Consider the following 55,287-nt stretch of genomic DNA (forward strand, 5'->3'; position numbering starts at 1 on the left):
GTCATGCGCCGTCCGCTGCTGCACCGACCCGCCAGCTCTGGCTGGTGCCCGGCTCCGACGGTGGTCCGGGAGAGTGGACGACCCATTTCGTGGACCTGCAGCGTGACCAGAGCGTCGCGGACGTCCTGCGCGCCACGGGAGCCGGCATGCGCTCCGTGGAGCACATCAAGCGCTACACCTCCATCTCCACCGCCAATGATCAGGGCAAGACCTCGGGCGTCAACGCCATCGGCGTCATCGCCGCGGCCCTGAAGGACGCTCAGGGCGGTGTGCCGGAGAACCTCGGATCGATCGGCACCACCACCTTCCGCGCCCCGTACGCCCCCGTGGCCTTCGCGGCCATGGCCGGGCGGAAGCGCGGCGATCTGTTCGACCCGGAACGGATCACCTCGATCCACCCGTGGCACGTGGCCCACGGCGCCGAGTTCGAATTCGTCGGCCAGTGGCTGCGTCCGTGGTACTTCCCGCAGCCGGGTGAGTCGATGGACGAGGCGGTGCTCCGCGAGTGCCGCGCCGTGCGCGAATCCGTCGGCTTCATGGACGCCACCACGCTGGGCAAGATCGAGATCTGGGGAGCCGACGCCGGCGAGTTCCTCAACCGCATCTACACCAACGCGTTCAAGAAGCTCGCCCCGGGGATGGGCCGCTACGGTGTCATGTGCGGTCCGGACGGCATGATGTTCGACGACGGCGTGACCCTGCGCCTCGATGAGGACCGCTTCTTCATGACGACCACCACCGGCGGGGCCGCGAAGGTCCTGGACTGGCTGGAGGAGTGGCATCAGACGGAATGGCCCGGCTTGGACGTCAATTTCACCTCCGTGACCGAGCAGGTGACCACGGTGGCCGTGGTCGGCCCCCGGTCCCGCGACGTCATCGCGAAGGTGGCACCCGGCCTGGACGTGGACAACGACGCGTTCCCGTTCATGGCCTGGCGCGAGACCACGCTGGCCTCCGGGATCCCGGCGCGCGTCTGCCGGATCTCCTTCTCCGGTGAGCTCGCGTTCGAGATCAATGTGGCCACCTGGTACGGCCTGCAGGTCTGGGAGGATGTCGCCGAAGCCGGCGCCGAGTTCGGGATCACCCCGTACGGCACCGAAACCATGCACGTGCTCCGAGCCGAGAAGGGCTACCCGATCGTCGGCCAGGACACGGACGGCACGGTGACCCCGCAGGACGCCGGCATGGAGTGGATCATCTCCAAGGCGAAGGACTTCGTGGGCAAGCGCTCCTACGCCCGGATCGACACCGCGCGCACGGACCGCAAACACATGGTCTCCCTCCTTCCGGTGGACCACTCCTTCCGGCTGCCGGAAGGCACCCAGGTGGTGGAGCAGGGCATCTCGCTCAACCCGGCGTACGGCCCGGTGCCGATGCTGGGACACGTGACTTCGAGCTACCACTCGGCGGCGCTGGGCCGGTCCTTCGCACTGGCCCTGATCAAGAACGGCCGGAACCGGATCGGCGAGAAGCTCACCGCCGTGGCCGGGGACCGGATCGTGGAAGTCCTGGTCGGTGACACCGTCCTTTATGACCCTGAAGGGAAGCGCCGTGATGGCTGAGATGATTTCCGAAGACACCCTGTCCGCCGCCGCGAGCCTGCGGCGCAGCCCCGCGGCCCGTCTGGCGGAGGCCTTCGCGGCCGCCGGTGCGACGGGCGAGCGCGGCGTGACCCTCCGGGAGATCCCGTTCCTGACCCAGCTCGGCATCCGCGCCGTGGCCGGATCACCCGCCGCGGCAGCCGTGGAAGCGGCGCTCGGCGCTTCACTCCCGAGCGGGCATGGGAGCACGACGACGGGCGGCGGCTACAGCGTCCTGTGGATCGGGCCGGATGAGTTCCTGGCCGTCGGCGACGAGAGCACGGCGGGCCTGGACCTGGGCCCGGCGGAGGCCGGCCGACTGGCAGCGACCCTCGGCGAGCCGGGCGCCCGGACGCCGGGCGCCGTCGTCGATCTCTCGGCGAACCGCACCACCTTCGAACTGAGCGGGCCGGGCGCCCGCCTGGTCCTCGAGAAGGGGGTCTCCTTCGATCTGCACCCCCGGTCCTTCAGACCCGGTCAGGCGATCGTGACGGTCCTGGACCATGTCCCGGTCCTGGTGTGGAAGACGGGCGAAGAGACGTTCCGGGTGCTGCCCCGCGCGTCGTTCGCCGATCATGTGGGCCGATGGCTCGTGGATGCGATGCGCGAGTTCTCCGCGCCGGAGGTGAGCTGACATGGCGGGAACCGAGTACGTCCTGACCCTGGACTGCGGCTGGTACACGGGGATCGTCTCCGCCGTCTCCGGCCTGCTGGCCGAGCGGGGCTGCGACATCGAGGACATCAAACAGTTCGGTGACCGCGTGGGCCGGCATTTCTACATGCGACTGCATTTCGAGGCGCCGGAGGGCCTGGAGCTGGTCGAACTGGAGAACGCCTTCGGGCCGCTCACGGAGCGCTTCGACATGAACTGGAAGATCCGGCCCGCGGCGGAGAAGACCAAGGTGCTGGTCATGGTCTCCAAGTTCGGGCACTGCCTGAACGACCTGCTGTTCCGGGCCAGGATCGGCGAGCTGCCCGTGGAGATCGTGGCCGTGGTGTCCAATCACGAGGACCACCGCGGGCTCACCGAGTGGCACGGCATCCCGTTCCACCACATCCCGGTGACCAAGGACAACAAACCCGAGGCCGAGGCCGAGCTGCTCGCCCTCGTGGACCGCTACGAGGCGGACCTCGTGGTCCTGGCCCGCTACATGCAGGTCCTGTCGGACGCCCTGGCGACCCGGATGGCCGGCCGCGTCATCAACATCCATCACTCCTTCCTCCCGTCGTTCAAGGGCGCCAAGCCCTACCATCAGGCGTGGGACCGCGGCGTGAAGACCGTGGGCGCCACGGCGCACTACGTCAACGCGGAATTGGACGAAGGGCCGATCATCGCGCAGCAGGTCATCGAGGTGGACCACACGCATGCGCCGGAGGACCTCGTGGCCGTGGGCCGCGACGCCGAGTGCAAGGCGCTGTCCAACGCCGTGCGCTGGCACTGCGAGGGCCGTGTGGTGCTCAACGGGAACCGGACCGTGGTCCTGAGGTGACCGTTCCCATGACGGCGAGCAGGACACCGGCCGGACGCGTGGTCCGGCCGGCACGGCCCCGCCTCGTGGCCAGCGATGTGGACGGCACCATCATGGGCCCCGACGGGTCCATCTCCGCCCGCACCCGTGCCGCCTTCCGGAGTGCACGGGATGCCGGGCTGGAGGTGGTCTTCGTGACCGGCCGTCCGATCCGCTGGCTCGGGCCACTCGAGGAGCAGCTGGATCATGCCGGAACGGTCATCTGCTCGAACGGCGCCGTGGCCTGGGACATGAGCCGGCGGGAGGTCATCACTGCGGAGGCCTTCGGGCTCTCGGAGGCGCTGCATCTCCAGGCGGTGATCCGCGCTCTGCACCCGGAGGCGGGGTTCTCCAGCGAGCTCGTGACGGGTCCGCACCGCGAGGCCGAGTTCGTCCGGCTCCATCCGGGCCTTCCGGTGGAGGCTCAGGTGATCGGGCCGCTGTCCTCGACGCTGGGCCCGGATGCCGCCGTCGTCAAGCTGCTCGCCATCTCACCGATGCTCTGCGCCGAGGAGTTCCACGCTCTCATCGCACCCGCCGTGACAGGCCTGGCGCACGTCACCTACTCGGACGTCAACCGCCTGGCGCTGCTGGAGCTCGCCGTCCCGGGGGTCACCAAGGCGCGGACGCTGGAGCGTCATGCGGCGTCCCTGGGCATCGACGCGTCCGAGGTCATCGCGTTCGGCGACATGCCCAACGACGTCGAGATGCTCTCCTGGGCGGGGGAGGGATACGCCATGGAAGACGGTCATCCCGAGGCCCTCGCGGCCGCCGCGTTCAGCGCGCCTGCGTGCGCGGACGACGGCGTGGCCCGGGTTCTGGAGACGGTGCTGGCACGCTGAAATCCGCGGAGCCTCGGGTTCACCGGAGCCGGGTCGCCCGGACCACCAGATCGTGGAGGGACAGCTCGCGCTCCGGCATGTTCAGGCTGCGGCGCCGTTGCTCCGCCGCGTCGATCGTCCAGCGGTCCGGGTCCAGTACGGCCACCGTGTCAGCCAGGGTGACGGTGGCCTCCTCCGGGGCGTGGCCGCCGTCGTGGCCATGCGGGTTCCCGTGTGTGTGGTCCGGAGCGGAATGCCGGACGTCGGAGACGTGTCCGTGCAGGTGTCCCACGATCAGCAGGGTTCCGCCCACCGTCACCCAGTCCGCGATCCGCCGGTAGAACTCCAGCTGCGGTATGGCGGGGTGCGCGTAATTGGTCACCACCAGGTCGAAACGCCCCTCCGGCTCCCAGCCCGTCAGATCCGCCTCCACCCACCGGACCCGGTCCAGGACACCGGCCTCCGAGGCGAGTGCCGCGGCCTCCCGCAGAGCGTGCGGCGACAGGTCCGCGCCGGTCACGGTCCAACCATGAGCGGCGAGCCAGACGGCTTCCGCTCCGGTCCCGCATCCCGCGTCGAGCGCCGTGCCGGGCGTCAGGCCGGCGAGCTGCTCCTCCAGATACGGGTTCGGGGGCGTGGGACGGCCGACGGACTCCCGCCAATGGTCGTCCCAGTACTGCTTGTCGAAGCTGTGCGTCACGTGGCGGCCTTTCATCCCGGGTCTCCCTCAGCATCCCGGCCGCGGCGCGCGCTGGCAAGCCCGTTTGCTGAAGGAGCAACACCGGACCGGGCAGTCAGTTCTCCGCCAGTACCTCGGAGATGATCTTCGCGGCCTCCGGGAACCGTTCGGGATTGGCGCCGGAGTAATTGAGGCGGACATAGGGGCCCGACGGTTCCGCGGGGAACCACTCGGTCCCGGGCGCGATGATGACACCCCGGCTCTCACAGTTGCGCGCCACCTGTTCCGGGCTCGTGCCCTCGGGCAGGCGCGCCCACAGGTTCAGGCCGCCCGGGGGAGCGAAATCCACCTGCGCCAGAGGCGCATGCTCCCGGAGTGAACCCAGCAGCAAGTCCCGGCGGTCCCTGAGCTGACGCCGGAAGCCTTTGAGGTGGCTACGCCATGACGGCTGAGTGACGACGTCGAGCGCCGCCGCCTGGAGCAGACCGCTCACGTACATCGACTCGGCCGCTCGGTCGGCCAGAATGCGTTCCCTCGCCGGGCCCCTGGCGATCAGCGCGGCGACCCGCAGGGACGGGGAGACGCTCTTGGTGAGTGAGCGCAGGTAGATCACATGCCCGTGGTCGTCCTGAGCGGCGATCGGGTGTGGTTCGCTGTCGATCCCCAGATCGTGGGCCCAGTCGTCCTCGATGAGGAACGCTCCATGCCGGTGCACCACCTGAAGGATCTCCAGCCCGCGCTCGCGGCTCCACTGGGCGCCGCTCGGATTGGCGTAGCTCGGCTGCGCGTAGAAGGCCCGGGCGCCCGTCTCCTCGAAGGCGCGTTCGACGTCGGCCGGATCGGGCCCGTGCTGACCTGCGGGCACGGGCACCAGGGTGATCCCGGCCTGGGCCGCCGCCAGAATCGCGCCCCAGTAGCTGGGCGATTCGATCATCAGCGGCTGTCCGGGACCCACCAGTGCGCGGAAGATCGAGCTGAGCCCGCTCTGACTTCCGGAGAGCACCAGGACGTCCCGGGCGCTGGGTGGCGTGACGTCCACCGGAGCCGATGCCGCGAGCTCGGCCGCGAACCACGCTTGCAGCTCGGGGAGCCCCGCAGCGGGGGAGCGTCCCATGGCGGCGTCGGTCCGTCCCGCGCGGGCGATGGCCGCCCTGACGAGCCGTTCCGGGAGCAGCTCGCGGGCCGGATATCCGGAGTGCAGCCCGATGGCGTCCGGCACGACGGTGCGCTGGGTCGACGAGAGGGAGGAGCCCCGCGACGGCGGAGCACCGAGTGCCGCCGTCTGCCAGCCGTAGTCCACGGGCCGGGTCGCCCGCACGCCCCGCACGAAGGTCCCCACGCCCGGTCGGCTCTCGATGAGCCCCAGCGACGCGAGGGTCCGCATCGCCTTCTGCACGGTGACCGGGCTGGCGCCGTACTCGGCCATCAGCGCCCGGTTGGACGGAACCTTCGCGCCCGGAGCGGCCGTGGAGATCCAGGCCCGCAAGCCCTGGACGATGCGCCCGGTGCTATCATGATTCATGAAAGTACATAGTAGCGTTACTCTCATTCAACCGACAGTGCTATCCAGGCATCCCGGCCTCTGGTGGGGCCTGCTGGGCGTCGTGGCTTTCTCCTTCACCCTTCCCTTCACCCGCATCGCGGCCACGGGTCTTCCCGCCCTGTTCATCGGCTCGGCCCGCGCCGTGGTGGCCGCCGTGCTCGCCGGGTGCGCCCTGGCACTCACCCGGCAACGGCCGCCGAGCCGGGCGCAATGGTTCCGGCTGGCGATCGTGGCCGCGGGCGTCGTCGTCGGGTTCCCGGTGCTCACCTCGTACGCCCTGACGAGCGTTCCGGCCAGTCATGCCGCCGTGGTGATCGGCCTGCTGCCCGCCGCGACGGCGGTCCTGGCCGTCCTCCGCACCCACGAGCGGCCCGCGCCGTCCTTCTGGGTGTTCTCGGCACTCGGGGCGGTGTGTGCGGTGGCCTTCGCCTCCGCGCAGGGTGGGGGACTCGGGGGTCTGCAGTGGGCGGACGCCCTGCTCTTCGCCGCAGTGCTCGCGGCCGCAGCCGGTTACGCCGAGGGCGGCCTCCTCTCCCGCGAACTCGGTTCCTGGCAGACCGTGTCCTGGGCCCTGGTGCTCGCGGCACCCCTCATGACGGTCCTCACGCTGGTGTCCGCCGACAGCCGCCTGCTGCTCGCAGGCCCGGCTCAGTGGTGGGCTTTCGCGTACCTGGCCGTGGTGAGCATGTTCCTGGGATTCTTCGCGTGGTACCGGGGACTCGCCATCGGGCCCATGGCCCAGGTGAGCCAGATCCAGCTCACCCAGCCCGTCATGAGCATCCTCTGGGCCGCGCTGTTCCTGGGTGAGGAACCCGGCTGGCCCACTCTTCTGGGCGGCGTCGCCGTCATCGTGTGCGCCGCGCTCGCGGTGCGCACCCGCCTCGCGCGTACGAAAGGACTCTGATGCGCCATACGCCCCGTTACCTCATGACCGACCCCGCCGAGGTCAAACGGCTCATCCGCCACCATCCGTGGGCGACCTTCGTCTCGCCGTCCTCGCAGGGCCTCATCGCCTCCCACTATCCGGCCATCCTGGATGAGGACGAGGAAGGGATCGTGATCGTCAGCCACTTCGGCCGGCCCGACGAGTCCCTGCATGAACTGGGTGAGCACCAGATCCTGGTGATCATCCAAGGACCGCACGACTACGTCTCCCCGAGCTGGTACGCGCCCGGCGAGCTGGTGCCCACCTGGAACCACGTCACCGCGCATCTCTACGGAACCCCGGAGATCCTCAGCGAGGAGGAGAACTACGCCATGCTCGGCAAGCTCACCGACCACTTCGAGCAGCACCTGCCGCACGGGCGGAGCCTGAGCGAGGACGAGGAGGGGACCCGCCGCCTGGCGAAAGGCACCGTGGGGCTGCGGATGCGGGTCACCCGCTTCGACGCGCGGGCGAAACTGAGTCAGAACAAGGCACCGGACACGGTGCACACCATCGTCGACGAGCTCGGGAAACGGAACCCGGCCCTGGCCGAGGAGATGCGGCGGGTCCATCCGACGGAGCGGGGATGATGCTCTGGTCCGGCACACCCCCGAAAGTCGGGTCCGCCACCGCCGGGAATCTGAAGGTAATCTGAAAGAAGCCTCAACCGGGCTCTGAGAAGGCTTTCTACAGAAAGGTTCATCATGGGATTTCTTGGTTGGATCGTCCTTGGACTCATCGCCGGCGCTATTGCAAAGGCCCTCATGCCGGGCCAGCAGGGCGGCGGCTGGCTGGCGACGCTGCTCCTCGGAGTGGTGGGCGCCCTGGTCGGCGGCTGGATCGGATCCGCCGTCTTCCACGTCGGTCTGAATGAATTCTGGTCCCTGTCCACCTGGCTGCTGGCGATCGTCGGCTCGCTGGTGGTCCTCTTCATCTGGGGCCTGGTCACGAAGAAGCGCGCCTGACGGCGACACGACGACGGCGGGGCCGGTCCTTCGGGACCGGCCCCGCCGTCGTCGTACCGGGATCCTGGTGCGGGGGAGGCTCGCGCTAACCCTGCGTGCTGAGCGGCTTGAGGGGCACGAACACGCGAGGCTGGCCCGCCCACTGGGGGGAGAGGTCCTCGATGGTCTCGTTGATCAATTTGGCCGAGGCGCGTCGGGCGGCGGTTGCCTTGCCGTCCAGGATCGCGCGGGCCACGTCGAGGTGCCACTGCAGGGCCTCCTCTTTCGGCTGGCTCGGCATGAGTCCGTGGGCCGTGCGTCCGGCCAGGGTCTCCGTGACCTGCCCGATCAGCGTGGCGAACATTTCATTGCCGGAACCACTGAGCACGAGTGCGTGGAAACGGGCATCGAGTTCCAGGAAGCGCTCGAGCTTGCCCTGGCGGCCCACCCTCGCCATCTCTTCGGCCACCTGCAGCAGCTCGCGCCGCATGGCGAAGGGTGCGTTCTGCGCCGCCAGTTCACTGGCCACGGGCTCCACGGCGGAGCGCAGTTCCGCGAGGGACCGCAATTGCGCGCCCCGCGCGTCGCTGTCCATCTTCCAGCGGATCACGTTCGCGTCGAAGGGATTCCAGGCGTGCGCCGGGCGCACCCGGATGCCCACGCGTTTGATGCTCTCCACCATGCCGATGGACTGCAGGACGCGGACGGCCTCCCGCACCACGGACCTCGACACCTTCAATTCCCCCTCGAGGCTCTCCGCCAGCATGACGTGACCCGCGGGAAGTTCCCCGGTCACGATCTTGCGACCCAGGATCTCAAGTGCCTGATGGTGAAGGCTGGGCTGACGGCTCGTCATCGATGTCGAAATCCTCAGGGTGAAGTGGTCAAATGTGATGTAACAACCAGCGTAGGCACTTCCGGTGGATTCCGCCGCGACTACGTGAAATGTGCTTCACCTTACAGCTGGCTCTTCCGTCGCCGGTGTCCAGGACGTAGGGTTGAAAACGCCTTGTTAAAATCAGATTACTAGCATTGACTTGGAGTGTAGATGCCTGCACAAATCGGTGTCACCGGTCTCGCCGTCATGGGGGCCAATCTGGCCCGGAACCTCGCCCGGAACGGCTTCACGGTCGCTCTGCACAACCGCTCCGTGGAGAAGACGGACGCCCTGCTCGCCGCCCACGGTGACGAGGGCGATTTCGTCCGCACGGAGAGCCTCCAGGAACTCGTCGACTCTCTCGAGAAGCCGCGCCGCGTGCTCATCATGGTGAAGGCGGGTGCTCCCGTCGATGCTGTCGTGGATCAGCTCGTCCCGCTGCTGGATGAGGGCGACATCGTGATCGACGCCGGCAACTCGCACTACACGGACACCCGTCGCCGCGAAGCCGCGCTGGCGGAGAAGGGCCTGCACTTCGTGGGCGTCGGTGTCTCCGGCGGTGAAGAGGGCGCCCTGAACGGGCCGTCCATCATGCCCGGCGGTTCCAAGGAGTCCTACGAGGCTCTCGGCCCGCTGCTGGAGAAGATCTCCGCTCACGTGGACGGCGAGCCGTGCTGCGCCTGGATCGGCACCGACGGCGCCGGTCACTTCGTCAAGATGGTCCACAACGGCATCGAATACGCCGACATGCAGGTCATCGGCGAGGCCTACGATCTGCTGCGCAGCGCCGCCGGCATCGAGCCCGCGGAGCAGGCCAAGATCTTCGAAGAGTGGAACAAGGGCGAGCTGTCCTCCTTCCTGATCGAGATCTCCGCCGAGGTGCTCGCCCACGTGGACGCCAAGACCGGCAAGCCGTTCGTGGACGTCGTGGTCGACTCCGCAGGCCAGAAGGGCACGGGCCGCTGGACCGTCCAGTCCGCACTGGACCTGGGCTCCCCGGTGTCCGCCATCGCCGAGTCCGTGTTCGCCCGCGGCATCTCCTCGCAGCGCGCCCAGCGGGCCATCGCGCAGGAGACCCTGGAAGGCCACGAGATCGAGGTGGCGATTCCGGAGAACTTCGTGGAGGACGTCCGCCAGGCCCTCTACGCCTCCAAGCTCGTCAGCTACGCGCAGGGCCTGGACATGCTCACGAGCGCCGCGAAGGAGTACGGCTGGGACCTCAAGCTGGACGAGATCGCCTCGCTGTGGCGTGCCGGCTGCATCATCCGCGCCGAGCTGCTCAAGGACATCATGGCCGCCTACAAGGGTGATGAGAAGCCGGAGAACCTCCTGTTCGCCCCCGCCTTCGCGAAGTCGATCGGCGAGGCCGTCCCGGCCTGGCGCCGCGTCGTGGCGACCGCCGTGCAGCTGGGCATCCCGGTTCCGGTGTTCTCCTCCTCGCTGGCCTACTACGACGGCCTGCGCCGCAAGCGCCTCCCGGCCGCTCTGATCCAGGGCCAGCGTGACCTCTTCGGAGCTCACACCTACGGCCGCGTGGATGAAGAGGGCACGTTCCACACCCAGTGGAGCGGCGATCACACCGAGGTCAGCGCAGTCGACACCCACTGACGCACCCGCACGACGACGGCGGCCCCACCGGAAGGTGGGGGCCGCCGTCGTCGTTTCTCGTGTGTTGCGTGCTCAGTTGTTGCGGGTGTCCGAGCGAATCATCCGCAACAACTGAGCACACAACGGAGGTGGTCAGTCCTTGCCGAGGTGCCTGGCGATCGTCTTCATCTCCGGGGCGAAGGCGTAGACGGTCCCGTTCTCCCCGGACACCCACCACTTTCCGCAGTAGTGACTCGTTTTACGTTCCTGGCCCGCCGGCCACCAGCCGGCGGTGAGGGTGGCCTCCAAGATGAAGTCGTCGGCTTTCTGCGTGTTCTCGGCATCCGCTTGGGGACTCGGTGCGGCGCCGGAGGGAAGCGCCTTGCACTGAGCGGGGAGACCCGACACCTCGCCGGAGTACTTCAGGATCCGCTCGGCGCCGGTGGTCCGGATGACCTCACGGACGTCCGTGGCTCCGGCCGGGATCCAGGCGGGGGCCACACCGTCCTTCGTGGCTTCGGCCCCGCTGGGCCAGTCGTGGCTCTCCCGTTTGTCGTAATTGTCGGCCAGGGGGGTGAAGCCGCAGGCACTCAGCGGCAAGAGGACGGCACCGGCCAGTCCGAGGACCTTCAACTGCTGTGCCCGGCCGCGTGTCTCGCTGTTCTTCGTGGTTCTCATACCATCCACGCTATGAGCGGCCCGCTCATAGCGCCTCGGACCGGGGACGGACTTGAGCCGGGCCGCTCTCGCCCCGGGGTCGGAGAGACCGGCTCAGATGTAGTAGTACTCCGCGGGGTCCACGGCAGGCTTCGTTTCGACCTCGGCCACGCGGGGCCGCCAGGTGGCGGGGATGCCGGTGACGATCGAATTGGCCGGGGCGTCCTTCACGACGACGGCGTTGGCGCCGATCGCGGAGTCATCACCGATGACGATGGGGCCCAGGACTTTGGCGCCGGCGCCGATGGTGACCCGGTTGCCGATGGTCGGGTGCCGCTTGACCTTGGCCAGGGACCGCCCGCCGAGGGTGACCCCGTGGTAGATCATGACGTCGTCGCCGATCTCGGCGGTCTCGCCGATGACCACGCCCATGCCGTGATCAATGAAGAAGCGCCGCCCCACGGTGGCGCCGGGGTGGATCTCGATGCCCGTCATGCACCGGGTCAGCTGGGAGAGCACCCGGGCGGGGAAACGCAGGGCCGGGTTCTGCCACATCCGGTGCGTCACCCGGTGGACCCAGATGGCGTGCAGTCCCGAGTAGACGAAGAAGTTCTCCGCGGACCCGCGGGCGGCGGGGTCATGGGAGCGGGCGCTCTCGAGGTCCTCTTTCAGGCGGGTGAAGAAGCTCACGCTGTCCTTCGGGTCGCCGTACACGGGCGCGTACGTGGTGGATTCTGAACGGATAACCAGCTCGGCCGGGAAAGAATTCCCCGGGCAGCCGACTGCCCGACGTCGCCCTCGGTCCGTGGGTCCGGCATCCGATGATGCGTGGACTCCGGGAACGGGAGGGGCGACGCCGGGCAGGCGAAGCCGGGAGGATCAGCCGCGGATGTCGTCGTACAGGACGGTGGAGATGTACCGCTCGCCGAAGTCCGGAACGACCGCCACGATCAGCTTGCCCTTGTTCTCGGGACGCTTGGCCAGCTCCAGGGCGCCCCAGACGGCCGCACCCGAGGAGATGCCGCCGAGGATGCCTTCCTTGACGCCGAGCGCGCGAGCGGTGGCCACGGCGTCCTCGAGGCTCGCGTCCAGCACCTCGTCGTAGATGCTCGTGTCCAGGACCTCCGGGACGAAGTTGGCGCCGAGGCCCTGGATCTTGTGCGGGCCGGGTGCGCCGCCGTTGAGGATGGGGGAGTCCTTGGGCTCCACGGCCACCACCTGGACGGAGGGCTTGCGTTCCTTGAGGACCTGGCCGACGCCGGTGATGGTGCCGCCGGTGCCCACGCCGCCGACGAAGATGTCCACTTCACCGTCGGTGTCGGCCCAGATCTCCTCGGCCGTGGTGGTGCGGTGGATCTCCGGGTTGGCCGCATTCGCGAACTGCTGGGCCCAGATGGCGTTCTCCGTGTTGGCCACGATCTCCTGGGCCTTCTCGACGGCGCCGCGCATGCCCTCGGAACCCGGGGTCAGGACGATCTCGGCGCCGTAGGCGCGCAGCATGACACGGCGCTCGGTGGACATGGTCTCCGGCATGGTCAGGATGACCTTGTAACCGCGGGCCGCGCCGACCAGGGCCAGGGCGATGCCCGTGTTGCCCGAGGTGCCTTCGACGATGGTGCCACCCGGCTTCAGCGCGCCGGCCTTCTCGGCCGCGTCGATGATGGCCACGCCGATGCGGTCCTTGACGCTGTTGGCCGGGTTGTAGAACTCCAGCTTCACGGCGACCGTGGCGTCCAGGCCCTCGGTCAGACGGTTCAGCCGGACCAGGGGGGTCCGGCCGATGAGCTGAGTGACGTCATCGTAGATACGTGCCATGGTGTACTGCTGCCTATCTCCAGGTGGATGGTTTAGCAAAAGCCTAGTGAGCCGGTTCACCCGGCGTCATGACTTCAGCCATGCGGAGTAATATTTCCGGGCCTTGGCCAGCTTGGGATTGATGATCACCTGACAGTACCCCTGCCCGGAGTTGTTGGCGTAGTAATCCTGGTGGATCGCCTCGGCCTCGTGGAAGCGGCTGGCACGAGTCACCTCGGTCACGATCGGGGCGCTCCAGAGCGCCTGGTTGCGCTCGATGGCGGCGCGGAACAGCTCGGCCTCCTCCTCGTCCTGATAGAACATCGCGGACCGGTACTGCGTGCCGACGTCGTAGCCCTGACGGTTCAGGGTGGTGGGGTCGTGCAAGGCGAAGAACATGTCCAGGATGACGTCGGCCGGGATGATGTCCTCGTCGAAGGTGACCGCCACCGCCTCGGCATGCCCCGTGGTGCCGGAGCAGACCTCGTAATACCCCGGGTCGGGCACGTGCCCGCCGATGTAGCCGGAAACAACAGAAGTGACGCCGCGCGTCTGCTGGTACACCGCGTCAAGGCACCAGAAGCAGCCGCCGGCCAGGATGAAAGTTCTCACAGCATGCTCAATGGCCGGTGGGGCCGAAATGTTCCCCGGACCGACCCGGACGGGTTCAGCTCTGGGAGAAGCGCTCCTCCGGTGCGCGGAGGATCCGGACCCGTCCGGGGCCGGGTGCGGTAGAACTTGAGTATGCACAACGAGACGCACGGCAGCCACGGACCGGCCCTGGAAGGGCAGGTTCCGCCCACCGCCGCCGCAGAACCGTCCGAGCAGGACCACCCCGGACGGGGCCTTGAGGACGGCGGGGACGCGACGACGGCGGCCGGCGGGACCGTTCACGCTCTTCCGGGGGACGACGCCGCGGCTCCCGTTCCGGAGACCCAGGTCCCGACGCTCGCCGAGGTGCTGCTCGCCGTGGAGGAGCTCTGGCCCGAGTCACTCGCGGAGGACTGGGACCGGGTGGGACTGGTCACCGGCCGTCCCGAACAGCAGGTGCGCCGGATCCGGTTCGCAGTGGATCCCACCGAGGAAGTGGTCCAGGAAGCCGTGGACCTGGGGGTGGACCTGCTGATCACCCATCACCCGCTCCTGCTCCGCGGCGTGAGCTCCGTCGCGGCCACCACCGCGAAGGGCCGTGCCGTCCACCTGCTCATCGAGAACGGCGTGGCGCTCCTGACGGTGCACACGAACGGCGACTCCGCGGTGGGCGGTGTGTCCGACGTGATCGCCGACGCTCTGGACCTGCAGGAGCGTGAGCCGCTCACTGCGGCGCGGAACGGCCTGCCCGAAGAAGGCGTGGGCCGGGTCGGGACGCTCGGCGCGCCGATCACCCTGGCCGATCTGGCCGCGCGCTTGTGCGGCTTCCTCCCCTCCGTGGCCGGTGGTGTCCGGGTCGCGGGGGACCGGGATGCGCTGGTGCAGCGCGTGGCGGTCTGCGGCGGCGCGGGCGACTCCCTCTTCGACGATGTCAGGGCACGCCAGGCCGATGTCTACATCACGGCGGACCTCCGGCACCACCCGGCGTCGGAGGCTCGCGAGACGGCCCGCGGTGGCCGTCCGTACCTCATCGATGTGTCCCATTTCGCGAGCGAATGGCTGTGGCTGCCGGCCGCGGCGCAGGCGCTCGACAACGTTCTCGAGGATCAGGGTTTCCCGGTGGAGATCGGGGTCAGCGGGATCAACACGGACCCCTGGGACTTCATCCTCACGCCCCATGGCGACCAGGATGCCTAGGGACTAGGCTTCAAGGCAGTGCGGCGGCGCGGACCGTCCGTCGCCACCGACCAGGAGGCAGCACATGGCCAAATCGCCGGCATCGGAGCAGCTCAAGCTTCTGGAGCTCCAGTCCTTGGACGGGCACCTGAAGTCCCTCGAGGGGCGCCTGCGCCAGATCGACCAGGACCCCCGGGTCCCTGTGCTGCTGGCGGCATTGCAGGACGCGACCTCGTTGGAGGCGGAGGCGTCCTCGGCAGTGGACGAACTCCGGGGACGGCTCGCCACACTGGAAGCCGAAGTCTCCGAACTCGACACCAAGATCGAACGGGACACCACCCGGCTCAACGCGGGCGGTCTGTCCAAGGATCTCGTGGCTCTGCAGAAGGAGATCGAGACGCTCAGCCAGCTCAAGTCGGGCCGTGAGGACACCGAACTGGAACTCATGGAGGAGCTGGAAGCGGCGGATGCGACTCTGGCGGAACGCGCCAGAGGCACCGCGGAGGCGGCGGCCGCGCTGCAGAGTGTGCAGGACGAACTGGCTGCCCGGCGAGCGGAGACCGAGGCGGAGCAGTCAGGCGTGCTGGCGGAGCGACAGGCCTTCGCCGACACCGTGGAGCCGGGTCTGCTGGCGCTCTACGAGAAGACCTTGATCCGTCGCGGTGTGGGAGCGGCACGGCTGTTCCACGGCCACAGCGAGGGATCCGGCATGGACCTGAGCCCCGGCGACCTCGCCGAGGTCCGGGCCGCCGCAGAGGACGACGTGGTCTACTGCCCGGACTCCGGTGTCATCCTGGTGCGCAGCCCCGAATGGAACTGAGAACGGCCGGTGCCCTGCCGGCCCGGTGCCCGGCCCCCGCTCCGTGAGGGCCCGGCCCCCGCTCCGTGAAAGCCCGGCCCCCGCTCCGTGAGGGCGCGGGCCGAGGGCTCAGTCCGAGGTTTCAGTCCGTGAGGATGATGTTCAGGGCGTGCGCCTTGCCCGCCGTGCCGGGCACGAGTTCCGCCCGGTAGAGCTCCGATGCGGCCTTGAGCAGCTGCTCGGGAGTCTGAGGCGCCTTGCCGCGGCGGGTCAGCAGGTGCCGGGCCAGCTCGCCACGGGTGTGCTTGGCGAAGTGGCTGACGACGCTGCGTTTCCCGTCGCGCTCGCGGAACACGTTCACGGCCACGGTCTGCTCCGCAGGCGGGACCCAGGCGGTCGCGTAGGTGCTGGACCGGCAGTCGACCAGGAGTTCGCCGGTGATCCGGGGAGCCAGCGCTTCGGACAGGCGAGGCTTCCAGTAGGAGGCGAGGCGGCCCAGCCCGGCCAGCGCGGTGCCCATGGACAGGCGGTAGGCGGGCACGGCGTCGTCGAACTTGAGGGCGCCCCAGAGCGCCGAGATGATCACGACGGCGTCGTCCGCCTTGCGCTTCTGCGCCGCTGTCAGCGAGGCGTAGCCGAGGGCGTCGTAGAGGACGCCGGAGTAGACGCTGTGCGCCGGGGCGGCGGACTCGTGCCGGAGCCGGGTGTTGCGGGCCACCTCGGCGTGCAGTGAGGCCCCCACCCCGAGAAGCTCCAGTGCGTCCTCATGGGCGCTGACCGTGCCCAGGGCCTCCAGCACCTCGGCCCGGGCGGTGTTCAGCTCCGGGAAGCTCAGGGCGGGGAAATCGACACCGGGCCCCTGGGCGGCCGCGGTCTTTCCTTCGGAAGGAGGGAGGAGGATCAGCACCGTTCGATGGTAGCGAATCGCCGGGTGCCTCTCCGTCCTTCCCCGCGCCGTGTGGCGGGCGGCCGTGCTGTCGCCGGATACAATGAACGCTGGACGGGTTGGCTGGGCGATCGCGTTGACGCTTCGGCGTCACCGAGGAAAGTCCGGGCTCCGCAGAGCAGGGTGGTGGGTAACGCCCACTCGGGGTGACCCGCAGGCCAGTGCCACAGAAAACAGACCGCCACGCGCCTCGGCGCGGGGTAAGGGTGAAACGGCGGTGTAAGAGACCACCAGCTCCCCGGGTGACCGGGGAGGCTAGGTAAACCCCACCTGGAGCAAGGCCAGACAGGATGTGCTTGAGGGCTGCTCGCCCGAGCATCCGGGTAGGCCGCTTGAGGCCACTGGCAACAGTGGTCCTAGATGGATGATCGCTACGCCGCACCTGGCAACGGGTGCGGCTGACAGAACCCGGCTCACAGGCCAACCCGTCCACTCATCTCCGTTTGTGACTGATGTCACCGGAGTCCCGTCCCGGAGGCCGCCTCCGGGACGATAAACTGGATACCGAACGCTGTTGTTCACCCCGCCGGGCCTGCGTTCGCCTAGGCGGTTTTTTCATGCCCTGAACTCCCGGTGGCGAACTGCGCCCGATGACGCGCGCAGTAGTAGAGCGCAGAAAAGAAAGGTTCCTTGAGTGAGTCAGAACTCCGAGTCCTTCGAGCAGTGGATGAGCCGTGAGGCCAAGGCCGAGGCGATGATCCCGATCGTCGGCCGCCTGTACCGCGACAACAATGTGGTGACGAGCATCCACGGGCGCAGCCTGATCAACAAGTCCACCATGCAGATCCTCAAGGCGCACCGCTTCGCCCGCCGGATCAGCCAGCGCGAGCTGACCCTGGAGGACACCCTGCCCCTGGTCGAGGCCATCGACCGCCTCGAGCTTGGCGCGGCGGCCGTTGACCTCGCCCTCCTGAACGAGAAGTACCACGACACCGCCGCAGGGCGTCCGCTGGAGGAGTTCCTCCGCGAGGAGCTCGCCGCCGTCGTCGGCCGTCAGGGCGCCGACGACCGCACCAGCCAGGACGTGGTCCTCTACGGTTTCGGCCGCATCGGCCGCCTGCTGGCCCGGATCCTCGTGGAGAAGCACGGCGGCGGCCAGGGCCTGCGCCTGCGCGCCATCGTGGTCCGCAAGGGCAGCGACAACGACCTCGCGAAGCGCGCGAGCCTGCTCCGCCGCGACTCCGTCCACGGCCCGTTCGAGGGCACCATCCAGGTGGACGAGGAATCCCAGACCATCACGGTCAACGGCATCCGCATCCAGGTCATCTACTCGGACAGCCCGTCCACCGTGGACTACACGGCCTACGGCATCGAGGACGCCCTCGTGGTGGACAACACCGGCCGCTGGCGTGACGCGGAGGGCCTCAGCCAGCACCTGCAGAGCAAGGGCGCGGCCCGCGTGCTGCTCACGGCTCCGGGCAAGGGCGATCTGAAGAACATCGTGCACGGCATCAACCACGGCGTGATCTCGGACGAGGACACGATCGTCTCCGCCGCGAGCTGCACCACCAACGCGATCACCCCGGTCCTGAAGGCCATCAATGACAAGTTCGGCGTGCTGCATGGCCACGTCGAGACGGTGCATTCCTTCACCAATGACCAGAACCTGATCGACAACTTCCACAAGGGTGATCGCCGCGGCCGGTCCGCCGCGCTGAACATGGTCATCACCGAGACCGGTGCGGCCAAGGCCGTCGCCAAGGCCCTGCCGGAGCTGGCGGGCAAGCTGACGGGCAACGCCATCCGCGTCCCCACACCGGATGTGTCCATGGCGATCCTGAACCTCAACCTGGAGAAGGGCACCACCAAGGACGAGGTCAACGAGTACCTCCGCGAGCTGTCCCTGCATTCGGGCCTGCGCAAGCAGATTGACTTCATCGACTCGCCCGAGGTGGTCTCCACGGACTTCGTCGGCTCGCGCCGCACGGGCATCGTGGACGGCCTCGCCACGATCGCCAACGACAAGAACCTGGTCCTCTACGTCTGGTACGACAACGAGTTCGGCTACAGCTGCCAGGTGGTCCGCGTCATGGAGGAGATGGCCGGAGTGAACCCGCCGGCCTTCCCCGCCGCCTGAGCATTTCCGCTTCAAGCTGAGAGGTCACGCCACCCTGGCGTGGCCTCTCGCTTTTAAGGCGCCGCGGGATCAAGATGGCTGCATGGAACACGACACCACCTTGGAACACGCACTCGATATCGCCACCGCCAACAGCAAGGAGGCGCATCGCCTGCTCGATCAGGCGAAGGCCATGCTCGCGAACGGCGACGTCACCCAGGAACGGGTGAACCAGCTCCAGGAACTCGCCGACGCGGCGGACGCAGACCTGGTCAGGGTCCGGAAAGACCAGTAGACCGCCGGCCTGTGTGTGAGGTTTTCCACATCCTCGCCTCAGGTCGCGAATCCTGTCAGTGACCCCTCATAGGCTGGACCGGTGCGGACATCGGTCCGGTCTGGAAGGGGTTGTCTGTGAGCGTGAACTGGGCCGGTTACCGGCGACGACGACGGCGCTCCCGGTCCGCCGCGGCCTTCCTCGCCGCTGTGACGGCGGCGGTCGTGGGCCTCCTGGGCTGGCTCTTCCTGCGCGGTCAGTTCGAGCTCGGGGACGGCGGCTCCGGCCCCACCACCGCCCGGCTCTACGACATGGCGTGGATGAAACCCCTGCCCGGGGTGCACGCCGTCCCGGACGCCTCCGCCCGTTCGGTGCTGGACGCCCTTCCGGTGGCGGCCAAGGAGTCGTCGCGTGGCTATGAACGCACCGTCTTCGGGCAGGCCTGGGCCGATGAGGACCGCAACGGCTGCGACACCCGCAACGACATCCTGCGCCGGGATCTGGACGCCGTGACCTTCACGGCGAGTTCCGCGCGGACGCAGTGCCGGGTGGCCACCGGCCAGCTGTGGGACCCGTACACCGGTCACCACATCCCGTTCGAGCGCGGGCAGGGGAGCAGTCAGGTCATCCAGATCGACCACGTGGTGGCGCTGGCCGAGGCCTGGAAGAGCGGCGCGGATCATCTCAGCCCGGTGGAGCGCCAGACGCTCGCCAACGATCCGCTCAATCTTCTCGCCGTGGACGGGCCGTCCAATCAGCAGAAGAGCGCCCAGGACGCGTCCACCTGGCTCCCCGCCAATCGCGGGTTCCGCTGTCACTATGTGGCCCGGCAGGTGTCCGTGAAGTACAGCTACGGCCTGAGCGTCAGCCCCCAGGAGCGGGACGCCATGCGCCGGGTGCTGGACGGGTGCCCGGACCAGAGCGCCATCGCGCGTCCGGCGGTTCCTGCCCGCTGATCCACGTGTGCGGACTCGGCTGACTGATCAGGACTACTTGAGTTCCAGGTACACGTCGGCGCGGTCCAGGGCCAGGGCGTAGTAGTCCTTGACCGGGACTTCATCGGGCCGGATCGCGACGAAGCCCGCCGCCCGGTACAGCCGCAGCGCGCTGGTCAGGGAGTGGTTGGTGCTCAGGAAGAGCCGACGGCCGCCGAGCGCCGAGGCGCGTTCGACGGCTGCCTGTACCAGGAGGCCACCGATCCCTCGGCCGCGGGCCGAGCGGCGCACGCCCATCTTGGCGAGTTCGAACACGTCGTCGGGGTACGCCACCAGCGCCACCGCTCCAAGCACCCCAGCCGTGGTCTGGTCCCGGGCGAGGAGTACGTCGCCGCCGGGTTCGATGATGCTGTGCTGTGGATCGCCGAGTGCGTGTAGGTCTTCCGGTTCCACCTGGAAATGCTCGGTGAGCCACTCCTCGCTGATCTGTCGGAAGGCGAGAGCGTCCTCCGACCCGCGGAGGGAGTCGATGGCGATGCCGAGCGTGGGCTGTTGCGTCATGGCGGTGTCCTTTCAAGCGTGGAAACAGTCTGTCCAGAGGCGATCGAGAAGTCCAATAAATCAGAATGCTCAGATTGATACGATTTCCTTATGGATGGATCTCTGGAGCTGAAACATCTCCGTGCGTTCGCCGTTCTGGCGGAGGAACTCCATTTCGGACAGGCCGCTTTCGAACTGGGTATCGCGCAGCCGGCGCTGTCCCAGAGGATCCGGCAGATGGAGGATCTGCTCGACCTCCGGCTGTTCGAACGGACCTCACGCCAGGTGTCCCTCAGCGAGGCGGGAGCCGCGTTCCTCCCCCGGGTCCATGAGCTGCTGGACCGCCTGGAACGTGACGTCGAGGAGGCGAAACGAGTGGCGCGTGGTGAGACGGGCCGTCTGGACCTGGCCTTCATCACCTCGGCCGGGGTGATCGTCAGCGGGCACCTGCAGGGCTTCGCCACGGTGCGGCCGGACGTCCAGGTGCGGCTGTCCAACGGCGACACCACCCAGGTCCTGGACCAGCTCCGGCGTGGCAGCTGTGACATCGGGATCGTCCGCGACGCGGAGCCTGAGGAGGGGATCCTGCTGAGCACTCTGAGCCGGGAGGATTTCGTGGCGGTGCTGTCCGCGGACCACCCGGCGGCAGGGGCCGGCGAGGTGAGCGCCGCTGAGCTGCTGGAATCACCCCTGATCCTGTTCCCGCGGAGGAGCGGACCGCGGGCCTACGATCTCAACGTGAAACCGTTCCGGGACCTCGGGGTGGAACGCCGCGCCGATCAGGAGTGCACGGAATGGCACACCATCATCCAGCTGGTCTCCCGTGGCCTGGGCATCACGATCGCGCCGGAGAGCGTCACCAGAGAGTTGCCGGTGGGCGCGGTCCGGATGGAACTGAGCGGCCCGGAGCGCTACACCACCGAGGTGCAGCTCGCGACGCGCGACGGCGACCACCGGGCCGTCGTGTCCGCGTTCCGGCAGACCGCAGGCGTCCTCTGAGCCGGGCGTCCTCTGAGCCGGGCGGAGCGGAGGCGCCGAACGGATCGGCGAGGAGGCCGGGCTCAGCCGCGCGGCAGCGTCAGGTGACCGTGCCCGAGGCCCCAGGCGCCGCCGTCGTCGATGTGCTCCAGCACCGCGCGCTGCAGTGAGCTGTCGCGGGGCAGCCGGTCCAGGCCGTCCAGTCCACGCTTGCGGAACGTGAAGTACACGGCGTCCGTGGGGGAGTCGCTCGTGCGGTCCAGGGTGAAGCGCTCGGCGAAGGCCGCCATGTTGCTGCCGGGGACCCGGCGCGCCAGTTCGGGATCCAGGAGCCAGGAGATGCATTCGGCACTGCGGACCGGCTGGTCCGGGAAGTACTGCGCGAAGAAGGCGACCGCCTGCTGGAAACTCGCGTCGACCACCGCGGGGGAGAGACCGCCGCCTTCCGGGATGTGGACGGAAAGAATCCACTCGCCGGGCTCGGCCCAGTCCTCGTCCTCGTGATGGGGGAGCAGATGGAATTGCAGTCTGCCCAGCTGGAAGAGATTGCCGGCGAAATGCAGGGAGAGCCAGCCGAAGGTCTCGAAACCGAACGTCCCGAACACCCGGCGGTTGATGTCCACATGGCGGCCCAGATCCGCGAGCGTGGCGGTCACGATGTCGTGAGGGATGCCGAGGCCGTCCCAATACGCCAGCAGCTCGGGCGTGAAGCGCGCGTACGCTTCCAGCCAGCCGAACTCGTCGACGTCACTCTTCGGGGCGTATCCGCCGGGGAACCTCCCGAGCCGCTCTCGCAGGATCGCCAGGGCGGTCTGCGCGCCCTCGCTGGGCTCGCGGTCCAGGAGCGCCAGGACGGCGGCCCGGTCGGCCTCCTGGATGCCGAGCAGGGTCAACAGTTCCGCGGAATCCATGTCAGACGGTGCCACGGCTCAGTCCTCCGTGTCGTGACCGAAGGGATCCGGATCCACGCCGGGCATCCACGTCAGGCCGGGGACGCCCCAGCCGTTGCGCTTCACCTGGCGCTTGGCGCGGCGGGCGTAGCGGTCGATGAGGCGGTCCACGTAGAGCAGCCCGTCCAGATGGTCGTACTCGTGCTGCATCACGCGGGCGAACCAGCCGGTAGCCTCGAAGGAGACGGGCTCACCGAAGCCGTCGAAGCCGTCGACGCGAACCCATTCGGCGCGCTGGAGCGGGTAGTGCTCACCGGGGAAGGAGAGGCAGCCCTCCACATGGTCCTCGGGATCCGGAGCGGCGCCGGACACCTTGGAGAGTGTGAGGCGCGGATTCACCAGGACTCCCTGGGGCGGCACCCCGTCCTCATTGGCGTACTTGTAGACGAAGATCCGCAGCCCGACGCCGATCTGCGGGGCCGCCAGGCCCACACCGTTCGCCGCGTCATTCGTCTCGAACATGTCGGCGATGAGCGTGCGCAGCTCGTCGTCGAAAACGGTGACCTCGTCGGCCCGGCGATGGAGCACCGGTTCGCCCCAGATAGTCACAGGACGGACTGCCATGGCCGCCACTTCCCCTCTTGCCGATGTGCGATGAACGAATAAGGCCGCATCGGTATCCGATACGGCCAAGCTGGGACGGAGCCCTGGAGCTGTGCCACGGGGCACGTCCGGAAACATTACCGGAAGGGGCAAGCCGGGACAAACCGCCAGGCACCATGGGCGCCGCCCGGCGGGATCGTCGGCTTGCCCGCCGATTCAGCCCCTGGATACGGTCGAAGCATGAGTACGGAGAGCCAGAGCCCGCCCGTCCCTTCCACCATCACGTCCCGGACCGGGATCGCCCGCTGGGTGTTCTGGCCCACCGCGGTCATCGTCCTCGCCTTCGTCACGGCGACCATCATCAGCCCCGAGGGCATGAGCGTCGGCATCGCGGCCGTCCAGGGTGCGATCATCGCCAATTTCAGCTGGTGGTACGTGCTGCTCGCCTTCGGGTTCGTGCTCTTCTGCGTCTATCTGGGGTTCTCCCGCAAGGGTGACGTCAAATTGGGCAGGCCCGACCACGATCCGGAGTTCTCCCTGCTCAGCTGGTTCGCCCTGCTCTTCGCGGCAGGCATGGGCATCGGCCTGGTGTTCTACGGGGTGACGGAGCCGCTGACCCACTTCGCCACTCCGAAGCCCTCCCTCGCGGAGCAGCACCTGCAGCCGAGCGCGCAAGCGCAGGAGGCCATCGCCACCACCTTCCTGCACTGGGGATTCCAGCCCTGGGCGATCTACGTCGTCGTCGGCCTTGCGCTGGCTCACGCCATTCACCGCCGGGGGAGGCCGCTCGCCGTGCGCTGGGCCCTCGAACCGCTGTTCGGTGAGAAGGCGATGCGCGGCGGCTGGGGCAACACGATCGACGTCGTGGCGCTGGTGGGCACCGTGTTCGGCGTGGCCACGTCGCTGGGGCTGGGCGTGACCCAGATCAGTGCAGGCCTCAAGTCGCTGGGCGTGATCGCCCCGGACAACCACTGGATCGAATACGTCATCATCGTGGTGGTCACGTGTTTCGTGCTGTGGTCGGTTCTCTCGGGCGTCTCCCGGGGCATGAAGTGGCTCTCCAACATCAACCTGATCCTCGCGGGCGCCCTGCTGCTCTTCATCCTGATCGTCGGACCCACGCAATTCCTGGCCAAGGAGATCGTGCAGTCGGTGGGCCACTATCTGCAGAACTGGCTCGGGATGTCCACGGACACGTCCGCATTCACGGGCGACGCCGGGGTGGCCTGGCAGGCCTCCTGGTCCACCTTCTACTGGGGCTGGTGGATGAGCTGGGCGCCGTTCGTGGGCGTGTTCATCGCGCGGATCTCCCGTGGCCGCACGGTGCGGGAGTTCATCCTGGGCGTGGTGCTGGTGCCGGCGCTCATCACCTTCGTGTGGTTCGGCGTCCTGGGTGGCACGGCGATCTTCCACGAGATGAACAAGTCGGAGGGCTACACCTCGGTGATCGCCGCCGACGGCAGCGTGGACGCCAACGCCGCCCTGTTCCAGGTGCTGGAGCAGCTCCCCGCCGGAGGCCTGCTCGTGGTGGGCGCGATCATCCTCTCCGCCATCTTCTTCATCACGTCCTCGGACTCCGGATCCCTGGTGATGGCCATGCTGGCCACCGGTGGCGACACCGAACCGCGGAACTGGATCCGGGTGTTCTTCACCCTCGCGACGGCGGCACTGGCCGCGGCGCTGCTGCTGGCGGGCGGTCTCGCCGCCATCCAGACGCTCGCGGTCTCCATCGCGCTCCCGTTCAGCGTCGTGATGATTCTCATGTGCGTGGCGACCTTCAAAGCCCTCCAGCGGAACGTCCGGCGGGCCGACCGCCTGCGCCGGGAAGCGCTCGTGGCGGACCTCTCGGAGAAGTTCGGCCTGGAGTCCGACGACGACGCCATCGAGTCCGGCCCGCGCAACGCGGACGTGTGGTGGGACGGTCTCAGCAGCCGCCGTCAGCAGGCGATCGTCATGGGCGTGACCAAGGCCGCCCAGACGCTGCCCGCGGAACACCGCGAGAAGCTGCTGGGGCGGCGTAAGCGCAAGGAGTAGCAGGGGAGGGGATCGTTCTACAGGAGAACGGTCCCTTCCACGGCGTCGCGCACCGCACCGCCGACCCAGAGCTGTCCCTCGGCGTCCCGGCTGAGGTGCAGCCGGCCTGCGCGCCCGATCCCGGTGCCCTGATGGGCGATGTACGGCGGTTCCAGCACGCCCTCGCGTGACAGCCAGCCCGCCAGTCCGGCGTTGAGGCTTCCCGTCGCGGGGTCCTCGGCGGTGCCCTGGGAAGTCAGGGTGATGCCGCGCACCTCCAGGACGGACGTCTCGCCGTCGAGCCGGGGGTGCAGAGCGCACATTCCGGCTTTGACGCCCAGCGCGCGCAGCACGGCCGACTGCGGACGGGCGGCGTGAAGGCTCTCGACGTCGCGCAGGAGGAGGCCCATCCACCGTGCGCCGTTGTCGATCCAGCACGCGTCGAGCAGCGCGTCGGCCGGCAGCTCCAGGGCCTGGAGCACCTCGGCACGCAACTCCTCCGCGACGGGGTCCAGGACCGGGTCCGGAGCCGCGAAACTCAGCAGTCCGCCGTCGCGCCGCACGCGGACCAGCCCCTGCGCGCACTCCTGCACCACGTGCTCAGCGTTCCGGGGTGTGCCGCCGGCCGCGAGCCAGGCGTGGCAGCTGCCCAGGGTGGGATGGCCCGCGAAGGCCAGCTCGGTGAGCGGGGTGAAGATCCGGACCCGGTAGTCGGCTTCGGGGGACTCCGGCGGGAGCAGGAAGGTGGTCTCGGAGAGGTTCGTCCAGCGGGCGAACTCCCGCATCTGCTCGGTGTCCAGGTCCGCGCCGTCGAGGACGACCGCGAGCGGGTTGCCCCGGTAGGAGGCTCCGGAGAACACATCGACCTGCCGGAAGGGGCGCTGGCGCATGGGGATCCTCGCTGTGGGCGGAGTGGCTTCAGGGATCATTCTGCCTGGTCGGCCTGTCACAAGCCTTCAACGCCGCGTTGGCTGACAGGTCCAGGGTCCGGGCAACCGGTAGAGGACATCCCGCGATCCTCGCGCAAGGAAACGACGGGAAAAAAGAAGTGGCGAGGTTCAGAACTGAACCTCGCCACACATGGGGTGAGCGACGGGGGTTGAACCCGCGACCTCCTGGACCACAACCAGGCGCTCTGCCAACTGAGCTACGCCCACCATGCGGCTTTCGACGGACCGGTTTTCCCGGTGTTCCCCCGAAAAGCAACGTCCACTAGCTTACCTGCTCCGGAACCCACTTCGTGCCACTTTTGCCACTTTTCGCGAAAAAAGTTTTGCCGTGTGGCGCAGATTACAGCTGCTCGTCGGCCCGTGCCGCGCTGGCGGAGCTCTCGGGGGCGTCGGAGATCCGAGCCGAGATCTCCCGGGCCTTCGCGGTGTCCGGTCCCGGGGCGGGGACGAAGACGGCCTGACGGTAGTAACGCAGCTCGTCGATCGAGTCGCGGATGTCGCCGAGGGCGCGGTGGCCGCCGTGCTTGGCGGGGGCCTGGAAATATGCGCGGGTGAACCAGCGGCGGGACAGCTCCTTGATGGTGCTCACGTCGATCACCCGGTAGTGCAGATGATTCACCAGCTCCGGCATGTCGCGCAGCAGGAACATCTTGTCGGTGCCGATCGAGTTGCCGCCCAGGGGAGCGACCCCCACTCCGGGGACCCATTCCTTGATGTACGCCAGGACCTTCTCCTGCGCCTCGGCCATGGTCATGCCGTGGGGGAGTTCGTCCAGCAGCTTCGAGTCCGTGTGCATCTGGCGGACGAAGTCGTTCATCTGGGCCAGGGCCTCGTTGGACGGCTTGATGACCACGTCCACCCCGTCGCCCAGGATGTTCAGCTCCGAGTCGGTCACCAGGGCCGCCACCTCGATCAGGGCGTCGTTTTCCAGGTCCAGCCCGGTCATCTCGCAGTCGATCCAGACAATTCGCTCTTGTGTTTTAGCCACGAGGAAAGACTACCGGTCGGTAGCGCGAGCACCCGGCATCCGGGCGGCTCGACGTCGGAGGCTTCCGCTCATCCGGTGATCGCGCTGATAAAATGGCGTCTGCAAAAGCAGGGGCCTGGCCGGCAGTGCCGAGAGTCGTCCCTGGCAGCACGCTGGGATGGAAGTGGTACGAACGGACGGGTGGCGGTGGTGACAGGGATGGCCGAGACACAGGACGGCACCACCGTGGAGAAGCAGCCGCGCAGGCGCCGCCTGTCCTGGCGTGAACCGTGGGCCGGCAATCCGTGGCCGGCCATCATCGAGGGCACCATCGGGTCCTTCCTGATGTTCGCGGGCTCGATCGGCATGGGCTGGATCGCTCCCGCCTCGCCGATGCTCCGGCATCCACTGGTGATCTTCCTCCGCACGGACGGGCAGGGCATCGCCGCGTCCACCTTGGCGCTCAGCCTCGGCGCGATGATCCTCATCCGCTCCTGGATCCGGCTGGGCCAGCGCCTGGGCGGCTGGGGGAGCGGCTCTCTCAAAGCAGTGGTCTGGGCGGTCGGCCTCTGGGCGCTGCCGCTGTTCTTCGCGGTCCCCATCTTCTCCCGCGACATCTACGCTTACACGGGGCAGGGCCGGCTCGTCGCCGAGGGCCTGGACCCGTACTCGCAGGGCATCTCCTCCCTGAGCAACTGGTTCTCACTCGGCGCGGACAAGGCCTGGGCGGAGAACCGCACCCCCTACGGCCCGTACTTCCTGTGGCTGGCCCGCGCGGTCGTCGGGATCACCGGAGCCCAGCCCGACTACTCCGTGCTGCTCTTCCGCGTGGTGGCGCTGATCGGCGTCGTGCTGTGCCTGGTGTACGTCCCCAAGCTGGCGGCGCAGCACGGGATCAATCCGGGCCGTGCCCTGTGGCTGGCCGTGGCGAACCCGCTCTTCCTCATCAGTTTCGTGGCCAGCGCGCACAACGACGTGCTCATGGTCGGCCTGGCCGTCGCGGCCTTCTACTTCGCCTCGGTCGGCAGACACAAGACTGCGCTCCTGCTCATCACGGCCTCGATCGGGGTGAAGATCATCACCGTGGTCTTCCTGCCGTTCCTGGCGCTCATGTGGGCCGGGAAGGGCGCGAGCTGGCTCCGCAAGGTGGTCTTCTGGGCCATCAGCGGACTGGGTTCACTGGCCATCCTCCTGGTCAGCGGGATTCCGTACCACCTCGGGATGGGCTGGATTTTCGCCCTGACCGATCCGACCCCCGGCTACACGGGCTACGCCCCGTCGGGCTTCCTGGGGCAGCAGCTGGAGATGATCTGCAATGCGCTGGGGCTGCCCGGCGGAGACATCGCCACCGGCTTCCGGAGCCTGCTGAAGGTGGGCTCGATGGTGATCGCGGCCTTGCTGATCCTGCGGGGCAAGCACGAGCATCTGGTGCGGCGCGCGGGTCTCGCCATGGCGTCGATCGTCCTGCTCTCGCCCATCATCCAGCCCTGGTACATCCTGTGGTTCGTGCCGCTCCTGGCGGCCACCGGCATCCGCAACGACTGGCAGGTCAAGTCCCTCTACGTGGTGGTGACGTTCTTCGTGGTCTTCGGGGCCCAGGACCAGCTCTCCGTGTACCCCTTCGTCCAGTTGGGCGTCCCGGTCACCTCGATCGCGTTCTTCGTGGCGCTGGGCATGACGGTGTACCTGGCCTTCCTGGACGTGCACACCCGGAAGGCCCTGTTCGGCGGCCGGACCTCGGATGGCAACTGGGGCGTCATCTGAGCCGGTCCGCGCTCCTCTGAGCGGGACGCGCCGGGCCAGGAGGGCTCCGGCGGCGGAAGACGGAAAAGGACGACGACGGCGCGCTGGGTGCGCGCCGTCGTCGTCCTGTGAGAGCCTGCCTCAGAGAGCGGGGGCCGGGGTGCCCCCGACCCGCCGCGAGGCGGTGCGTCCCAGATCCAGCGTCCGGCGGATGGACCACACCAGCAGAACCACCAGCAGCACGTTGCGCAGCGTCAGGACGGCGGCCATGACCGGGTGGGCGTGGATCAGTGGCGTGTAGAACAGCGGGTAGATCACGAACGTGGTCATCGCGATGACCATGAGGAGTGCGCCCGGCACCTTCCAGCGGTTCCAGTCATGCGTGAGGCCTGCGATCACCACGGGGGCCAGCCAGATCATGAACTGCGGCGAACCCACCTTGTTGAACACGATGAACGCGGTGGTCATCAGGAGCGCGCCTTCGAGGAAGAGCTCTTCGCGCTCGGCCCCACGGCGCAGTGCCCAGAGGAGCATCGCGGCTCCCGCCACGATCACCACCAGGAACAGCGGCTGCATGAGCCAGGCGGCCACGGAGGCGCCCGGCCCGTAGACCTCGGACGAGTTGATCGCGACGTTGTCCGCGATCCGCGAGCCGGCGATCCCGAAGACGCTGAGCCACACCCAGGGAGTCGAGAACGTCGCCTCCAGCTGCATCCCGCGCTCACCCTGCTGGAGCATGAAGTCCGCGATGTGCGAGAGATTTCCGGTGCTCCAGAGACCCACGGCGACGAGGGCCGTGACCACCACACCGGTGGCCAGGACCTTGAGCCGGTCCCTGCTCGCGATCACGATCGGCGCGATCACCGCGGCCGGCCAGACCTTGATCCAGGTCGCGATGCTCAGGAGGGCGCCGGCGAGCACCGGGCGGCGGACTGCGGCGAGCAGGCCCACCAGCACGAGCGGCGCCACGACGCCCTCCACCCGGGCGAAGCTCAGGTAGCCCATGAAGACCAGGAAGAACATCCACCACCAGGCCGGGGCGATCCCGGTCTTCCGGCGCGGACCGGACATGAGCACGGCGAGAGCCCAGGCGTTCAGGGTCGTGATGAGAAGGAACCAGCCGAGCAGGTACAGGGACGGCCCGAGGATGTTCGCCAGATGGATGGGGATCTGGGCCAGCGCCGGGTACACCCACGGGGTGATGGGCGCCATTCCCGGCCGGTCCGGGACAATGCCGGTGGCCCACTGCCGGTACTGCTCCGTGTCGCTGAAGGTGTCTCCCCGGAGGAAGAAAGACGCCATCCAGGCCAGGAAGTAGCCGTGCACCACGGCGAAGCCCCACCAGACGCTGGCGCGCGTGCCGAACCACGCCACGACAGCGGCGGGCAGGACTCGGTCCCGCAGGGAGGTCAGACGATCCAGCATGCTCAGCTCCTAGGCCGCGGCGACAGCCGGCGCGGCGGCCTTGGCATCGCGGCCCAGGACGTACAGGCGGTGGACGGAGATGACCAGAAGACCCACGAGCAGGAGGTTGCGAACGGTCAGCACCAGGGCCATGAGCGGGTTGTTGTGGCTCAGCGCGTCGTAGAAGAGCGGGTAGATGAGGAAGGTGGTGATGGCGATCAGGATCAGCATCACGGCGGGGGTGCGCCAGGCCTTGAAGTCGTGGATCAGGCCGAGTGCCACGGCCGGCGCCAGCCACACCATGAACTGCGGGGAGCCGACCTTGTTGAACACGATGAACGCGGTGGTGAGGGCGAGAGCCCCGGCCAGGAGCAGTTCGGTGCGGTCGATGCCGCCGCGCAGCTTGCCCTGGTGCAGAGCCCAGAACACCAGGCCGGCGACCACGACGGCGGCGAGCACCAGCAGCGGCTGCATGAGTGCCGACATGACGGTGGTGCCGGGGCCGTCCACCTGCATCGAGTTGATGTCCGTGTTCATGTACATGTGTGAATCCCCGACACCGAGCACGGAGAGCCAGAGCCAGGGGGTGGTGAAGGTGGCCTCGAGCTGCATGCCGCGGTCACCCTGCTGCGTCAGGAAGTTCAGGAGGCGGGGGAGCACGCCCAGCGCCGCCGCGACGGCTGCGACACCGGCGGTGACCACCACGCCGCCGAGGATGACGCGCACGCGGTTCTTCACGACGGCGAAGAGCGCCAGCATGACCGCGGCCGGCCACACCTTCATCCAGGTCCCGACGGCCAGGATCACGGACGCGACGAAGGGCCGGCGGACGCCGTGGATGAGGGCGATCAGGACGATGGGCGCCGTGAAACCGTCCACGCGGGCGAAACCGAGCCAGCCCATCAGGAAGACGAAGCTCAGCCACCACCAGGCCGCCGTCATGGACTTCCGGTTCCGTCCCCAGTCGGTGAGCATGCCCAGAGCCACGCCGTTGAGCACGGTGATCATGAGCACCCAGAGGAAGAAGAACAGCGCCGGGCCGAACGCGTAGGCGATGGCCATGGGCGGCAGGGCCAGGATCGGGTAGACCCACGGGCTCGGGCCGGAGATCAGCTGATCGTTGAAGCCGGCGGCCACCCAGTCGAGGTAGATGAAGGTGTCGCTGAAGGCCTCGTTGCGCGTCGCCAGCACCAGGGCGAAGATCAGGAAGACCGCGTGGAGGACTCCGAAACCGGTCCAGAGACCCTGCGGGGTCGTCAGCCAGTCCTGGGCTCGGCGAGGGATGAGCCTTGTCCTGAGATCCGTCAGTTTCGAGAAGAAGGCGTCGGAGAAAATGGGCTTGTCCTTGTCTGCCAGCGAATGGGTCCACGGCCAACACGCGCGGCCTCGGCCTGGGCGTGGTGGTACGGAGACAATGGCCCAGACGGTACATTTTATCCCAGCACCCTTCTTCCCAGCGGATCCTGAGATCACTCGGATAGCCTCGACGAGGGTGCCGCGGCCTGCGGGTCCCGCTTCCGCCCGGTTGCCGCGAGGCCGCCGGGCCTGGCGCGTGCCTTACATCACGTGCCGTGAATCAGAGTGTCGGAAGGAACCAGACTGCAGATGAGTGCGCCGAAGCCCGCCGGGGGCGGGGTTGAGGTGGCGTTGCGCCAGGGACTGATCGGCTCGGTCCTGATGACCCTGGGTTCCGTGGGGGTCGGCTGGCTGGCCGGTACCAGCAGCGTCCTGATCCGCACCTGGCCATTCATCGTCGCGCGCACCACGCTGCCCGCCGTCGTCGTCTGCACCGTCATGCTCTGCGCGGGAGCCGTGCTGCTCCTGCGCGCCTGGCTGCGTCTCGGCCAGAAGGTGGGCGAGTGGACCCCCGAGACCCGGCCGATCCTGAAAAAGGCGCTCTGGTACTGGGTGACGCCCATGGTGTTCGCGGTCCCGCTGTTCAGCCGCGACATGTACGCGTACATCGGTCAGGGCCGCCTCATGCTGCAGGGCCTCGATCCCTACACCAACGGGATCTCCTCGCTGAGCAATTACTTCAACCTGGGGCCTGACACCCTCTGGACGGAGGCCCCGACGCCCTACGGCCCCCTCTGGCTGTGGATCGAGTTCGGGGCCGTGCTGGTGTCCGGCGGCGTTCCGGAGCCGGCGCTTCTGATCTTCCGTCTGGCCGGTGTGCTGGGTGTGGTCCTGCTGTACATCTACCTGCCCCGGATCGCGGCACTGATCGGGCTCAACCCGGAGCGCACCCTCTGGCTCGTGGTGCTGAACCCGGTCCTCCTGATCAATTTCGTCGCGAGCGGCCACAACGACTCCCTCATGATGGGCCTGGTCGTGGCCGGCCTCTACTACGCGGCCACGCGCCGCGCGGTGCGGGGCGTCATCCTGATCACCGCCTCGATCGCCATCAAACCCATCACCATCCTGGCCCTGCCCTTCGCGGGTCTCCTCTGGGCCGGGCGTGAGGCGCGCTGGCCGCGCCGCCTGCTCTGCTGGGGCGCGACGGCGGGCATCTCCCTGGGTCTGCTGGCGGTGGTCGGGGTGACGAACGGACTCGGCTTCGGCTGGCTGGGCGCGCTCCAGACACCGGGCGCGGTCTGGATCTGGTTCGCCCCGGTGGGGCTGATCGGCCACGCGGTCGGCTTCGTGGTGCAGCTGCTCGGAGGCTCCGGGGATCCGGTCACGGACGTCATCCTGACCATCGGCAAGGTGCTGTCCGTGCTGGTGGTCCTCTGGCTCGTGTTCCGCTGGCCCCGGAAGGACCAGGACTTCACGCGGGAGATCCTGCGCAACAATGCGTGGGCGTTCGCGGCCGTGGTCGTGCTGGCCCCGGTGATCCAGCCCTGGTACATGGTCTGGCTGCTGGTGTTCTTCGGCATGACCGGGATCGCGGAGGGCTGGCAGCTGCGCCTGGTCTACTACTTGACGGTGTTCTTCGTGCTGATCGCCCTGACCGATCAGTTGAGCGTGTTCGGCTGGATCCCGTTCGGGATGCCGGTGGCCCGGGGAGTGGCGATCGTGGTCGGCGTGGTGCTGGTGCTGCACCTGATCTACGCGGACCGCAAGACGCACCATCTGTTCAACGCGCCCCGGCTCCGGAAGCGCAAGGCGGGCTGACGGCCTCCGCCGGACGGGCTCAGCGCCCGCGGGGCTCCGGATCGCCTCCGGGCGCGGTGCCCGCGGGATCCGCGGTCTGGAGCTTCCGGGAGTCCGGGATCAGTGACCAGGTGAGAGCGGCGGCGGCGAGCAGCGCCGCGGTGACGGAGAAGGCCCAGCCGAAGCCCGCGGCGTCGAGCAGTGCTCCCGCGACCAGCGGTCCGAGCACGCCGCCCAGATCGCTCGCCATCGAGTAGGCGGCCACCACATTGCCTCCGCGGCGCTGTGCCAGGACATCCGCCAGCACGGCCTGCTGCGCCGGGTTGACCAGAGCCGATCCCATGCCGGCGACCACCATGAAGACCAGGGTGGCCCACAGGACCGGCATGCTGGGAACCAGCAGATAGGTGGCCGTCATGAGCACGAGCCCGGTGACCAGCAACGGCTTGCGGCCCATCGTGTCGCCCCACCGTCCCGCGGGGAAGATGAGCGCCGCGTTGCCGGCCGCGTAGGCGGCCAGGACCCAGGCCGCCGTCGCCGGGTCGCCGTGCAGTCCGACGACCACGAAGATCGGGATCACGGACACCCGCACCCCGAAGGACGTCCAGCCGAACGCGAACACCGAGAGAAGCAGGGCGCGGTACTGCGGGACGTTCAGCGCCGCGCGGAACGCCACCGGCGCCTCAGCCCCGGGCCGCGGCAGGCTCCGGGAGGCGTGGCTCGACCCGCGCAGGGCGATCGCCACGACGGACGCCGCAGCGAGCAAGGTGAAGAAGTAGAACACGAACGGCGCACGCAGACCGAAGGCCGTGACGATCCCGCCGAACACCGGTCCGAGCAGACCGCCCAGCAGGAACCCGGCGGCGTTGAGGCTGGCCACGCGGGCCCGGGCGTCCGGAGGGCTCACCTTGATGAGCAGGGCGGTGGCTGCGATCGTGAACAGGGCCGAGCCGATGCCTCCGGCTCCCCGGAGCACGAGGAACTGGACGTAATCCACGGCGAGTGCCGAGGCGCCCGTGGACAGGGCGACGATCAGGATGCCGGTGATGTACGTCCGGCGCTCGCCGAACCGGTCGATGACGCGACCCGCCACGGGCGCGGAGACCACCCGCATGAGGGCGAAGGCGCTGACGATCGCGGACGCCGCGAAGTTGGAGACTCCGAACTCCAGCGCGAACTGGGGGATGACCGGTGCCACCACGCCGTAGCCGAGTGCCACAGTGAATCCACCGGCCACCAGGGCCCAGACTTCGAAGGGCAGCCGGGTATTCCGGGGTTCGGGGGTGTTCAGCACCTGTCGATCTTAGCGGGGCCCTCTGTCATCGCGAGGTTCCGGCCCCTCACTCGACCGTGACGGACTTGGCGAGGTTCCTCGGCTTGTCCACATCGTGACCCAGGAGGACGGCCACCTGGTAGGCCAGCAGCTGCGTCGGGATCGTGAGGAGGATCGGATCCAGCTCCGGTTCGTTCTTGGGGACGACGATCGACTGCGCCTTCAGGTGCCCGAGGTCGACCGATTCGTGCGTGATCGCCACGAGCGGACCCTTGCGGGCGAGGACCTGCTCGGCAGCGGCGACGTTCCGGTCGCTCAGCATGTCATCCGGGATCACCGCGATCGTCGGCATCTCCTCGTCGATCAGCGCCAGGGGACCGTGCTTGAGCTCGCTGGTCTGGTAGGCCTCCGCGTGGATGTAGCTGATCTCCTTGAGCTTCTGCGCGCCCTCACGCGCCACCGGGTAGCCGCGCACGCGGCCGATGTAGAACACGCTGCGTGCCTTCGCGATCTCCTGGGCGAGCGCGGCGACCTGGCCGGCGTCGTCGAGGATGGCCTGCAGCTGTCCGGGGATGCGCTGCAATCCGCGCAGGATGCGCTCGCCCTCGGCATGGGAGAGGTCGTGGAGGCGTCCCAGGTGCAGGGCGAGGAGCGCGAAAGCGAGCGCCATATTGGTGAGCGCCTTGGTGGAGGCCACGGAGATCTCCGGGCCGGCGTGCAGGTAGATGCCACCGTGCACGGTCCGGGCGATGGTGGAGCCGACCACGTTGACGACGCCGATCACACGCCCGCCCTTGCGCTTGATCTCCTCGACGGCGAAGGCCGTGTCCGCGGTCTCGCCGCTCTGGCTGACCACCACGTAGAGCGTGTCCGGTTCGATGATCGGCTGGCGGTACCGGAATTCGGATGCCGCTTCGGCATCCGCGGGGATGCGGGCGAGGTCCTCGATCAGCTGGGCGCCGAGCTGGCCCACGTAATAGGCGGAGCCGCAGCCCAGGATCTTCACGCGGCGGAAACCGCGCAGCTCCCGCGGGTCCAGTCCGAGCCCGTCCAGCCGGGCGGTGGCGAAGCGCTCATCGAGCCGCCCGCGGAGCACCATGGCCGCGGCCTCGGGCTGTTCGTGGATCTCTTTGAGCATGTAGTGCTCGTATCCACTGAGTTCCAGGTCCTCGGCCGCCACGCTGATCTCCACGGGCTCGCGGCTGGTGGGGCTGTTGCCACGGTCGAAGGTCCTGAACCCGGTGGCGGTGACCGTGGCGAGTTCGCCGTCCTCCAGATGCACCACCTGGTTGGTGTGGCGGACCAGGGCGGCGACGTCGCTGGCCACGAGCATCTCCTTGTCCCCGATGCCGATGATGAGCGGGGACCCGCTGCGCGCGAGCACGATGCGGTCCGGGTGCTGTTCGTCGAGCACTGCCAGGGCGTAGGTGCCGGTGATCTTGCCCAGGGCCTCCAGAACGGCCTCTTCGAGCGTGGCGGCGGCCGAGCGGGCCACGAGGTGCGCGATCACTTCGGTGTCCGTGTCGCTCGTGAAGGTCACGCCTGCCTCGGTGAGCTGCGCTCGCAGGCCGGCGGCGTTGTCGATGATGCCGTTGTGGACCACGCTGATCCGGCCGTCCTCGCTGCGGTGCGGGTGCGCGTTCTCCTCGACGGCTGGACCGTGGGTGGCCCAGCGGGTGTGGCCGATGCCCGCCTTCCCGGTGAGCCGCTTGGGGAGCGCCGACTCGAGCTGGCGTACGCGGCCGACCTGCCGGACCGTCGTCGTGCCCTTGGAGCCGACGACGGCGATGCCCGCCGAATCGTAGCCGCGGTATTCCAGGCGGGTGAGGCCTTCGATGAGGATGGGCGCGGCGGGCTGATGACCGATGTATCCGACGATTCCGCACATGGGGGAGTCTCCTGGTCGTTGAGGGTGAGTGGTGGGTGCTGCTGTGGGGGTGGGAGCGTGCCCGCTCAGCCGTAGATCATGCGGCGCAGCTGCCGGACCGACAGCTCGGGCGCCGCGAACGGCCGGTCCCGGAGTTCGGCGGCGATCAGTTCGAAGGCTTCGGTGTTCCGGGTGCCGTGGACCTGCAGTTCCGCGTGGCGTCGCCGGACGTAGCTGTCGACCGTCTCGGTGTGCACCGCCAGAACGTCCTCGATCACCCGGGCTGCGACGGATTCCGGCAGGCCCGTGGATCCGGCGATCCGGCGGATGAGGTCGTGGTCAGGCATACAGGGAGTATTGCCGATTTGAGGTCCAAACGCCAAAAATCTGCCCGAATTCGGGCAGGAAACGAGGAAGAGGCGCGATTTTTTGTGCTGTTGGCGGTCCGAAGCGGGGAAGGAGGGTGCATCCGGGGTGGAACGCGAAATGCCCGGGCTTCCGGTTAAAGGAGGCCTGGGCGTCCGGGCTGGTACCCCTGGAGGGAGTCGAACCCCAACCGTCGGATCATGCGGTCGGGAGTTCGGGGCCGTCGTCGACTTGGCTGTCCCGCCGACGGCGACGCGAGTGCCCCTGCGGAAGGCGGCGCAGGCGCTCTCGAGAGGAAGTGAACGGCGTTTACTTAAAGGTATGCATGTACTACATCGGCATGCGTCATATTTTTGACTAGCCAAGGTGGCGCGACGCGCCAAGACATCTCAAGAATAGGGGCTGAGATGGACGCGATTGAGAAGCTTCTCGCCAGCGGGATCTATCGCAGCGCCCGGGTCATGGTCGCCTTGTACTACTGCGAGGGCCTGCGCGCCAGCGAGATCGCCGCGGTGCGCGGCTGCGAGGATGTGGACTGAAGCCGTCGAGCGATCCGGACGGTATGCAAGGGAAACTAGCGGACAATGCTCCCGATCCCGGATGCCGCATGGTTCGCGGTGCGGGGCCTGCCGAGGGGCGGCTGCCGGTTCCCCAGCAGCGTCAAGAACCGGTATCGCCCGGCGGGCAAGGGGCGCACTACCGGGCGGTCGGTTTCCGAGGTTCTGGGAGACGCCATCCGCTGTGTCGGCTTGAAGCACAAGCCGCGTGACTTGCGCGCCGCGACGGCCAGGGAGATGAACCGGAAGAAGGTCTCCGTATGCATCATCCAGCGGGGCGCGAGGAACGAGCTGATGGAGACTATGAGCTCCTGCCTCCCGGCGGACGTAGTGCAGGTTTGGAGGGCCTGGAAGCACTGCCAACTGCCAGTGGTGGGGACGTCGGAGAGGTCGGGGCGGCGGCGTGCGGCTTGATTGTTAACGTGACATCAACAAATTGCTAGACTGTCACCCGCGCCCCTGTAGCTCAGAGGATAGAGCAGTGGCTTTCTAATCCAACGGTCGGGGGTTCGATTCCCTCCAGGGGCACGCGGCACACAAGTCCCGCACGGTACGCCGTGTGGGACTTGTCGTTTGACAAACATTCGTTGTTCCTTGGTTCTGCATTACTCCAATACTCGTTATGCAAACCATGAAGGAGCATCGTGAAGTTTTCGTTCAAGAACAAGGCCGTTCTGGTGGGGCTGGGCGCAAGCCTGCTTGCCGCGACGCTCTCTATCTCGCCGGCCACCGCTAGCCCGGCGGTAGTACCAGCCCCCGCGCCCGTGTCGGGTCCGGTCAAGGTCGTCACCTTGGACCCGTTGATCCCCGCGCCGAAGGCCCCGACGATGGAAGAGAAGACTCGAAAGCTCCCGGCGGCACAGAGGAAGCTTGCCCTCTCGGGGGTGCCAGCTGTCCTGACGGTGGACGTCAAGTCGGGAGAGGTGACTTCCGTGACTCCCACGAGCGACTTCGCTGGGGTGTCTACGCTGGGGATCTCCACCAACAACACCTGTCAGACGGGCGAGGAGGGATGCTACTACTCCGGCCAGACTCCGTGGGCTGACTTCGGGTTCAAGGGGACGGGGACAGCCACCGGGAATTGGCCGTACCGTAGCGCCTACGGCTCGAAGACGCGTTACAACCAGGCTTGTTCGACCTTCGGATGCTATGTGAAGGCTCGCCCGGGGCAGTTCGTCCAGCTCACCGGTACTGCTACCGGAACCTCGTACACCTTGTTCTGAGGCTTACCCGAGGTAATCGCTTGTAGAGACCCCACAATCCCAGCAGGGTCAAATTTCCCGGGATTGTGGGGTCTTCTGTGTTCGAGCGCGGATCCGCCGACTTGGAAGGCCGCTGCACTATCCACTGAGCTACAGGGGCCGTACCGGGTAACCCGGCGGCCCATCGAGTGGGTGCCGCAAGTTGTGGAGCGCCAGTTGCCAGCCTTGTCCACATAGGGCAGGAAGCCGCTCCGCGGGCCCGGGTGATCCGACACGCTGGAGTCACCGATTCAGCACGAGAAAGGAACGACCATGGCAGACATCATCACGGTGCGGGGATTCGTGGCCGGAGACGTCCGACCGGGAACCACCAACGGCGGGGTCAACACGGCGAACTTCCGCCTGGGGTCCACCGACCGGCATTACGACAGGGCGACGCAGCAGTGGGTCGACGGGGACACCAACTGGTTCACGGTGCAGGCCTACCGGCAACTGGCCGGGAACATCGCCGGAAGCGTCAAGAAAGGGCAGCGTGTGGTGGTGATGGGCCGTCTCAAGCTCCGGCAATGGGAGAGGGACGGGCGGATCTACAACGTGGCCCAGATCGAGGCGGAGAGCATCGGTCACGATCTCAGCTGGGGCACGGCCAACTATCAGCGGAGCTCCGTGCAGCAGCCCGTGAACCGCGAGCGTGAGGGCGCCGAGCAGGCGCCGGACACGGTAGCCGTCATCAACGGAAAGCGAGTCGACCCCGAGACGGGTGAAGTCCTCGACGGACCTTCGGAGTCAACCGATGAAAACGTCGCGGTGACGGAACGAACGGAGAGTGACGGGGAGCGCGGAGGTCAGGGTGGCGCCGTGGGTCAGCACTCCGGCCTGGAGCACGACGAGGACTCTGAGGAGGTAAGCGCTGAATTCGAGGCACAGGGACGCTATCCGGACGCCGCGTGAGGCCCCGCTCCCGAGGTGACTTCGGCTCACGGTGCTGTGGCAGGCTCGCGGCGCCTTGACGGCAGGGCATGGCACAATAACGCCTGATGAAGCCCTCCGATCCTGTCCCGCGCTCCTCCGTCGGCGAACCCGCTCTGCCCGGAGGCCGACGGCTGTCCTCCCGCCGCTTCCCCGGACGTTTCCACCGCCCGGCGCTCGCCGTGTCCGTGGGGCTCGGTCTGATGCTGACCGCATGCAGCTCACCGGCGCCGTCGTCAGGTGGGCCGGATGCGGAACCGTCCGCGACCGCAGGCGTCACAGCGAAGCCGAACCCTGCCGAACAAGCGCGGCAGAAGGTCCAGGCCTCCCTGGAGAGAAGCCTCCAAGGGGTGTCGAAGCCTGCCACCGATGCCGTCCGCAAGGCCATGCAGGCCGCGGTCGGCCCAGGGGTGGCCGTGGAGGTCAGTAACTCCGTGACTCCCACCGGCCTCGCGGCGGACGCGGTGGTGGCCGCCGCCGTCGTCGCTCCGAAGAACTGTGTGTTCGTCTACCTTCGGGACGGCGCGGTGAGCACCAAACTCCTGCCGACGCTGAGCAGCGGCAAATGCTTCGTCGGCGACCAGGGCGGGCCCCGGGCCGGCTCCTGAGTCCTGTCCGACCAGGGATTCCTGACCGGCACACGGGAGCAGGAGTCGTCGGGTCAGGGTCCGCCGCCGGTCCTCGACGGTGCGGAAGCGGGGCCGGCGAGGAGAACGAATAGGACTTCGGCATGCCCACGCACTAGATTTAAGGTCATGGCGGAATTCATTTACACGATGACCAAGGCTCGCAAGGCCGTTGGTGACAAGGTCATTCTCGATGACGTCAGCATGTCGTTCTTCCCCGGTGCCAAAATCGGTGTCGTGGGCCCGAACGGTGCTGGTAAGTCGACCATCCTCAAGATCATGGCCGGGCTGGACACCCCCTCGAACGGTGAGGCGCGGCTGAGCCCCGGGTACAGCGTGGGCATCCTGCTCCAGGAACCACCCCTGAACGAGGAGAAGACCGTCCTGGGCAACGTCCAGGAAGGTGTCGCTGAGATCTACTCCAAGGTCCAGCGTTTCAACGAGATCTCCGAAGAGATGGCCAACCCTGACGCGGACTATGACGCTCTGCTGGAGGAGATGGGCAAGCTCCAGGAAGCCATCGACGCCGCCAATGCCTGGGACCTCGACTCCCAGCTGGAGCAGGCGATGGACGCACTGCGCTGCCCCCCGGCTGACGCCGACGTGACTGTCCTCTCCGGTGGTGAGCGCCGCCGCGTGGCGCTCTGCAAGCTGCTCCTGCAGAAGCCCGATCTGCTGCTCCTCGACGAGCCCACCAACCACCTCGACGCCGAAAGCGTCCTGTGGCTGGAACAGCACCTCAGCAACTACGAAGGCGCCGTCCTGGCGGTCACCCACGACCGGTACTTCCTGGACCACGTCGCACAGTGGATCTGTGAGGTGGACCGCGGACGCCTCTACCCGTACGAGGGCAACTACTCCACCTACCTGGAGAAGAAGCGCGCTCGTCTGGAAGTCCAGGGCAAGAAGGACGCCAAGCAGGCCAAGCGCCTCGCCGAGGAACTGGACTGGGTCCGTTCCAACGCCAAGGGCCGCCAGACCAAGTCCAAGGCCCGTCTGGCCCGCTACGAGGAGATGGCTGCGGAGGCCGAGCGCACCCGCAAGCTCGACTTCGAAGAGATCCAGATCCCGCCGGGACCCCGGCTGGGCAACCTGGTCATCGAAGCCGAGAACCTGCGGAAGGGCTTCGACGACCGTGTGCTGATCGACGGGCTGACGTTCTCCCTGCCCCGCAACGGCATCGTGGGCGTCATCGGCCCCAACGGCGTCGGCAAGTCCACTCTCTTCAAGACCATCGTCGGCATGGAACCCCTGGACGGCGGTGAGCTCAAGATCGGTGACACGGTCAAGATCTCCTACGTCGACCAGAGCCGTGGCGGCATCGACCCCGAGAAGACGCTCTTCGAAGTGGTTTCGGACGGCCTGGACTTCATCCAGGTGGGCCAGGTCGAAATGCCGTCCCGCGCCTACGTGGCCGCGTTCGGCTTCAAGGGCCCGGACCAGCAGAAGAAGGCCGGCGTGCTGTCCGGCGGTGAGCGCAACCGCCTGAACCTGGCGCTGACCCTCAAGCAGGGCGGCAACGTCCTCCTGCTCGATGAGCCCACCAACGACCTCGACGTCGAGACCCTCAGCAGCCTTGAGAACGCGCTGCTGGAGTTCCCGGGCTGTGCCGTGGTCGTCAGCCACGACCGCTGGTTCCTGGACCGAGTGGCCACCCACATCCTCGCCTACGAAGGCACGGAGGAGGACCCGGCCAACTGGTATTGGTTCGAGGGCAACTTCGAGTCGTACGAGGCCAACAAGGTGGACCGCCTGGGTGCGGAAGCGGCCCGTCCGCACCGCGTGACCCACCGCCGCCTGACCCGCGACTGATCGCGGACCGGCATGGCTGAGCCGCCAGGTGGCGGACCAGCCATCAGACAACGGCAAGGGCCGACGACCGCGGGAGACCGCCGTCGTCGGCCCCTGCCGTTTCCGCCCTGAGCCGAGGGGCTCAGGGCCCCGCGCCTCACAATTCGGGGACCCGGACCATGCCCTCCTGCGCCACTGACGCCACCAGGACGCCGCTCCGGTCGTAGATCCGGCCCTGCGCCAGACCGCGGGAGTTCTGGGCGCTGGGGGAGTCCTGCACGTAGAGGAGCCACTCGTCGGCGCGGACCGGCCGGTGCCACCACATCGCGTGGTCCAGGCTGGCGACGCTCATCCCGGGTTTGCTCCAGGCCAGGGAATGCCTGCGCAGGATGGGTTCCAGCAGCGTGTAGTCGCTCGCATAGGCCAACGCGGCGCGGTGCAGTGCCGGGTCGTCCGGCAGCTTGTCGAAGGTCTTCATCCACACCGCGTTCCGGCTGCCGGCCTGGGGATCCGGCCCCAGGTACAGCGGGGCGTCGATGTGGCGGATGTCGAACGCCCGCTCGTAGGCCCAGTAGCGCGCCACCGGGTGATCGATGCCGCCTAGAAGCTCCGCAGTGGACGGCAGCGACTCCGGATCCGGCATCCCGTCCGGCATCGGCACGAAATGATCCACGCCCTCATCCTCGGTCTGGAAGGAGGCGATCATCGACAGGATCGGAACCCCGCTCTGATAGGCGTGCACGCGCCGGGCGGAGAAGGAACGGCCGTCCCGGAGCCGCTGCACCCCGAAGGTGATGGGCTCCTGTGAATCGCCGGCGCGGAGGAAATAGCCGTGCATCGAGTGGACGGCGCGTTCCGGATCCACCGTGCGCCCTGCGGCCATGAGGGACTGCGCCAGAACCTGGCCACCGAACACCCGGCTGCGGGGCTGTTCGTGCACCGGGCCCACGAAGATGTCCTCATCCGTCCTGATGCCGTTGAAATAGTCCAGTTCCAGGAGCTTGAGGAGCTCCTGAGTCGCCTTCCTCCCGCTCTCCTGGGCATCCGGAAGTTCGGGGGAAGGTCGATCACGCTCGGCAGTCATGGAGCTGACTTTACTCAGTGTTTTCGCGGACTCTCAAGCGAGAGCGCGGTGGCATTTCGGAGGCGGCCCTCCATGAACGCAGGGTGGTGGCGACGAGGCCCCGGACGACCGGCGATCACTGCCGGATCTGGAAGAATCTCCCTCATGACAGAACGCCCCGGCCTGAGTTTCCCCGTCCAGATCCGCTTCGGTGACATCGACAGCTACGGTCACGTGAACAACGTGGTCTACCTGAGCTATCTCGAGGACGCGCGCGTGCAGCTGATCCACCGGGCGCTGGGCGAGGACGCGGGTGCCGGGGCCGCGGAGGAGGACTCGTTCCACGATCTGGTGGGCGTGGAGAACTTCACCCTGGTGGCCCGGCACGAGATCGAGTACGTCAAGCCACTGCTCTTCCGCACGGACCCGGTGCATGTGAACATCTGGGTCACCGGCGTCGGCGGCTCCAGCTTCGACTTCGGTTACGAGGTCGCGGAGCCGGACGGTTCGGCCGTGTACGCGCTGGCCGCGTCGTCCATGGTCCTGGTCAACCGCGAGAGCGGCGTGCCGGTCCGTCTCAGCCCCGCGCAGCGTCATGCGCTGGAGCAGTGGAACGGCGAGCCGGTCCCGTTCCGCCGACGTCGCTGATCGGCGGTCACCAGGTCTCTGCGCCGGGGCACGTGCTCCGGCATTGAGGCGTATGACACAGCCGGCCCCTCGACGGCGCGGGCGCGAGTAAAGTCGATGAGGTGCAAGCACCCACCCTTTCGCGTCCGGAACAGCTCACGTTCAGTGACGCCCGCGACCTCGCCGATCTGAAGAACTTCGTGACCCGGGCCAAGTCGATCCAGGATTCGGGGATCCGTCTGCAGGCCGCGGGACCGGTTCTGCTGGCTTCGGTCTGCGTGCTGCGGCCGGCTCTGCTGGGCGAGGCGACGCCGACCGTCCTGGGGCTCCGCACCGTCGCCCTGGCGGCGCCGGTCGAGCTGGACGTCACGGTTCCGCTCGCTGCGATCCTGGACCGTGTCGCCCGGCAGCCGGAGGCCTCGCACCTCGAGATCCCTCCCACCACCGTCCGTGAATCGTGGGCCGGTGTCAGCGTGCCGCGTGGCCCGTGGGAGCCGGTCGCCACAGTGTCCGGTGTGGCGCTTCGTGAAGCCGCCGAGGAAGGCATCCGCCGGGTGGCGGGGATTCTTCCGGACAGTCCCGGAGCGCTGATCGTCAACAACGCTCGGGCGAGCGTCTGGGGTGGACCGTTCGCGGCTCCGTGGACCGCGGAGCAGCCCGAAGGCGCGGAGTCCGCCGAAGCGCTGCCGCGGGGCGCGGCCTTCGCGGCGCATGCGCTCGGGTTCCTCACCGACGACGGCGAAGCCACCCTCTTCCGGCACGGCACCTGGTGGCGCCTGAGCACGCCGGCCGGCCACGTGCTGGTGCGCCGCGCCGCCAGCCTGGCCGGCTGATCAGAACCCGCTGCCCGCATTGTGGTTCTCCAGCGCAGCCGGGCCAGACTCGATGTGTGTTCCTCGGGCGAGGGGGCAGGCTGACCTCGCCGGGGTCACGCAACCTCGCGGACCACCTCGACCGCACCTGAACAAGAGCTCCGTGATCATTGGTGTGGTCTGCGGAGCGTCATCTGGTCGTCGAATGCCATGGCGCGGTAGCTGCTGCTATCGCAGTGGCTACGGCGGTGGGATCCTCCCATGCCATCGAGTGGCCTACCGCTGGCACGACCAACACGTCGATTCCGTGCCCGGGCAACTCCGCCTGGTCATGATCGGGCAGGGAGTTCTCGCCGATGAGGTACGCGCGGGGAACGTTCAAGTCGTACAAAACGTGTCGTCCGCTCGGCTGCTGCCCCCGTTTGAGGGAATCGGCCAGTCGCCACATTGCGCGCGGCGACCAATGGGTCACCGTTGAAGCCCAGTTGTCGTTGCCAGCGCTTCGGGCTGCGGCGATCAACTGTGTGTAGCCGTGTTCGATGAATGCCTCTTCGGACTGGCTGGCCACTTGATACGAGCCGGCGTCCGGTGGACTCGGGTCCAGGTTTGACTCACTGAGCACGAGGCCGCGCAGCCGGTTTTCCACTCGTCGACCAAGCTCCAAGGCGATTGCTCCGCCTGCGCTGTGTCCGAAAAGTACGAAGTCGCTCAGATCCAGGTGGTCAATTAGTTCTTCCAGCACGGCTGCATGGTCGCTCACGCGGTAACCGAAGTCGTTGGGACGGTCGCTGTAACCGCATCCGAGCAGATCAACCAAGATCCGCCGACGCCCCGCCAAGCCCGGTTGGGTGGCGACTTGCGGATAGTCGTGGCTCCCTGAGCACCCATGCCCATGAATGAACACAATCGGCACCTCGTCACCTGGCAAGTCGAGGTATCTAATGAACGCTCCGCCCGAAGTTGACCACAGTTCACGCACGCCACCAGTATTCCACGGCAGATGCCTCACGGAAGGGTGTGACCTGCGCTCACCGCCTCAAGCTCGGGCCGCTACGGCATATCCAGGCTCGCGCTCATCTGGCGCTGCATGGGCTCGCCAGTTCGCTCGTCGATCGCCGCTACGACAAGCACGCCACCGTCTACCCGCCGCTGTCCTCACCTACGCCACCATCCCCTGGTCCAAGACATTGTCGGGCACGCCTCAGCCGGGCGTGTTGACCAGCGAGTGCGCGGCGCGCTCCAGGTAATCCCAGAGCGTCGCCTCATGCAAGGGCGCCAGGTCCAGCGAGTCCACGGCCGCACGCATGTGCAGAAGCCAGCGGTCCCGGGCCTCAGCCGTCACGGTGAAGGGGAAGTGCCGCATCCGCAGACGGGGATGACCCCGCTCCTGGCTGTAGGTGTTGGGTCCGCCCCAGTACTGCTCGAAGAACATCGTGAGCCGGTGCTTCGCGGGGCCGAGGTCCTCCTCGGGGTACATTGGCCGGAGCAGCTCATCCTGGGCCACGCCCTCATAGAACACGTCCACGAGCTTCACGAACGTCTCGTGGCCGCCGATCAGCTCGTAGAAGCTGTCCGTGTACGTGGGCTGTGAGAAGGGGTCGTTGCGCATGAGCTGCGGACGCTCCTCGGGGTTGACCATGCGCTACTGTCCTTCTTCCGTGCCGGGGGTGGTCTCTGCGGGGACGTAGTTGCCCTGCGAGCGGTTCCCCACCCTCATGATCTCACCATTGCGCAGGTACCAGATGGTGCCGTCGTCGCCCTCGACCTTGGTGATCCGCAGCCCCACGGCCTTCACCACACCCTCGACCTCGCTGGTCACGATGCGGTCCCCGATGCCGTACTGGTCCTCGAGGCTGATGAAGATGCCGGCCAGGTAGTCCCGGATGAGCTGCTGGGACCCGAAGCCGATCGCGATGCCCACCACCCCCACGCTGGCCAGGAGCGGAGCGATGTCCACTCCGAAGGCCTTGAGCACGTAGAACATGACGATCACCGAGATGACCACCGTGGTCACGCTCGTCAGCAGGGAACCGATCGTCTTGGCCCGCTGTTCCCTGCGCTGGCTCTCCAGAGCCTGCAGGGCCGGGGCGACCCAGCGGAAGCGCTCCTTCTTCAGGAACGTGATGCCACGGGCGATCCGTTTGGTGACCTTGCGGATCAAGTAGGTCGCCAGCGCCCAGACCAGCACTCCGACCGCGATGACGATCGCCACTTCGAGGAAATCGACGGACGCTCCTGTCATCACGATCGCCGCCTGCTCACTGCTGCCTGTCTTGAATGCCACTCGGATCCTTTCCATCGCCGTGTCCGTCGACCTCTGCCCTGGGCGGAAGTCATGGCTCCCACCACCCTAGCGTCGTAGCCTGGACGCATGCGCATAGCGATCCTGGGTGGCACCGCATTCCTGTCCTCCGAGCTGGCCCGGCAGGCCGTCGAGGCCGACCACGAAGTCCACATCCTCGCGAGGGGAGACAGCGGGACGGCCCCGGAAGGCGCCGTCTGGCACCGCGCCGACCGGGAGGAGGGAGCCGCCGCGCTGGATGGGCTGACCGGGGAGTTCGACGCCGTCGTCGACGTCACGCGCCAGCCTCACCACGCCGCCAGGGCGCTGGAGGCCCTCGCCGGGCGGGCAGGGCACTGGACGTTCGTCTCCAGTTGCTCGGTGTACGCCGCACACGATGTGCCGGAACGGGATGAGACGGAGGAACTCCTCGAACCTCTCGCCCCCGCTCAGCCCATGGCCTCGATGGAGGAGTACGGTCCCGCCAAAGTCCGCTGCGAACTCGAGGTGCTGGGTGCCCTCCGGGAACGGGCCCACATCAGCCGGCCGGGGCTGCTGGTCGGCCCCGGCGACCCGAGCGACCGTTTCGGCTACTGGCCCGCGCGCCTCTCTCAGGGAGGCCGCGTGCTTCTGCCCCGGGGTGAGCGGTCCAGTGTCCAGTACCTCGATGTCCGGGACTATGCCGCCTTCCTGCTGGCGGCGGCCGAGCGGGGAGTCGCCGGGACGTTCAACGCCGCGGGCGCCTCGCGCCCCTGGGTGGACGAGGTGGCGGAGTGGCTCAGGGTCTCCGGATTCGACGGCGAGCTGACCGTGGCCGAGGACGCCTGGCTCGACGAGCAGGGTGTCCCTCCGTGGGCCGGTCCGGAGTCGCTGCCCGTCTGGCTGCCGGCCGGCTACGAAGGCTTCATGACCCGCACCGCGGCGGGAGCGTCCGCCGCCGGGCTGCGCCAGCGTCCGCTCGCCGAGACCTGGGCCGACACCCTGGAATGGGAACGCCGGCAGGGCCTGGACCGTCAGCGGAAGGCCGGCCTCAGCGCGGCCCGGGAGCGCGAATTGCTGGCTCTGCTGGGCTGAGTCCCGGTCTCAGGCCCGTGCCGTGGGCTCGTGGTGCACGGGGAAATTCACGCTGTTGGCGATGAAGCACAGCCGGTTGGCCTCGTGGTGCATCTCGTCGGCCAGCCCGCGGTGGGCGGGGTCCGCCACCGTGACCTCGGGATGCAGGATGACCTCCTCGAACTGTCCGCTGCCGTCCCGGTTCAGGCGCATGATCCCGGTGGCATGGTCCCGGTAGGCCGTGACGGTCACGTCGTGCTGCACCGCCACGTGGAGGTATGACAGCATGTGGCACTGCGCCAGCGCGGTGAGCAGGAGCTGCTCGGGGTTGTAGCGCTCGGCGTTCCCGTGGAAGGTCGGGTCCGCGGATCCCGGCAACGGCGGCAGACCGGGCAGCTGAATCGTGTGGTCTCGGGAGTAGGCCCGGTAGGAGCTGGTGCCCGTGCCGAGGTTCCCCGTCCAGTCCACGGTGACGTCGTAATGATGCAGGTCGATGGCCATGTGCTCAGCCTAGTGCCGGGGCCCGGCCTCCGGGATGCCTGTACGGCGACGGCGGGTGGGCCACTCGCTGGAAGTGGCCCACCCGCCGTCGTCGGGGGATGCTGTGGCGGCGCCGCCGCTCAGGTCACCGCCGGGATCAGACGTCCGCGGCCTGAGCGCGGAGGGCACGCTCCACGGCGTCCCGGTTCTCCAGCAGGGTGCGTCGCAGCGCGGCGCTGTCCTCGTCCAGAGTGGCCAGGAAGGCGTTGGTGCGGTCCACCGTCTCCTGGGTCGTCTGGTACGCCGGGTACAGCCCCACCAGGATCTGCTGGGCGAGTGCCAGGGTGCGGCTCTTCACGATCCCGGGGACGGCCTCGAAGAACTTCTCCGCGTACGGTGCCAGGAGAGCGGCGTCATGCACGCGGGTGAATCCCGACACCGCGGAACCTTGGATGGCGTTGGACAGCTTGCCGTCCACCACGATCTCCTGCCACGCCGCGGCCTTGGCCTCGGGTGTGGCGATGGCGGCCTTGGCCAGGGCGGCGGAGTTCTGGCCGTTGGCGGTGTTGTCGCGCTCCAGCTCGGCGTCGATCTCGGCCTGGGCCGCTCGTCCGCCGACCACCAGAGAGGTCAGCAGCTCCCAGCGGAGGTCCTGTTCCACGGCGAGGCCGGGGATCTCACGGGTGCCGTCCAGGATCTCCGCCACGCAGTCCAGCTGGGCCTGGCTGCGGGCGTGCAGCGCGAAGGCCTTGATGAACTGGAGCTGGCTGTCGCTGCCCGGGGCCGCGTTCTCGGCGAGTTCCAGCAGCGTGTCGGCCGCCTCGATGATGGCCTGCTCTCGGTGCTCAGGGGCCACATAGAAGTTCAGGGTGGTGGCGAGCTGACGCAGCTGGATGAGGACCACGGAGGAATCCGTCTCCGCGCCGATGTTGTTCAGCAGCAGACGGAGGTACTCGCGTGCCGGGACCTCGGCGTCGCGGGCGGCGTCCCAGGCCGAGGACCAGACCAGGGTGCGGGGGAGCGACTCGGCGAAGGCTGAGAGGTGCTCCTGGGCGTAGCTCCACGACGCCGGGTCCAGCCGCACCTTGGTGTAGGCCAGGTCGTCGTCGTTGATCAGGATGAGGCCGTCGTGCACCGTGTCGACCAGCTCGGGGACGTCGGTGCGCTCGCCGTCCACGTCGAGTTCCAGGCGGCGGGTCCTCACCAGACGTCCCTCCGCGTCCAGCGAGTACAGGCCGATGGCCAGGCGGTGCGGGCGGAGGGTGGGGTGATCCTCCGGTGCGGTCTGCACGAGGGTGAAGGACGTGATGACGCCGGCCTGATCGAGTTCCAGCTCGGGCTTGATGGTGTTCACGCCGGCCGTCTCCAGCCAGAGCTTGCCCCAGTCGCCCAGATCGCGGCCACTGGCGGCCTCCAGCTCGACCAGCAGGTCGTTCAGCACCGTGTTCTTCCAGGCGTGCTTGGCGAAGTATGCGCGGACGCCCGCCATGAACTCCTCCTGGCCCACCCAGGCCACCAGCTGCCGGAGCACGGAGGCGCCCTTGGCGTAGGTGATGCCGTCGAAGTTGACCTCCACGTCCGCCAGATCGTTGATCGCGGCGAAGATCGGGTGCGTGCTGGGCAGCTGATCCTGGCGGTAGGCCCAGGACTTCTCGACCGAGGCGAACGTGGTCCATGCGTTGGTGAACGCGGTGTTCTCCACGGCCGCCAGGTGCGACATGTACTCGGCGAAGGACTCGTTGAGCCAGAGGTCGTTCCACCAGCGCATGGTGACCAGATCGCCGAACCACATGTGGGCGAGTTCGTGCAGCACGGTGATGGCGCGGCGCTCCACCTGGGCCTGGGGGACCTGACCACGGAAGACGTAGCCCTCCAGGATGGTCACGGCCCCGGCGTTCTCCATGGCGCCCGCATTGAACTCGGGCACGAACAGCTGGTCGTACTTCTCGAAGGGGTACGGGATGCCGAACTGCTTCTCGAAGAACTCGAAGCCCTGGCGGGTCAGCTCGAAGATGTTGTCCGCGTCGAGGTACTGCATGAGCGACTTACGGGCGAAGACGCCGAGCGGAACGGTCCGGCCCTCGGCGTTCACCAGTTCGCTGCGCACCGACTGGTACGGGCCGGCGATCAGAGCGGTGACGTAGGACGAGAGGCGCGGGGTGGGGGTGAAGCTCCAGAGCGAGCGGGCGCCGCCGTCCTCGCCGGCGGGCTGCGGGACCGGAACCGGCGTGGGGGAGTTGGAGACCAGATCCCAGTGCGCGGGAGCCGTCACGTTGAAGGTGAAGGTCGCCTTGAGATCGGGCTGCTCGAAGACGGCGAACATCCGGCGGGAGTCCGGGACCTCGAACTGGGTGTAGAGGTACACCTCGCCGTCCACGGGATCCACGAAGCGGTGCAGGCCCTCGCCCGTGTTCATGTACGGGTTCTCGGCGACCACGGTGAGGACGTTCTCGGCGGCCAGGCCGTCGAGCTGGATCCGCACGCCGTCGGACACCTGAGCGGGATCGAGTTCCGTGCCGTTGAGGATCACCTGGGACACGGTGTCGGTGACCGCGTCGATGAAGGTGGAGGCCCCGTCCTTGGCGGTGAAGCGCACCGTGGTGGTGCTGCCGAAGACCCGCTCGCCCCTGGTGAGGTCCAGGTCCACCGTGTAGGAGTCAACAGAAAGGAGCGCTGAGCGCTCCTCGGCCTCTGCTCGGGTGAGATTCATTCCTGGCAAGTTCTGCGCCTTTCCCTGGGGCTGATCGTGAGGAGCGCCACCTTTGGCGCCACTTTGAAGTTAGTGTTTCACAACTATGCCCGCTGACCGCTCCTCTCCGCCAGAGGGTAGCGTGAAGAACATGCGCAGTGCAGAAGGAGACGAAACACGACGTCGGCGTGACGGGGTGGTCGACTGGAGGACTCTGCGCTTCGCGGTCGGCTTCCCGGTGGTCCTGTCGGCCGCGTTCTTGCTGGCCGTGCAGGCCGTCGCGCGGCGCCTGCCGTCCCCCCTGGCCTTCCGCTGGGAGTCACAGGGCGGCGTGGCGTTCACGGACCTCCCCGGCTATCTCACCATGGCCGTTCTGCTCATCCTCCTCCCGTCCCTGCCCTTCCTGGTGGCTTCCGGTCTGACGAATCTGCCCGTCATCATGCGGCGGATCATGCTCTCCGTCGGCATCACCCTGAGCCTCTTCCTCTGCACCGTGGCCGCCGCTGGACTGGCGGGCCAGTTCGACCTGCCGGATGCCCGGGAATCACATGTGGACAACCTGGTGCTCCTGCTGGGCAGCGGAGGCGCCGTGGGCCTCGGGCTGCTGGTCCACTACGTCTACACGCCGCTGGCGCAATGGGACCCCCGGGACGACCGGGCCCTGCAACGTGAGCTCGCAGCCCTGGAGAATCCGGAGCTGGCGGCGGTGGAGGCGGCCGTCTGGGCGCGGCCGCGCACCTCCGTGCTCGTCATGACCGGCCTGCTGGGCGTGTTCCCGGCCGCGCTCGTCAGCATCGTCAACCCGTGGCTGGCCCTCGTGCTCCTGGTGCTCGCCATCGCCGCCGCGGCCCTTCTGGTCCTCCGGATCCGGGTGGACCGGGACGGGCTGGTGCTCCGCCTGGGTGGGTTCCTCACGGTGTGCCGGCTGTGGGCGGGGGACATCGCCGGGGCCGAGGCGCTCGAGGTGAGGGCCGCCGACTACGGCGGCTGGGGTCCGAGGACGGGGGAGCGGGGCCGCAGTTTCCTCGTGGCGAGCGGGGCCGCCGTCGTCGTGATGCCGGTGCCGGATGGCGGACACCCCGCGGTGACCTTCTCAGCGCCCGACCCGGAGGCGGCTGAACGCCTCGCGGCGGCGCTGCGCAGCATCGCCCGTCCCGCGTAACGTGCGGCCGGGCCGGGTAGGGTGGAGAGGACCGATTCCTCCTCAGATTTCCCCGGAGACCTACGTGACCGACACTGTTGTCAAGCCCCGCGTCCACATCGCCACCGACCATGCCGGAATGGAGCTGAGCGCCTACCTGGTGAAGCACCTGACCGAGCAGGGTTACGAGGTCATCGACCATGGGCCCACCGAGTATGACGCGCTCGATGACTACCCGGGCTTCTGCATCAACGCGGCCCAGGCCGTCGTGGCCGATCAGGCCGCCGGCGTCCACGCCCTCGGCATCGTCCTGGGTGGTTCGGGCAACGGTGAGCAGATCGCCGCGAACAAGGTCAAGGGCGTCCGCGCCGCGCTCGCCTGGAACGACTCCACGGCCCGCCTGGCCCGCGAGCACAATGACGCCAATGTGGTGGCCGTCGGAGGCCGTCAGCACAGCGTCGAGGAAGCGGCGGCCCTGATCGACGCCTTCCTCACCGAGCCCTTCAGCAACGATGAGCGCCACGTCCGCCGCATCGGCAAGATCGCCCACTACGAAGAGACGGGGGAGGTTCTGGCCTAGTGCCTGAAGGGCATTCGGTCAGGCGACTGGCCATCCAGTTCCACGACGTCTTCGCCGGTCAGCGCCTGGCGGTGAGCAGCCCTCAGGGGCGGTTCTCCGCGGGCGCTGCCCTGCTTGACGGGCGTCGCCTGCTCTCATCCGAGGCACATGGGAAGCAGCTGTTCCTGGGGTTCGAAGGCGACCTCTGGCTGCACGTGCACCTCGGACTGTACGGTGCGTGGGAGTTCGGCGGGGATGAGACCTTCACCGGAGCCTCGAGCATCGGCGCCCCGCGGAAGATCGGCGAACGGGAGGTCGCGGACAGCGGTGAGGACGTCTACACCGGTCCTCCGGCGCCCGTGGGCGCGGTCCGCGTGCGCCTGGTGAGTGAACATGGCTGGGCGGATCTGCGGGGCGCGAGCCGCTGCGACGCCGCCACCGGCCCCGAAGCGGCCGCCGCACGCGCCAGACTGGGGCCGGATCCCTTGCATCGCGGCCTGCCGGGCCATGAGCGCGACGGCGAGGAGTTCGCCCGCCGTCTGAGGTCGCGCCGCACCTCGGTGGGTCAGCTGCTGATGGATCAGGCCGTGGTGGCCGGAATCGGCAACATCTACCGCGCGGAGCTGCTCTTCCGGGCGGGCATCGACCCGGCCCGCCCGGGCACGTCGCTCAGCGCCGAGGAGGCCGCCGGGCTCTGGTCCGACGCCGAGCGATTGCTGGCCGACGGGGTCCGGGACGGCCGGATCATCACCACGGAGCCCGGGACCTGGTCGGGTTCCCGGCCCGAGGAGCACGAGGCCTTCTCGGTGTATCAGCGGCACGGAAGCGCCTGTCCGCGGTGCGGGACCACGATCGCTCTCCGCGAACTGGCCGGGCGCAAGCTCTACTGGTGCCCGGGCTGCCAGCACTGAACCATCGGCTCCATCGTTGTGTGCTCAGTTGTTGCGGGTTTCTCCGCCGAACACCCGCAACAACTGAGCACGCATCCCGCCTGAGTACACAATCCGGCTGAGTACGCCACTCGGCACCGAGCACACCGGCCGCGGTGCCCGGGCATGAAAAATGCCCCGGTTCACAGGAACCGGGGCATCGGGAGAGGGGACGACGGGAATCGAACCCGCGTAATCAGTTTGGAAGACTGAGGCTCTACCATTGAGCTACGTCCCCGTTGCGGGTTTGAGCTTAACAGCCGCCGGGGCCGATGGCAAAACGAATGCCTCCGCAGTGCGCCGATCCCGATTTAGGGAATGCGTCACGGTGGCCTATAGACTGTCATCTGCACTTACGGGGTGTAGCTCAGCTTGGCTAGAGCGCCTGCTTTGGGAGCAGGAAGTCGCAGGTTCAAATCCTGTCACCCCGACTCTGCGCACACATCTGCCATCGGTGCGTTCACAGCAATCCGGCGGCGCAGAACTGAATCCAGACACCAATCAGGAGAACGAACGCCGTGAAGAGCGCTGTCGAGAACCTTTCGCCCACTCGGGTCAAGCTCAATGTCGAGGTCCCCTTCGAGGAGCTGAAGCCCAGCATTGACGAGGCGTACAAGACCATCGCCTCCCAGATCCAGGTCCCGGGCTTCCGCAAGGGCAAGGTTCCGTCCAAGCTGGTCGACCAGCGTGTCGGTCGTGGCTACGTCCTCGAGACCGCCATCAACGACGGCCTCAACGGCTGGTACCAGCAGGCCGTGGCCGAGACGGAGATCCGTCCCCTGAGCCGTCCCGAGGTGGAGATCACCGAGGTCCCCGACCCTTCCGCCACCGATGGTGAGCTGAAGTTCCAGGTCGAGATCGACGTCCGTCCCGAGGTCGAGCTGCCCGATTACGCCGGCATCAAGGTCGAGGTCGCCGCCGCCGAGGCCACCGAGGCCGACGTCGACAAGGCTCTCGAGGACCTGCGTGGCCGTTTCGGCACCCTCGTGGCCGCCGACCGCCCGGCCGCCGACGATGACTTCATCACCATCGACATCGCCGCCAGCATCGACGGCGAAGAGGTCGACAGCGCCAGCGGCCTGTCCTACCAGGTGGGCTCCGGCACCATGCTGGAAGGCCTGGATGAGGCTGTCACCGGTCTGTCCGTCGACGAGGACGCCGTCTTCGACACCACTCTCGTCGGTGGCGAGCACGCCGGCACGAAGGCTCAGGTCAAGGTCGTTCTCAAGAGCGTCAAGGTCCGCGAGCTGCCCAAGGCCGATGACGACTTCGCTCAGCTGGCCTCCGAGTTCGACACCATCGCCGAACTCCGCGAGGACCTGGCCAAGCAGGCCGCCGAAGGCAAGCTCATGGAGCAGGGCGTCGAGGCCCGCGACAAGGTCCTGGACAAGCTCGTCGAGCTGATCGAGGTGCCGGTCCCCGAGTCCGTCATCGAAGAGCAGATCGAGCAGCACTTCTCCCCGGAGAACAACCACTCCGGCGAGGACCACGACACCGAGGAGCACCGCGCCGAGGTCAAGGCCAACTCCGAGCGCGCGTTCCAGAACGAGATCATCCTGGACGCCATCGCGGACAAGGAAGAGGTGGGCGTCTCCCAGAACGAGCTCATCGACTACCTGGTGACCACGGCTTCCCAGTACGGCATGGAGCCGAACCAGTTCGCCCAGATCCTCGACCAGGCCGGCCAGGTGCCGCTCATGGTCGCCGAGGTCCGCCGCCGCAAGGCTCTGGCCGTCGTGCTGGGCCAGGCCGAGGTCGTCGACACCGACGGCAAGGCCGTCGACCTGAGCGACTTCGTCAAGGGCCGCGACGAGCTCGAAGCCGAAGCCGCTGAGGCCGGCGAAGAGGCCGTTGAGGAAGCCGCCGACGCCAAGGCGTAAGCGCGACGACGACGGCGGGTGACCGCCGTCGCACGCTGCCTGACACGAAGGACCGCCGGAGGAATGATCCTCCGGCGGTCCTTCGTGCGTTGCGGCCGGCGCCCCGGTGCGCCTAAAGCGAACAGGGCCGTTTTGGCGAACAACCGCCCGTCGAAAACGGTTAGTGTCCAAGTAACCGAAATCCGTTTGCGGCCATCCACGAAAGAGGTAGGCAACCATGTCACAGCAAACACCGGCACCGCGCATGGC

Annotated in this window: 54 protein-coding genes, 4 tRNA genes and 1 other RNA gene (2 of these 59 running past the window's edge); 33 read left to right on the top strand and 26 right to left on the bottom strand. The window is 68.0% G+C overall.

Annotated features, from left to right (window positions below; translation table 11 throughout):
- The 4 genes in view from AB4Y75_RS05055 to AB4Y75_RS05070 are tightly spaced (at most 8 nt apart) and all read left to right on the top strand, a layout consistent with a single transcriptional unit that may run on beyond the window.
- Positions 1–1,562, top strand: partial view of a sarcosine oxidase subunit alpha family protein gene (locus AB4Y75_RS05055; protein WP_441434763.1) — the 3' portion only. 1,411 nt of this gene lie to the left of the window's left edge; only the last 1,562 of its 2,973 coding nucleotides appear in the window; its start codon lies off the left edge, out of view; its stop codon occupies positions 1,560–1,562.
- The gene (locus AB4Y75_RS05060; RefSeq protein WP_441434764.1) at positions 1,555–2,214 is read left to right on the top strand and encodes a sarcosine oxidase subunit gamma; all 660 of its coding nucleotides are present in this window, start codon (positions 1,555–1,557) and stop codon (positions 2,212–2,214) included. The genes AB4Y75_RS05055 and AB4Y75_RS05060 overlap by 8 nt, the downstream gene beginning before the upstream one ends.
- A 1-nt stretch (position 2,215) precedes the next feature.
- Positions 2,216–3,070, top strand: coding sequence for a formyltetrahydrofolate deformylase (gene purU / locus AB4Y75_RS05065; protein ID WP_441434765.1), 855 nt, complete (start codon positions 2,216–2,218; stop codon positions 3,068–3,070).
- A gap of 8 nt (positions 3,071–3,078) precedes the next feature.
- On the top strand, positions 3,079–3,930 hold the full coding sequence (locus tag AB4Y75_RS05070) for an HAD family hydrolase (RefSeq protein WP_441434766.1): 852 nt from the start codon (positions 3,079–3,081) through the stop codon (positions 3,928–3,930).
- Positions 3,931–3,949: 19 nt separating this feature from the next.
- On the opposite strand, the gene AB4Y75_RS05075 is transcribed toward AB4Y75_RS05070, so the two are convergent.
- Complete coding sequence (locus AB4Y75_RS05075; protein WP_441434767.1) at positions 3,950–4,624, bottom strand: SAM-dependent methyltransferase; 675 nt, start codon at positions 4,622–4,624, stop codon at positions 3,950–3,952.
- 79 nt (positions 4,625–4,703) lie between these two features.
- Complete coding sequence (locus tag AB4Y75_RS05080; protein WP_441434768.1) at positions 4,704–6,110, bottom strand: aminotransferase-like domain-containing protein; 1,407 nt, start codon at positions 6,108–6,110, stop codon at positions 4,704–4,706.
- On the opposite strand from AB4Y75_RS05080, the gene AB4Y75_RS05085 reads away from it, so the two are divergent.
- The 3 genes from AB4Y75_RS05085 to AB4Y75_RS05095 all read left to right on the top strand — a co-directional run bounded on the left by AB4Y75_RS05085 (position 6,109) and on the right by AB4Y75_RS05095 (position 8,021).
- Positions 6,109–7,035 (top strand): DMT family transporter, encoded by a 927-nt coding sequence (locus tag AB4Y75_RS05085; RefSeq protein ID WP_441434769.1) that lies wholly within the window; start codon positions 6,109–6,111, stop codon positions 7,033–7,035. The genes AB4Y75_RS05080 and AB4Y75_RS05085 overlap by 2 nt on opposite strands.
- Entirely contained in the window at positions 7,035–7,646 is a 612-nt protein-coding gene (locus AB4Y75_RS05090) for an FMN-binding negative transcriptional regulator (RefSeq protein ID WP_441434770.1), read from the top strand. The genes AB4Y75_RS05085 and AB4Y75_RS05090 overlap by 1 nt, the downstream gene beginning before the upstream one ends.
- Positions 7,647–7,760: 114 nt before the next feature.
- Positions 7,761–8,021 (top strand): GlsB/YeaQ/YmgE family stress response membrane protein, encoded by a 261-nt coding sequence (locus AB4Y75_RS05095; RefSeq protein WP_441434771.1) that lies wholly within the window; start codon positions 7,761–7,763, stop codon positions 8,019–8,021.
- An 85-nt stretch (positions 8,022–8,106) separates the two neighbouring features.
- Here the strand turns inward: AB4Y75_RS05095 and AB4Y75_RS05100 are convergent, their stop codons facing one another.
- Entirely contained in the window at positions 8,107–8,856 is a 750-nt protein-coding gene (locus AB4Y75_RS05100) for a FadR/GntR family transcriptional regulator (protein ID WP_441434772.1), read from the bottom strand.
- 192 nt (positions 8,857–9,048) lie between these two features.
- Between AB4Y75_RS05100 and gndA the strand changes: the two genes are divergently transcribed.
- On the top strand, positions 9,049–10,485 hold the full coding sequence (gene gndA / locus AB4Y75_RS05105) for an NADP-dependent phosphogluconate dehydrogenase (protein ID WP_441434773.1): 1,437 nt from the start codon (positions 9,049–9,051) through the stop codon (positions 10,483–10,485).
- A gap of 132 nt (positions 10,486–10,617) precedes the next feature.
- Here gndA and AB4Y75_RS05110 read toward each other — a convergent pair whose 3' ends face one another.
- The 4 genes from AB4Y75_RS05110 to msrA form a co-directional block, all read right to left on the bottom strand.
- Positions 10,618–11,142: a hypothetical protein gene (locus AB4Y75_RS05110; protein ID WP_441434774.1), complete on the bottom strand. Its 525-nt coding sequence runs from the start codon at positions 11,140–11,142 to the stop codon at positions 10,618–10,620.
- Between the two features lie 93 nt (positions 11,143–11,235).
- Positions 11,236–11,811, bottom strand: coding sequence for a serine O-acetyltransferase EpsC (gene epsC, locus AB4Y75_RS05115; protein ID WP_441434775.1), 576 nt, complete (start codon positions 11,809–11,811; stop codon positions 11,236–11,238).
- A 189-nt stretch (positions 11,812–12,000) separates the two neighbouring features.
- On the bottom strand, positions 12,001–12,936 hold the full coding sequence (gene cysK, locus AB4Y75_RS05120) for a cysteine synthase A (RefSeq protein ID WP_441434776.1): 936 nt from the start codon (positions 12,934–12,936) through the stop codon (positions 12,001–12,003).
- A gap of 66 nt (positions 12,937–13,002) precedes the next feature.
- The gene (msrA, locus tag AB4Y75_RS05125) at positions 13,003–13,527 is read right to left on the bottom strand and encodes a peptide-methionine (S)-S-oxide reductase MsrA (RefSeq protein WP_441434777.1); all 525 of its coding nucleotides are present in this window, start codon (positions 13,525–13,527) and stop codon (positions 13,003–13,005) included.
- A 132-nt stretch (positions 13,528–13,659) separates the two neighbouring features.
- Between msrA and AB4Y75_RS05130 the strand changes: the two genes are divergently transcribed.
- Together AB4Y75_RS05130 and AB4Y75_RS05135 are read left to right on the top strand one after the other, a co-directional pair.
- Positions 13,660–14,703 (top strand): Nif3-like dinuclear metal center hexameric protein, encoded by a 1,044-nt coding sequence (locus AB4Y75_RS05130; protein ID WP_441434778.1) that lies wholly within the window; start codon positions 13,660–13,662, stop codon positions 14,701–14,703.
- 64 nt (positions 14,704–14,767) lie between these two features.
- Complete coding sequence (locus AB4Y75_RS05135; RefSeq protein ID WP_441434779.1) at positions 14,768–15,502, top strand: zinc ribbon domain-containing protein; 735 nt, start codon at positions 14,768–14,770, stop codon at positions 15,500–15,502.
- 121 nt (positions 15,503–15,623) lie between these two features.
- Here the strand turns inward: AB4Y75_RS05135 and AB4Y75_RS05140 are convergent, their stop codons facing one another.
- Positions 15,624–16,388, bottom strand: coding sequence for a YaaA family protein (locus AB4Y75_RS05140; RefSeq protein WP_441434780.1), 765 nt, complete (start codon positions 16,386–16,388; stop codon positions 15,624–15,626).
- 94 nt (positions 16,389–16,482) lie between these two features.
- On the opposite strand from AB4Y75_RS05140, the gene rnpB reads away from it, so the two are divergent.
- The 4 genes from rnpB to AB4Y75_RS05160 all read left to right on the top strand — a co-directional run bounded on the left by rnpB (position 16,483) and on the right by AB4Y75_RS05160 (position 19,713).
- An RNA gene (rnpB, locus tag AB4Y75_RS05145) (RNase P RNA component class A) lies at positions 16,483–16,859 on the top strand.
- 202 nt (positions 16,860–17,061) lie between these two features.
- Positions 17,062–18,504, top strand: a complete 1,443-nt coding sequence (locus AB4Y75_RS05150; protein WP_441434781.1) for a glyceraldehyde-3-phosphate dehydrogenase — start codon at positions 17,062–17,064, stop codon at positions 18,502–18,504.
- Between the two features lie 82 nt (positions 18,505–18,586).
- Entirely contained in the window at positions 18,587–18,778 is a 192-nt protein-coding gene (locus AB4Y75_RS05155; RefSeq protein ID WP_441434782.1) for a hypothetical protein, read from the top strand.
- Positions 18,779–18,894: 116 nt separating this feature from the next.
- Positions 18,895–19,713 carry an HNH endonuclease family protein gene (locus tag AB4Y75_RS05160; protein WP_441434783.1) on the top strand — a complete coding sequence of 273 codons (819 nt, stop codon included), beginning with the start codon at positions 18,895–18,897 and terminating at the stop codon, positions 19,711–19,713.
- A gap of 33 nt (positions 19,714–19,746) precedes the next feature.
- Here AB4Y75_RS05160 and AB4Y75_RS05165 read toward each other — a convergent pair whose 3' ends face one another.
- Entirely contained in the window at positions 19,747–20,253 is a 507-nt protein-coding gene (locus AB4Y75_RS05165; protein WP_441434784.1) for a GNAT family N-acetyltransferase, read from the bottom strand.
- Positions 20,254–20,343: 90 nt separating this feature from the next.
- Between AB4Y75_RS05165 and AB4Y75_RS05170 the strand changes: the two genes are divergently transcribed.
- Positions 20,344–21,231, top strand: a complete 888-nt coding sequence (locus AB4Y75_RS05170) for a LysR family transcriptional regulator (RefSeq protein ID WP_441434785.1) — start codon at positions 20,344–20,346, stop codon at positions 21,229–21,231.
- 62 nt (positions 21,232–21,293) lie between these two features.
- On the opposite strand, the gene AB4Y75_RS05175 is transcribed toward AB4Y75_RS05170, so the two are convergent.
- Both AB4Y75_RS05175 and def read right to left on the bottom strand, forming a co-directional pair.
- On the bottom strand, positions 21,294–22,136 hold the full coding sequence (locus AB4Y75_RS05175; RefSeq protein WP_441434786.1) for an acyltransferase domain-containing protein: 843 nt from the start codon (positions 22,134–22,136) through the stop codon (positions 21,294–21,296).
- A 3-nt stretch (positions 22,137–22,139) separates the two neighbouring features.
- Positions 22,140–22,724, bottom strand: a complete 585-nt coding sequence (gene def / locus AB4Y75_RS05180) for a peptide deformylase (protein WP_441434787.1) — start codon at positions 22,722–22,724, stop codon at positions 22,140–22,142.
- 219 nt (positions 22,725–22,943) lie between these two features.
- Here def and AB4Y75_RS05185 point away from each other — a divergent pair, with 219 nt between their 5' ends.
- Complete coding sequence (locus AB4Y75_RS05185; protein WP_441434788.1) at positions 22,944–24,737, top strand: BCCT family transporter; 1,794 nt, start codon at positions 22,944–22,946, stop codon at positions 24,735–24,737.
- Positions 24,738–24,754: 17 nt separating this feature from the next.
- Here AB4Y75_RS05185 and AB4Y75_RS05190 read toward each other — a convergent pair whose 3' ends face one another.
- From AB4Y75_RS05190 to orn, 3 genes are all read right to left on the bottom strand, one after another.
- On the bottom strand, positions 24,755–25,606 hold the full coding sequence (locus tag AB4Y75_RS05190) for a PhzF family phenazine biosynthesis protein (RefSeq protein ID WP_441434789.1): 852 nt from the start codon (positions 25,604–25,606) through the stop codon (positions 24,755–24,757).
- Positions 25,607–25,797: 191 nt separating this feature from the next.
- Positions 25,798–25,873, bottom strand: a tRNA-His gene (locus AB4Y75_RS05195).
- 133 nt (positions 25,874–26,006) lie between these two features.
- Positions 26,007–26,654, bottom strand: coding sequence for an oligoribonuclease (gene orn / locus AB4Y75_RS05200; RefSeq protein ID WP_441434790.1), 648 nt, complete (start codon positions 26,652–26,654; stop codon positions 26,007–26,009).
- A gap of 198 nt (positions 26,655–26,852) precedes the next feature.
- Here orn and mptB (AB4Y75_RS05205) point away from each other — a divergent pair, with 198 nt between their 5' ends.
- Positions 26,853–28,397 carry a polyprenol phosphomannose-dependent alpha 1,6 mannosyltransferase MptB gene (mptB, locus tag AB4Y75_RS05205; protein WP_441434791.1) on the top strand — a complete coding sequence of 515 codons (1,545 nt, stop codon included), beginning with the start codon at positions 26,853–26,855 and terminating at the stop codon, positions 28,395–28,397.
- A 120-nt stretch (positions 28,398–28,517) separates the two neighbouring features.
- Here the strand turns inward: mptB (AB4Y75_RS05205) and AB4Y75_RS05210 are convergent, their stop codons facing one another.
- On the bottom strand, positions 28,518–29,801 hold the full coding sequence (locus AB4Y75_RS05210; RefSeq protein ID WP_441434792.1) for a glycosyltransferase 87 family protein: 1,284 nt from the start codon (positions 29,799–29,801) through the stop codon (positions 28,518–28,520).
- Positions 29,802–29,810: 9 nt separating this feature from the next.
- Positions 29,811–31,088: a glycosyltransferase 87 family protein gene (locus AB4Y75_RS05215; protein ID WP_441435265.1), complete on the bottom strand. Its 1,278-nt coding sequence runs from the start codon at positions 31,086–31,088 to the stop codon at positions 29,811–29,813.
- 297 nt (positions 31,089–31,385) lie between these two features.
- On the opposite strand from AB4Y75_RS05215, the gene mptB (AB4Y75_RS05220) reads away from it, so the two are divergent.
- Positions 31,386–32,894, top strand: a complete 1,509-nt coding sequence (gene mptB, locus AB4Y75_RS05220; protein WP_441434793.1) for a polyprenol phosphomannose-dependent alpha 1,6 mannosyltransferase MptB — start codon at positions 31,386–31,388, stop codon at positions 32,892–32,894.
- Positions 32,895–32,913: 19 nt separating this feature from the next.
- Here the strand turns inward: mptB (AB4Y75_RS05220) and AB4Y75_RS05225 are convergent, their stop codons facing one another.
- The 3 genes from AB4Y75_RS05225 to AB4Y75_RS05235 form a co-directional block, all read right to left on the bottom strand.
- Complete coding sequence (locus tag AB4Y75_RS05225; protein ID WP_441434794.1) at positions 32,914–34,167, bottom strand: MFS transporter; 1,254 nt, start codon at positions 34,165–34,167, stop codon at positions 32,914–32,916.
- A 46-nt stretch (positions 34,168–34,213) separates the two neighbouring features.
- The gene (glmS, locus tag AB4Y75_RS05230; protein WP_441434795.1) at positions 34,214–36,034 is read right to left on the bottom strand and encodes a glutamine--fructose-6-phosphate transaminase (isomerizing); all 1,821 of its coding nucleotides are present in this window, start codon (positions 36,032–36,034) and stop codon (positions 34,214–34,216) included.
- Between the two features lie 65 nt (positions 36,035–36,099).
- Positions 36,100–36,360 (bottom strand): hypothetical protein, encoded by a 261-nt coding sequence (locus tag AB4Y75_RS05235; protein ID WP_441434796.1) that lies wholly within the window; start codon positions 36,358–36,360, stop codon positions 36,100–36,102.
- Between the two features lie 426 nt (positions 36,361–36,786).
- Here AB4Y75_RS05235 and AB4Y75_RS05240 point away from each other — a divergent pair, with 426 nt between their 5' ends.
- The 6 genes from AB4Y75_RS05240 (at position 36,787) to ettA (ending at position 41,545) form a co-directional block, all read left to right on the top strand.
- Positions 36,787–36,918: a hypothetical protein gene (locus tag AB4Y75_RS05240; protein ID WP_441434797.1), complete on the top strand. Its 132-nt coding sequence runs from the start codon at positions 36,787–36,789 to the stop codon at positions 36,916–36,918.
- A gap of 473 nt (positions 36,919–37,391) precedes the next feature.
- A tRNA-Arg gene (locus AB4Y75_RS05245) sits at positions 37,392–37,464 on the top strand.
- Between the two features lie 116 nt (positions 37,465–37,580).
- The gene (locus tag AB4Y75_RS05250) at positions 37,581–38,159 is read left to right on the top strand and encodes a hypothetical protein (RefSeq protein ID WP_441434798.1); all 579 of its coding nucleotides are present in this window, start codon (positions 37,581–37,583) and stop codon (positions 38,157–38,159) included.
- A 291-nt stretch (positions 38,160–38,450) separates the two neighbouring features.
- Positions 38,451–39,089 carry a single-stranded DNA-binding protein gene (locus tag AB4Y75_RS05255; RefSeq protein ID WP_441434799.1) on the top strand — a complete coding sequence of 213 codons (639 nt, stop codon included), beginning with the start codon at positions 38,451–38,453 and terminating at the stop codon, positions 39,087–39,089.
- 86 nt (positions 39,090–39,175) lie between these two features.
- Positions 39,176–39,715: a DUF6993 domain-containing protein gene (locus tag AB4Y75_RS05260; RefSeq protein ID WP_441434800.1), complete on the top strand. Its 540-nt coding sequence runs from the start codon at positions 39,176–39,178 to the stop codon at positions 39,713–39,715.
- 147 nt (positions 39,716–39,862) lie between these two features.
- Positions 39,863–41,545 carry an energy-dependent translational throttle protein EttA gene (gene ettA, locus AB4Y75_RS05265; protein WP_441434801.1) on the top strand — a complete coding sequence of 561 codons (1,683 nt, stop codon included), beginning with the start codon at positions 39,863–39,865 and terminating at the stop codon, positions 41,543–41,545.
- A gap of 136 nt (positions 41,546–41,681) precedes the next feature.
- Here the strand turns inward: ettA and AB4Y75_RS05270 are convergent, their stop codons facing one another.
- A complete protein-coding gene (locus AB4Y75_RS05270) occupies positions 41,682–42,608 on the bottom strand; it encodes an acyl-CoA thioesterase (protein WP_441434802.1) in 927 nt (308 codons plus the stop codon).
- A 144-nt stretch (positions 42,609–42,752) separates the two neighbouring features.
- On the opposite strand from AB4Y75_RS05270, the gene AB4Y75_RS05275 reads away from it, so the two are divergent.
- Both AB4Y75_RS05275 and AB4Y75_RS05280 read left to right on the top strand, forming a co-directional pair.
- Positions 42,753–43,235, top strand: coding sequence for an acyl-CoA thioesterase (locus AB4Y75_RS05275; RefSeq protein ID WP_441434803.1), 483 nt, complete (start codon positions 42,753–42,755; stop codon positions 43,233–43,235).
- Positions 43,236–43,336: 101 nt separating this feature from the next.
- Positions 43,337–44,047 (top strand): hypothetical protein, encoded by a 711-nt coding sequence (locus tag AB4Y75_RS05280; protein ID WP_441434804.1) that lies wholly within the window; start codon positions 43,337–43,339, stop codon positions 44,045–44,047.
- 169 nt (positions 44,048–44,216) lie between these two features.
- Here AB4Y75_RS05280 and AB4Y75_RS05285 read toward each other — a convergent pair whose 3' ends face one another.
- From AB4Y75_RS05285 to AB4Y75_RS05295, 3 genes are all read right to left on the bottom strand, one after another.
- Complete coding sequence (locus AB4Y75_RS05285; RefSeq protein ID WP_441434805.1) at positions 44,217–45,005, bottom strand: alpha/beta fold hydrolase; 789 nt, start codon at positions 45,003–45,005, stop codon at positions 44,217–44,219.
- Between the two features lie 222 nt (positions 45,006–45,227).
- Positions 45,228–45,665 (bottom strand): globin, encoded by a 438-nt coding sequence (locus AB4Y75_RS05290; RefSeq protein ID WP_441434806.1) that lies wholly within the window; start codon positions 45,663–45,665, stop codon positions 45,228–45,230.
- Between the two features lie 3 nt (positions 45,666–45,668).
- A complete protein-coding gene (locus tag AB4Y75_RS05295) occupies positions 45,669–46,268 on the bottom strand; it encodes a mechanosensitive ion channel family protein (protein WP_441435266.1) in 600 nt (199 codons plus the stop codon).
- A gap of 129 nt (positions 46,269–46,397) precedes the next feature.
- Here AB4Y75_RS05295 and AB4Y75_RS05300 point away from each other — a divergent pair, with 129 nt between their 5' ends.
- Positions 46,398–47,381 (top strand): NAD-dependent epimerase/dehydratase family protein, encoded by a 984-nt coding sequence (locus tag AB4Y75_RS05300; RefSeq protein WP_441434807.1) that lies wholly within the window; start codon positions 46,398–46,400, stop codon positions 47,379–47,381.
- A 9-nt stretch (positions 47,382–47,390) separates the two neighbouring features.
- Here AB4Y75_RS05300 and AB4Y75_RS05305 read toward each other — a convergent pair whose 3' ends face one another.
- Both AB4Y75_RS05305 and pepN read right to left on the bottom strand, forming a co-directional pair.
- A complete protein-coding gene (locus AB4Y75_RS05305) occupies positions 47,391–47,861 on the bottom strand; it encodes an OsmC family protein (protein ID WP_441434808.1) in 471 nt (156 codons plus the stop codon).
- A 136-nt stretch (positions 47,862–47,997) separates the two neighbouring features.
- A complete protein-coding gene (gene pepN, locus AB4Y75_RS05310) occupies positions 47,998–50,550 on the bottom strand; it encodes an aminopeptidase N (protein WP_441434809.1) in 2,553 nt (850 codons plus the stop codon).
- Positions 50,551–50,680: 130 nt separating this feature from the next.
- Here pepN and AB4Y75_RS05315 point away from each other — a divergent pair, with 130 nt between their 5' ends.
- From AB4Y75_RS05315 to AB4Y75_RS05325, 3 genes are all read left to right on the top strand, one after another.
- Positions 50,681–51,691 (top strand): hypothetical protein, encoded by a 1,011-nt coding sequence (locus tag AB4Y75_RS05315; protein WP_441434810.1) that lies wholly within the window; start codon positions 50,681–50,683, stop codon positions 51,689–51,691.
- A gap of 64 nt (positions 51,692–51,755) precedes the next feature.
- The gene (locus tag AB4Y75_RS05320) at positions 51,756–52,250 is read left to right on the top strand and encodes a ribose-5-phosphate isomerase (RefSeq protein ID WP_441434811.1); all 495 of its coding nucleotides are present in this window, start codon (positions 51,756–51,758) and stop codon (positions 52,248–52,250) included.
- Positions 52,250–53,140 (top strand): Fpg/Nei family DNA glycosylase, encoded by an 891-nt coding sequence (locus tag AB4Y75_RS05325; protein WP_441434812.1) that lies wholly within the window; start codon positions 52,250–52,252, stop codon positions 53,138–53,140. Before AB4Y75_RS05320 ends, AB4Y75_RS05325 begins: the two co-directional genes overlap by 1 nt.
- 185 nt (positions 53,141–53,325) lie before the next feature.
- On the opposite strand, the gene AB4Y75_RS05330 is transcribed toward AB4Y75_RS05325, so the two are convergent.
- Positions 53,326–53,396, bottom strand: a tRNA-Gly gene (locus tag AB4Y75_RS05330).
- A 118-nt stretch (positions 53,397–53,514) separates the two neighbouring features.
- On the opposite strand from AB4Y75_RS05330, the gene AB4Y75_RS05335 reads away from it, so the two are divergent.
- From AB4Y75_RS05335 to AB4Y75_RS05345, 3 genes are all read left to right on the top strand, one after another.
- Positions 53,515–53,589, top strand: a tRNA-Pro gene (locus AB4Y75_RS05335).
- Positions 53,590–53,676: 87 nt separating this feature from the next.
- Positions 53,677–55,038, top strand: a complete 1,362-nt coding sequence (gene tig, locus AB4Y75_RS05340) for a trigger factor (RefSeq protein ID WP_441434813.1) — start codon at positions 53,677–53,679, stop codon at positions 55,036–55,038.
- A gap of 244 nt (positions 55,039–55,282) precedes the next feature.
- A protein-coding gene (locus AB4Y75_RS05345; protein WP_208189416.1) for an ATP-dependent Clp protease proteolytic subunit crosses the window boundary here: on the top strand, positions 55,283–55,287 show its 5' end (the start). 589 nt of this gene lie beyond the right edge of the window; the window shows 5 of its 594 coding nt (coding positions 1–5); it begins with the start codon at positions 55,283–55,285; its stop codon lies beyond the right edge, outside the window.

The sequence above is a fragment of the Arthrobacter sp. RAF14 genome, from assembly GCF_052114185.1.
GTDB lineage: Bacteria > Actinomycetota > Actinomycetes > Actinomycetales > Micrococcaceae > Arthrobacter_E.

Excerpts from the sequence above, each read along its gene's own strand:
- def (WP_441434787.1), bottom strand. The coding sequence starts at position 22,724 with ATGGCAGTCCGTCCTGTGACTATCTGGGGCGAACCGGTGCTCCATCGC.
- AB4Y75_RS05240 (WP_441434797.1), top strand. The coding sequence starts at position 36,787 with ATGGACGCGATTGAGAAGCTTCTCGCCAGCGGGATCTATCGCAGCGCC.
- AB4Y75_RS05315 (WP_441434810.1), top strand. The coding sequence starts at position 50,681 with ATGCGCAGTGCAGAAGGAGACGAAACACGACGTCGGCGTGACGGGGTG.
- AB4Y75_RS05260 (WP_441434800.1), top strand. The coding sequence starts at position 39,176 with ATGAAGCCCTCCGATCCTGTCCCGCGCTCCTCCGTCGGCGAACCCGCT.
- AB4Y75_RS05110 (WP_441434774.1), bottom strand. The coding sequence starts at position 11,142 with ATGAGAACCACGAAGAACAGCGAGACACGCGGCCGGGCACAGCAGTTG.
- AB4Y75_RS05235 (WP_441434796.1), bottom strand. The coding sequence starts at position 36,360 with ATGCCTGACCACGACCTCATCCGCCGGATCGCCGGATCCACGGGCCTG.
- AB4Y75_RS05100 (WP_441434772.1), bottom strand. The coding sequence starts at position 8,856 with ATGACGAGCCGTCAGCCCAGCCTTCACCATCAGGCACTTGAGATCCTG.
- AB4Y75_RS05190 (WP_441434789.1), bottom strand. The coding sequence starts at position 25,606 with ATGCGCCAGCGCCCCTTCCGGCAGGTCGATGTGTTCTCCGGAGCCTCC.
- AB4Y75_RS05275 (WP_441434803.1), top strand. The coding sequence starts at position 42,753 with ATGACAGAACGCCCCGGCCTGAGTTTCCCCGTCCAGATCCGCTTCGGT.
- purU (WP_441434765.1), top strand. The coding sequence starts at position 2,216 with ATGGCGGGAACCGAGTACGTCCTGACCCTGGACTGCGGCTGGTACACG.
- AB4Y75_RS05300 (WP_441434807.1), top strand. The coding sequence starts at position 46,398 with ATGCGCATAGCGATCCTGGGTGGCACCGCATTCCTGTCCTCCGAGCTG.
- AB4Y75_RS05070 (WP_441434766.1), top strand. The coding sequence starts at position 3,079 with ATGACGGCGAGCAGGACACCGGCCGGACGCGTGGTCCGGCCGGCACGG.
- AB4Y75_RS05085 (WP_441434769.1), top strand. The coding sequence starts at position 6,109 with ATGAAAGTACATAGTAGCGTTACTCTCATTCAACCGACAGTGCTATCC.
- AB4Y75_RS05135 (WP_441434779.1), top strand. The coding sequence starts at position 14,768 with ATGGCCAAATCGCCGGCATCGGAGCAGCTCAAGCTTCTGGAGCTCCAG.
- AB4Y75_RS05090 (WP_441434770.1), top strand. The coding sequence starts at position 7,035 with ATGCGCCATACGCCCCGTTACCTCATGACCGACCCCGCCGAGGTCAAA.
- AB4Y75_RS05080 (WP_441434768.1), bottom strand. The coding sequence starts at position 6,110 with ATGAATCATGATAGCACCGGGCGCATCGTCCAGGGCTTGCGGGCCTGG.
- AB4Y75_RS05155 (WP_441434782.1), top strand. The coding sequence starts at position 18,587 with ATGGAACACGACACCACCTTGGAACACGCACTCGATATCGCCACCGCC.
- glmS (WP_441434795.1), bottom strand. The coding sequence starts at position 36,034 with ATGTGCGGAATCGTCGGATACATCGGTCATCAGCCCGCCGCGCCCATC.
- AB4Y75_RS05165 (WP_441434784.1), bottom strand. The coding sequence starts at position 20,253 with ATGACGCAACAGCCCACGCTCGGCATCGCCATCGACTCCCTCCGCGGG.
- cysK (WP_441434776.1), bottom strand. The coding sequence starts at position 12,936 with ATGGCACGTATCTACGATGACGTCACTCAGCTCATCGGCCGGACCCCC.
- ettA (WP_441434801.1), top strand. The coding sequence starts at position 39,863 with ATGGCGGAATTCATTTACACGATGACCAAGGCTCGCAAGGCCGTTGGT.
- AB4Y75_RS05075 (WP_441434767.1), bottom strand. The coding sequence starts at position 4,624 with ATGAAAGGCCGCCACGTGACGCACAGCTTCGACAAGCAGTACTGGGAC.
- AB4Y75_RS05255 (WP_441434799.1), top strand. The coding sequence starts at position 38,451 with ATGGCAGACATCATCACGGTGCGGGGATTCGTGGCCGGAGACGTCCGA.
- AB4Y75_RS05170 (WP_441434785.1), top strand. The coding sequence starts at position 20,344 with ATGGATGGATCTCTGGAGCTGAAACATCTCCGTGCGTTCGCCGTTCTG.
- AB4Y75_RS05095 (WP_441434771.1), top strand. The coding sequence starts at position 7,761 with ATGGGATTTCTTGGTTGGATCGTCCTTGGACTCATCGCCGGCGCTATT.
- AB4Y75_RS05060 (WP_441434764.1), top strand. The coding sequence starts at position 1,555 with ATGGCTGAGATGATTTCCGAAGACACCCTGTCCGCCGCCGCGAGCCTG.
- AB4Y75_RS05305 (WP_441434808.1), bottom strand. The coding sequence starts at position 47,861 with ATGGCCATCGACCTGCATCATTACGACGTCACCGTGGACTGGACGGGG.
- AB4Y75_RS05210 (WP_441434792.1), bottom strand. The coding sequence starts at position 29,801 with ATGCTGGATCGTCTGACCTCCCTGCGGGACCGAGTCCTGCCCGCCGCT.
- AB4Y75_RS05270 (WP_441434802.1), bottom strand. The coding sequence starts at position 42,608 with ATGACTGCCGAGCGTGATCGACCTTCCCCCGAACTTCCGGATGCCCAG.
- mptB (WP_441434791.1), top strand. The coding sequence starts at position 26,853 with ATGGCCGAGACACAGGACGGCACCACCGTGGAGAAGCAGCCGCGCAGG.
- AB4Y75_RS05185 (WP_441434788.1), top strand. The coding sequence starts at position 22,944 with ATGAGTACGGAGAGCCAGAGCCCGCCCGTCCCTTCCACCATCACGTCC.
- AB4Y75_RS05295 (WP_441435266.1), bottom strand. The coding sequence starts at position 46,268 with ATGACAGGAGCGTCCGTCGATTTCCTCGAAGTGGCGATCGTCATCGCG.
- mptB (WP_441434793.1), top strand. The coding sequence starts at position 31,386 with ATGAGTGCGCCGAAGCCCGCCGGGGGCGGGGTTGAGGTGGCGTTGCGC.
- AB4Y75_RS05290 (WP_441434806.1), bottom strand. The coding sequence starts at position 45,665 with ATGGTCAACCCCGAGGAGCGTCCGCAGCTCATGCGCAACGACCCCTTC.
- gndA (WP_441434773.1), top strand. The coding sequence starts at position 9,049 with ATGCCTGCACAAATCGGTGTCACCGGTCTCGCCGTCATGGGGGCCAAT.
- pepN (WP_441434809.1), bottom strand. The coding sequence starts at position 50,550 with ATGAATCTCACCCGAGCAGAGGCCGAGGAGCGCTCAGCGCTCCTTTCT.
- AB4Y75_RS05130 (WP_441434778.1), top strand. The coding sequence starts at position 13,660 with ATGCACAACGAGACGCACGGCAGCCACGGACCGGCCCTGGAAGGGCAG.